Source organism: Bradyrhizobium sp. USDA 3262 (assembly GCF_054060035.1).
In genome coordinates this window covers 6,631,464-6,685,975 of sequence record NZ_JBSSCT010000001.1, presented here as the reverse complement: position 1 = coordinate 6,685,975, position 54,512 = coordinate 6,631,464, and the positions used below count along the sequence as shown (strand labels likewise).

General features: G+C 64.3%; 53 protein-coding genes and 2 tRNA genes (2 of these 55 cut by a window edge). 34 read left to right on the top strand and 21 right to left on the bottom strand.

What is annotated here, in order from left to right; translation table 11 throughout:
• From ACVWYP_RS31570 to ACVWYP_RS31550, 5 genes are all read left to right on the top strand, one after another.
• Positions 1 to 551: the 3' portion of an HlyD family secretion protein gene (locus tag ACVWYP_RS31570; RefSeq protein ID WP_304496023.1), read on the top strand. 235 nt of this gene lie to the left of the window's left edge; the window shows 551 of its 786 coding nt (coding positions 236–786); the start codon falls outside the window, past its left edge; the stop codon is at positions 549 to 551.
• A complete protein-coding gene (locus ACVWYP_RS31565) occupies positions 548 to 1,507 on the top strand; it encodes an ABC transporter ATP-binding protein (protein WP_304496022.1) in 960 nt (319 codons plus the stop codon). The genes ACVWYP_RS31570 and ACVWYP_RS31565 overlap by 4 nt, the downstream gene beginning before the upstream one ends.
• Before the next feature lie 18 nt (positions 1,508 to 1,525).
• Positions 1,526 to 2,689 carry an ABC transporter permease gene (locus ACVWYP_RS31560; protein ID WP_028339938.1) on the top strand — a complete coding sequence of 388 codons (1,164 nt, stop codon included), beginning with the start codon at positions 1,526 to 1,528 and terminating at the stop codon, positions 2,687 to 2,689.
• 118 nt (positions 2,690 to 2,807) lie between these two features.
• Positions 2,808 to 4,124 carry an adenylate/guanylate cyclase domain-containing protein gene (locus tag ACVWYP_RS31555; protein ID WP_304496021.1) on the top strand — a complete coding sequence of 439 codons (1,317 nt, stop codon included), beginning with the start codon at positions 2,808 to 2,810 and terminating at the stop codon, positions 4,122 to 4,124.
• A gap of 169 nt (positions 4,125 to 4,293) precedes the next feature.
• A complete protein-coding gene (locus ACVWYP_RS31550; RefSeq protein WP_304496020.1) occupies positions 4,294 to 5,211 on the top strand; it encodes a PhzF family phenazine biosynthesis protein in 918 nt (305 codons plus the stop codon).
• Here the strand turns inward: ACVWYP_RS31550 and ACVWYP_RS31545 are convergent.
• Both ACVWYP_RS31545 and ACVWYP_RS31540 read right to left on the bottom strand, forming a co-directional pair.
• Positions 5,208 to 5,669 carry a DUF488 domain-containing protein gene (locus ACVWYP_RS31545; RefSeq protein WP_028339941.1) on the bottom strand — a complete coding sequence of 154 codons (462 nt, stop codon included), beginning with the start codon at positions 5,667 to 5,669 and terminating at the stop codon, positions 5,208 to 5,210. The two genes, ACVWYP_RS31550 and ACVWYP_RS31545, sit on opposite strands and share 4 nt — an antisense overlap.
• 10 nt (positions 5,670 to 5,679) lie before the next feature.
• Positions 5,680 to 6,513, bottom strand: a complete 834-nt coding sequence (locus ACVWYP_RS31540) for a DUF72 domain-containing protein (protein WP_304496019.1) — start codon at positions 6,511 to 6,513, stop codon at positions 5,680 to 5,682.
• Between the two features lie 240 nt (positions 6,514 to 6,753).
• Here ACVWYP_RS31540 and ACVWYP_RS31535 point away from each other — a divergent pair, with 240 nt between their 5' ends.
• From ACVWYP_RS31535 to ACVWYP_RS31505, 7 genes are all read left to right on the top strand, one after another.
• Complete coding sequence (locus ACVWYP_RS31535) at positions 6,754 to 7,125, top strand: hypothetical protein (protein WP_038388298.1); 372 nt, start codon at positions 6,754 to 6,756, stop codon at positions 7,123 to 7,125.
• Positions 7,126 to 7,192: 67 nt separating this feature from the next.
• Positions 7,193 to 7,399, top strand: a complete 207-nt coding sequence (locus tag ACVWYP_RS31530) for a hypothetical protein (RefSeq protein WP_057018442.1) — start codon at positions 7,193 to 7,195, stop codon at positions 7,397 to 7,399.
• A gap of 276 nt (positions 7,400 to 7,675) precedes the next feature.
• On the top strand, positions 7,676 to 8,809 hold the full coding sequence (locus ACVWYP_RS31525; RefSeq protein ID WP_304496018.1) for a glycosyltransferase: 1,134 nt from the start codon (positions 7,676 to 7,678) through the stop codon (positions 8,807 to 8,809).
• Positions 8,810 to 8,816: 7 nt separating this feature from the next.
• Positions 8,817 to 10,319: a glycosyltransferase family 39 protein gene (locus ACVWYP_RS31520; protein ID WP_304496017.1), complete on the top strand. Its 1,503-nt coding sequence runs from the start codon at positions 8,817 to 8,819 to the stop codon at positions 10,317 to 10,319.
• 79 nt (positions 10,320 to 10,398) lie between these two features.
• Positions 10,399 to 11,094 (top strand): DUF899 family protein, encoded by a 696-nt coding sequence (locus tag ACVWYP_RS31515; RefSeq protein WP_304496016.1) that lies wholly within the window; start codon positions 10,399 to 10,401, stop codon positions 11,092 to 11,094.
• 426 nt (positions 11,095 to 11,520) lie between these two features.
• Entirely contained in the window at positions 11,521 to 12,663 is a 1,143-nt protein-coding gene (locus ACVWYP_RS31510; RefSeq protein ID WP_369525529.1) for a DUF2778 domain-containing protein, read from the top strand.
• A gap of 129 nt (positions 12,664 to 12,792) precedes the next feature.
• Positions 12,793 to 14,289 carry an AMP nucleosidase gene (locus ACVWYP_RS31505; RefSeq protein ID WP_304496015.1) on the top strand — a complete coding sequence of 499 codons (1,497 nt, stop codon included), beginning with the start codon at positions 12,793 to 12,795 and terminating at the stop codon, positions 14,287 to 14,289.
• A gap of 20 nt (positions 14,290 to 14,309) precedes the next feature.
• Here the strand turns inward: ACVWYP_RS31505 and ACVWYP_RS31500 are convergent, their stop codons facing one another.
• The gene (locus ACVWYP_RS31500) at positions 14,310 to 14,903 is read right to left on the bottom strand and encodes a cysteine hydrolase family protein (RefSeq protein WP_304496014.1); all 594 of its coding nucleotides are present in this window, start codon (positions 14,901 to 14,903) and stop codon (positions 14,310 to 14,312) included.
• Positions 14,904 to 15,027: 124 nt separating this feature from the next.
• Here ACVWYP_RS31500 and ACVWYP_RS31495 point away from each other — a divergent pair, with 124 nt between their 5' ends.
• The 6 genes from ACVWYP_RS31495 to ACVWYP_RS31470 all read left to right on the top strand — a co-directional run bounded on the left by ACVWYP_RS31495 (position 15,028) and on the right by ACVWYP_RS31470 (position 22,361).
• On the top strand, positions 15,028 to 15,867 hold the full coding sequence (locus tag ACVWYP_RS31495) for a LysR family transcriptional regulator (protein ID WP_304496013.1): 840 nt from the start codon (positions 15,028 to 15,030) through the stop codon (positions 15,865 to 15,867).
• A gap of 205 nt (positions 15,868 to 16,072) precedes the next feature.
• Positions 16,073 to 16,144: transfer RNA gene (locus tag ACVWYP_RS31490), tRNA-Phe, on the top strand.
• A 2-nt stretch (positions 16,145 to 16,146) separates the two neighbouring features.
• Positions 16,147 to 16,213 (top strand) — tRNA-Val (locus ACVWYP_RS31485).
• Positions 16,214 to 16,550: 337 nt separating this feature from the next.
• Positions 16,551 to 17,702, top strand: coding sequence for a slipin family protein (locus tag ACVWYP_RS31480; RefSeq protein WP_304496012.1), 1,152 nt, complete (start codon positions 16,551 to 16,553; stop codon positions 17,700 to 17,702).
• Positions 17,703 to 17,926: 224 nt separating this feature from the next.
• Positions 17,927 to 21,469 carry an adenylate/guanylate cyclase domain-containing protein gene (locus tag ACVWYP_RS31475; protein ID WP_456684255.1) on the top strand — a complete coding sequence of 1,181 codons (3,543 nt, stop codon included), beginning with the start codon at positions 17,927 to 17,929 and terminating at the stop codon, positions 21,467 to 21,469.
• Between the two features lie 97 nt (positions 21,470 to 21,566).
• Positions 21,567 to 22,361 (top strand): Crp/Fnr family transcriptional regulator, encoded by a 795-nt coding sequence (locus ACVWYP_RS31470; RefSeq protein ID WP_304496010.1) that lies wholly within the window; start codon positions 21,567 to 21,569, stop codon positions 22,359 to 22,361.
• A 17-nt stretch (positions 22,362 to 22,378) separates the two neighbouring features.
• Here the strand turns inward: ACVWYP_RS31470 and ACVWYP_RS31465 are convergent, their stop codons facing one another.
• The 4 genes from ACVWYP_RS31465 to ACVWYP_RS31450 form a co-directional block, all read right to left on the bottom strand.
• Positions 22,379 to 22,576 (bottom strand): hypothetical protein, encoded by a 198-nt coding sequence (locus ACVWYP_RS31465; protein WP_304496009.1) that lies wholly within the window; start codon positions 22,574 to 22,576, stop codon positions 22,379 to 22,381.
• A gap of 40 nt (positions 22,577 to 22,616) precedes the next feature.
• A complete protein-coding gene (locus ACVWYP_RS31460; protein ID WP_016840464.1) occupies positions 22,617 to 22,832 on the bottom strand; it encodes a hypothetical protein in 216 nt (71 codons plus the stop codon).
• 707 nt (positions 22,833 to 23,539) lie between these two features.
• Positions 23,540 to 25,180 (bottom strand): chaperonin GroEL, encoded by a 1,641-nt coding sequence (gene groL, locus ACVWYP_RS31455; RefSeq protein WP_018272374.1) that lies wholly within the window; start codon positions 25,178 to 25,180, stop codon positions 23,540 to 23,542.
• Between the two features lie 45 nt (positions 25,181 to 25,225).
• Positions 25,226 to 25,540: a co-chaperone GroES gene (locus ACVWYP_RS31450; protein WP_018272373.1), complete on the bottom strand. Its 315-nt coding sequence runs from the start codon at positions 25,538 to 25,540 to the stop codon at positions 25,226 to 25,228.
• A gap of 395 nt (positions 25,541 to 25,935) precedes the next feature.
• Here ACVWYP_RS31450 and ACVWYP_RS31445 point away from each other — a divergent pair, with 395 nt between their 5' ends.
• Positions 25,936 to 26,226 carry an usg protein gene (locus ACVWYP_RS31445; RefSeq protein WP_026192965.1) on the top strand — a complete coding sequence of 97 codons (291 nt, stop codon included), beginning with the start codon at positions 25,936 to 25,938 and terminating at the stop codon, positions 26,224 to 26,226.
• Between the two features lie 100 nt (positions 26,227 to 26,326).
• On the top strand, positions 26,327 to 26,893 hold the full coding sequence (locus tag ACVWYP_RS31440; protein WP_453945952.1) for a cupin domain-containing protein: 567 nt from the start codon (positions 26,327 to 26,329) through the stop codon (positions 26,891 to 26,893).
• Between the two features lie 229 nt (positions 26,894 to 27,122).
• Here ACVWYP_RS31440 and ACVWYP_RS31435 read toward each other — a convergent pair whose 3' ends face one another.
• Positions 27,123 to 27,656 (bottom strand): c-type cytochrome, encoded by a 534-nt coding sequence (locus ACVWYP_RS31435; RefSeq protein ID WP_453945954.1) that lies wholly within the window; start codon positions 27,654 to 27,656, stop codon positions 27,123 to 27,125.
• Positions 27,643 to 28,932 (bottom strand): sulfite dehydrogenase, encoded by a 1,290-nt coding sequence (gene soxC / locus ACVWYP_RS31430; protein WP_304496008.1) that lies wholly within the window; start codon positions 28,930 to 28,932, stop codon positions 27,643 to 27,645. Before soxC ends, ACVWYP_RS31435 begins: the two co-directional genes overlap by 14 nt.
• Before the next feature lie 411 nt (positions 28,933 to 29,343).
• On the opposite strand from soxC, the gene ACVWYP_RS31425 reads away from it, so the two are divergent.
• The gene (locus ACVWYP_RS31425) at positions 29,344 to 29,574 is read left to right on the top strand and encodes an MGMT family protein (protein ID WP_080583257.1); all 231 of its coding nucleotides are present in this window, start codon (positions 29,344 to 29,346) and stop codon (positions 29,572 to 29,574) included.
• Between the two features lie 106 nt (positions 29,575 to 29,680).
• Here the strand turns inward: ACVWYP_RS31425 and ACVWYP_RS31420 are convergent, their stop codons facing one another.
• Entirely contained in the window at positions 29,681 to 30,937 is a 1,257-nt protein-coding gene (locus ACVWYP_RS31420; RefSeq protein ID WP_304496007.1) for a NupC/NupG family nucleoside CNT transporter, read from the bottom strand.
• Positions 30,938 to 31,053: 116 nt separating this feature from the next.
• On the opposite strand from ACVWYP_RS31420, the gene ACVWYP_RS31415 reads away from it, so the two are divergent.
• The gene (locus tag ACVWYP_RS31415; protein ID WP_304496006.1) at positions 31,054 to 32,277 is read left to right on the top strand and encodes an MFS transporter; all 1,224 of its coding nucleotides are present in this window, start codon (positions 31,054 to 31,056) and stop codon (positions 32,275 to 32,277) included.
• A gap of 301 nt (positions 32,278 to 32,578) precedes the next feature.
• Here the strand turns inward: ACVWYP_RS31415 and ACVWYP_RS31410 are convergent, their stop codons facing one another.
• On the bottom strand, positions 32,579 to 33,337 hold the full coding sequence (locus tag ACVWYP_RS31410) for a hypothetical protein (protein ID WP_456684254.1): 759 nt from the start codon (positions 33,335 to 33,337) through the stop codon (positions 32,579 to 32,581).
• The gene (locus ACVWYP_RS31405) at positions 33,337 to 33,954 is read right to left on the bottom strand and encodes a hypothetical protein (RefSeq protein ID WP_304496004.1); all 618 of its coding nucleotides are present in this window, start codon (positions 33,952 to 33,954) and stop codon (positions 33,337 to 33,339) included. Before ACVWYP_RS31405 ends, ACVWYP_RS31410 begins: the two co-directional genes overlap by 1 nt.
• Positions 33,955 to 34,617: 663 nt before the next feature.
• Here ACVWYP_RS31405 and ACVWYP_RS31400 point away from each other — a divergent pair.
• Entirely contained in the window at positions 34,618 to 35,412 is a 795-nt protein-coding gene (locus tag ACVWYP_RS31400) for a S1 family peptidase (RefSeq protein WP_304496003.1), read from the top strand.
• A gap of 353 nt (positions 35,413 to 35,765) precedes the next feature.
• Here the strand turns inward: ACVWYP_RS31400 and ACVWYP_RS31395 are convergent, their stop codons facing one another.
• Together ACVWYP_RS31395 and ACVWYP_RS31390 are read right to left on the bottom strand one after the other, a co-directional pair.
• On the bottom strand, positions 35,766 to 36,527 hold the full coding sequence (locus ACVWYP_RS31395) for an SDR family oxidoreductase (RefSeq protein ID WP_304496002.1): 762 nt from the start codon (positions 36,525 to 36,527) through the stop codon (positions 35,766 to 35,768).
• The gene (locus ACVWYP_RS31390) at positions 36,520 to 37,296 is read right to left on the bottom strand and encodes a peptidase (RefSeq protein ID WP_304496001.1); all 777 of its coding nucleotides are present in this window, start codon (positions 37,294 to 37,296) and stop codon (positions 36,520 to 36,522) included. Before ACVWYP_RS31390 ends, ACVWYP_RS31395 begins: the two co-directional genes overlap by 8 nt.
• A 293-nt stretch (positions 37,297 to 37,589) precedes the next feature.
• On the opposite strand from ACVWYP_RS31390, the gene ACVWYP_RS31385 reads away from it, so the two are divergent.
• Positions 37,590 to 39,185, top strand: a complete 1,596-nt coding sequence (locus tag ACVWYP_RS31385) for an ABC transporter substrate-binding protein (RefSeq protein WP_304496000.1) — start codon at positions 37,590 to 37,592, stop codon at positions 39,183 to 39,185.
• A gap of 185 nt (positions 39,186 to 39,370) precedes the next feature.
• Here the strand turns inward: ACVWYP_RS31385 and ACVWYP_RS31380 are convergent, their stop codons facing one another.
• The gene (locus tag ACVWYP_RS31380; RefSeq protein WP_026192964.1) at positions 39,371 to 39,664 is read right to left on the bottom strand and encodes a GYD domain-containing protein; all 294 of its coding nucleotides are present in this window, start codon (positions 39,662 to 39,664) and stop codon (positions 39,371 to 39,373) included.
• A gap of 354 nt (positions 39,665 to 40,018) precedes the next feature.
• A complete protein-coding gene (locus ACVWYP_RS31375; RefSeq protein WP_028342900.1) occupies positions 40,019 to 40,237 on the bottom strand; it encodes a hypothetical protein in 219 nt (72 codons plus the stop codon).
• A 170-nt stretch (positions 40,238 to 40,407) separates the two neighbouring features.
• Here ACVWYP_RS31375 and pdhA point away from each other — a divergent pair, with 170 nt between their 5' ends.
• The 3 genes from pdhA to ACVWYP_RS31360 are packed head-to-tail and all read left to right on the top strand — an operon-like array spanning position 40,408 to position 43,596.
• Complete coding sequence (pdhA, locus tag ACVWYP_RS31370; protein WP_456684314.1) at positions 40,408 to 41,505, top strand: pyruvate dehydrogenase (acetyl-transferring) E1 component subunit alpha; 1,098 nt, start codon at positions 40,408 to 40,410, stop codon at positions 41,503 to 41,505.
• A complete protein-coding gene (locus ACVWYP_RS31365) occupies positions 41,498 to 42,478 on the top strand; it encodes an alpha-ketoacid dehydrogenase subunit beta (RefSeq protein ID WP_304495998.1) in 981 nt (326 codons plus the stop codon). Before pdhA ends, ACVWYP_RS31365 begins: the two co-directional genes overlap by 8 nt.
• A 20-nt stretch (positions 42,479 to 42,498) precedes the next feature.
• Entirely contained in the window at positions 42,499 to 43,596 is a 1,098-nt protein-coding gene (locus tag ACVWYP_RS31360) for a dihydrolipoamide acetyltransferase family protein (RefSeq protein ID WP_304495997.1), read from the top strand.
• 30 nt (positions 43,597 to 43,626) lie between these two features.
• Here ACVWYP_RS31360 and ACVWYP_RS31355 read toward each other — a convergent pair whose 3' ends face one another.
• The 4 genes from ACVWYP_RS31355 to ACVWYP_RS31340 all read right to left on the bottom strand — a co-directional run bounded on the left by ACVWYP_RS31355 (position 43,627) and on the right by ACVWYP_RS31340 (position 47,778).
• Entirely contained in the window at positions 43,627 to 44,052 is a 426-nt protein-coding gene (locus ACVWYP_RS31355; protein ID WP_304495996.1) for a carboxymuconolactone decarboxylase family protein, read from the bottom strand.
• Positions 44,053 to 44,239: 187 nt separating this feature from the next.
• Positions 44,240 to 45,082: a transglutaminase family protein gene (locus tag ACVWYP_RS31350; RefSeq protein WP_304495995.1), complete on the bottom strand. Its 843-nt coding sequence runs from the start codon at positions 45,080 to 45,082 to the stop codon at positions 44,240 to 44,242.
• A 159-nt stretch (positions 45,083 to 45,241) separates the two neighbouring features.
• Positions 45,242 to 46,186 carry an alpha-E domain-containing protein gene (locus ACVWYP_RS31345; protein WP_018272359.1) on the bottom strand — a complete coding sequence of 315 codons (945 nt, stop codon included), beginning with the start codon at positions 46,184 to 46,186 and terminating at the stop codon, positions 45,242 to 45,244.
• Positions 46,187 to 46,359: 173 nt separating this feature from the next.
• Complete coding sequence (locus ACVWYP_RS31340) at positions 46,360 to 47,778, bottom strand: circularly permuted type 2 ATP-grasp protein (RefSeq protein WP_028336088.1); 1,419 nt, start codon at positions 47,776 to 47,778, stop codon at positions 46,360 to 46,362.
• Between the two features lie 225 nt (positions 47,779 to 48,003).
• Here ACVWYP_RS31340 and ACVWYP_RS31335 point away from each other — a divergent pair, with 225 nt between their 5' ends.
• The 3 genes from ACVWYP_RS31335 to ACVWYP_RS31325 all read left to right on the top strand — a co-directional run bounded on the left by ACVWYP_RS31335 (position 48,004) and on the right by ACVWYP_RS31325 (position 50,046).
• Positions 48,004 to 48,756, top strand: a complete 753-nt coding sequence (locus ACVWYP_RS31335; protein WP_304495994.1) for a competence/damage-inducible protein A — start codon at positions 48,004 to 48,006, stop codon at positions 48,754 to 48,756.
• Positions 48,757 to 48,762: 6 nt separating this feature from the next.
• Entirely contained in the window at positions 48,763 to 49,290 is a 528-nt protein-coding gene (gene gpt / locus ACVWYP_RS31330; protein WP_304495993.1) for a xanthine phosphoribosyltransferase, read from the top strand.
• 132 nt (positions 49,291 to 49,422) lie between these two features.
• The gene (locus tag ACVWYP_RS31325; RefSeq protein WP_304495992.1) at positions 49,423 to 50,046 is read left to right on the top strand and encodes a hypothetical protein; all 624 of its coding nucleotides are present in this window, start codon (positions 49,423 to 49,425) and stop codon (positions 50,044 to 50,046) included.
• Between the two features lie 16 nt (positions 50,047 to 50,062).
• Here the strand turns inward: ACVWYP_RS31325 and ACVWYP_RS31320 are convergent, their stop codons facing one another.
• Positions 50,063 to 51,085, bottom strand: a complete 1,023-nt coding sequence (locus ACVWYP_RS31320; RefSeq protein WP_304495991.1) for a methionine synthase — start codon at positions 51,083 to 51,085, stop codon at positions 50,063 to 50,065.
• Between the two features lie 99 nt (positions 51,086 to 51,184).
• Here ACVWYP_RS31320 and ACVWYP_RS31315 point away from each other — a divergent pair, with 99 nt between their 5' ends.
• From ACVWYP_RS31315 to ACVWYP_RS31300, 4 genes are all read left to right on the top strand, one after another.
• Positions 51,185 to 51,889, top strand: a complete 705-nt coding sequence (locus ACVWYP_RS31315; RefSeq protein WP_304495990.1) for a glutathione binding-like protein — start codon at positions 51,185 to 51,187, stop codon at positions 51,887 to 51,889.
• Between the two features lie 99 nt (positions 51,890 to 51,988).
• Positions 51,989 to 52,600 (top strand): 2-hydroxychromene-2-carboxylate isomerase, encoded by a 612-nt coding sequence (locus tag ACVWYP_RS31310; RefSeq protein WP_028342912.1) that lies wholly within the window; start codon positions 51,989 to 51,991, stop codon positions 52,598 to 52,600.
• Positions 52,600 to 53,577: an NADPH:quinone oxidoreductase family protein gene (locus ACVWYP_RS31305; RefSeq protein WP_304495989.1), complete on the top strand. Its 978-nt coding sequence runs from the start codon at positions 52,600 to 52,602 to the stop codon at positions 53,575 to 53,577. The genes ACVWYP_RS31310 and ACVWYP_RS31305 overlap by 1 nt, the downstream gene beginning before the upstream one ends.
• Positions 53,578 to 53,750: 173 nt before the next feature.
• On the top strand, positions 53,751 to 54,512 hold the 5' portion of the coding sequence (locus tag ACVWYP_RS31300) for a ketopantoate reductase family protein (protein ID WP_304495988.1). Its footprint extends 168 nt past the window's final position; only the first 762 of its 930 coding nucleotides appear in the window; its start codon is at positions 53,751 to 53,753; the stop codon falls past the right edge of the window.

The following is a 54,512-nucleotide window of genomic DNA, read 5'->3' as shown; positions in this document are numbered from 1 at the left end:
ACCAGAACAACGCGACCCTCGCCAACGCGCGGCAGAGCTATGACCGCGCGGCCTCGCTGCGCGGCACCGGCGCCGGCACCCAGGCCAATCTGGATTCCGCGGTCTCGACGCTGCGCGTCGCGGAGGCGCGGGTCAACACCTCGCAGACCCGGCTCGACCGTCGCAAGGGCTTTGCGCCGATCGCGGGCTCGATCCAGCAGATCTATTTCCGCGAGGGCGAGATGGTGCAGGCGCAGCGCCCGGTGCTGTCGATCATGCCGCCCGGCAACATGAAGCTGCGCTTCTTCGTGCCGGAGGCCGAGCTGCCGAAGCTCGCGCTCGGCGACGAGGTGAGGGTGACCTGCGACAATTGCGCCGCCGACCTCACCGCAAAGATCTACTTCATCGCCACCACGGCGGAGTACACGCCGCCGGTCATCTACAGCCTCGATGAGCGCAACAAGCTGGTCTATCTGATCCAGGCGCGGCCGAGCCGGCCCGATGTGCTGCGCGTCGGTCAGCCGATCAGCATCTACCTCAATCCCAAGACGCCGGTGGCGGACCGCAGATGAACGGCGGCTCCACCAGCGCGCGGTCCGACGCATCCTCCATCGCCATCGATGTGAAGGGCCTGACCAAGTCGTTTGGCGGCCGCGAGGTGGTCCATGACCTGTCGATGCAGGTCAAGCGCGGCTCGATCTACGGCTTCCTCGGCCCCAACGGCAGCGGCAAGACCACCACCATCCGCATCCTGTGCGGCCTGCTGACGCCCGACAGCGGCGAGGGCACCTGCCTCGGCTACGACATCCGGCGCGATGCCGACAAGATCAAGCGCAAGGTCGGCTACATGACGCAGCGCTTCAGCCTCTACCAGGATCTGTCGGTGCGCGAGAATCTGGAATTCGTGGCGCGGCTCTACGGCATGCCGGACGCGCGCGGCGCCGCGGCCGACATGATCGCGCGGATCGGGCTGAAGGGCCGCGAGGAGCAGCTCGCCGCCAACCTTTCCGGCGGCTGGAAGCAGCGGCTGGCGCTCGGCGCCTGCACGTTGCCCAATCCGCAATTGCTGTTGCTGGACGAGCCGACCGCCGGCGTCGATCCGAAGGCACGGCGCGATTTCTGGAACGAGATCCACGCGCTCGCCGCCGAAGGCCTCACCGTGCTGGTCTCGACCCATTACATGGACGAGGCCGAGCGCTGTCACGAGATCGCCTACATCGCCTACGGCCATCTGCTGGCGCATGGCACGGTGGACGAGGTGATCGCCGCCTCCGCGCTGTCGACCTGGACGGTGACGGGCGAGGATTTCAACGGCCTGATGGCCGAGCTCACGGACAAGCCCGGCGTCGACATGGTGGCGCCGTTCGGCACCAGCCTGCACGTCTCCGGCCGCGACAAGGCGGCGCTCGAGGCCGCGATTGCGCCCTATCGGGACAATTCGAAATGGCAATGGCAGGCCAGCGAGCCGTCGCTCGAAGACGTCTTCATCGACCTGATGGGGCGCTCCAAGGACAACTTTCAGGGATAATTTCCAGGGATAATTGCGATGAGCGCAACGGAAACGATCCAGAACGGCGAGGCAAGGGAGCCGGCATTCGGCTTCTGGCGGCGCAGCTACGCGATGCTGGTCAAGGAGTTCATTCAGCTTCGCCGCGACCGCGTCTCGTTCGCCATGATCATCATGCTGCCGGTGATGCAGCTGACATTGTTCGGCTACGCCATCAACACCACTCCGCGCAATCTGCCGACCGCGGTGCTGACCCAGGAGGACAGCGATCTCGGCCGTTCGATCCTGAAGGCGATGGAGAACACCGCCTATTTCCATTTCGTCCGCGAGGTCCACACCGTCGAGGAATTCGACGAGCTGCTGCAATCCGGCAAGGTGCTGTTCGGCGTCGAGATCCCGCGCGGCTTCGAGCGCGCGGTGCGGCGCGGCGACAGACCGGCGCTGCTGGTCGCGGCCGATGCCACCGACCCGGTCGCGTCGGGCTCGGCGCTCGGCGCACTCGGGCCGCTGGTGCAATCGGCGCTGGCGCATGATCTGCACGTCGGCGATCCCCCGGACATGCCGTTCGAGATCCGCGCCCACGCCCGCTATAACCCGGCGGCGGATTCGCGTCTCAATATCGTGCCCGGCCTGGTCGGGACCATCCTGACCATGACCATGCTGATCTTCACCGCGCTCTCGGTGACGCGCGAGATCGAGCGCGGCACCATGGAGAGCCTGCTGTCGATGCCGATCAAGCCGGTCGAGGTGATGTTCGGCAAGATCATCCCCTATGTGCTGGTCGGCTTCATCCAGGCCACGCTGATCATCGCCATTGGCATTTTGCTGTTCGGCGTGCCGGTGCTCGGCAGCCTCACGCTGTTGGCGCTGCTCACCACGCTGTTCATCACCACCAATCTGTCGATCGGCTACACCTTCTCGACCATCGTGCAGAACCAGCTGCAGGCGATGCAACTCTCGATGATGTTCTTCCTGCCGAGCATCCTGCTGTCCGGCTTCATGTTTCCGTTCGCGGGCATGCCGGTCTGGGCGCAATATATCGGCGAGGGGCTGCCGCTGACCCATTTCGTGCGCATCGTCCGGGCCATCATGCTGAAGGGGGCAGCGATGCAGAACCTGCAATACGACACCGCCGCATTGGTCGCCCTGATGCTGTTTGCCATGACGATCGCGGTGACGCGCTTCCGCCGCACGCTCGATTGAGGCTAGTATGGATCCCGTCAACGATCGTCATTCCGGGGCGGTGCGCAGCACCGAACCCGGAATCTCGAGATTCCGGGTCTGGTCCTTCGGACCATCCCGGAATGACGGGGTGGAGGGCATGGCTGAATTCTTGGCGGCGAACGGCGAGGCGGCGCAAGGTACGGCGGTCGCGACGGACTTCCATCACGCCCTGATGCGCGAGGTGATGACCACCGAGCTGCTCCGCATCAAGGTGCTGATCGGCACCGCCGCTACCCTCGCGGCGATCAGCCTGCTGGTGTATTTCTTTGCGCCCGAGGCGGTCAGCCGCGTCTGGCACGGCAACCTCAGCCCCGTCTACGTCTTCTACGTCACCATTCCGCTGATCCTGTTCGAGTTCTGGGTGCACGGGGCGATCAGCTGGCACATGCGCAAGGGGCGCGACCTGCCGGTGGTCCGGCGCTACATCGGCGTGCTGGTCGAGACGTCGCTGCCGACCGTCGTGCTGGCGCTGCACATCAACAGCATGGGGCCGCAGGAGGCGCTCGGCTTCGTGGCGCCGCTGATCTACTTCGTCTTCATCATCCTGTCGACGCTGCGGCTCGACTTCTGGCTCTCGACCTTCACCGGCTTCGTCGCGGCGGCCGAGCTGTTCTACATGGCGGTGTTCTTCCATCCCTCGGGCGGCGGCGCGGCCGAGACCAGCATCTACTATCATGCCGCGCGCAGCGCGATCATCCTGATCTGCGGCGTGCTGGCCGGTGCGGTCGGCATGCAGCTGCGCCGGCAGTTCGCGGCTAGCATCGCGGCCGCGACCGCGCGCGATCGCATCACCAATCTGTTCGGCCAGCACGTCTCGCCGCAGGTGGTCGAACGTCTGATGACGGAGGGCGCCGGCACCGGGAGCGACATCCGGCGCGTCGCCGTGATGTTCGTGGATTTCCGCAGCTTCACGGCCGGCGCGCGCACCCGCTCGCCGCAGGAGGTGGTGGACAGGCTCGACGGCGCCTTTGCCGTGCTGGTCGATATCCTCGATCGCCATGGCGGCATCGTGAACAAGTTCTTGGGCGACGGCTTTCTCGCGCTGTTCGGTGCGCCGTTTGAAACCGGCGACGCCGCGCATCAGGCGGTCGCCGCCGCACGTGAAATGCTCGCGGCGAACGAGCGCACCAACGCGGCGTCGAGCTGGCCGCTGCGCATCGGCATCGGCATCCACATCGGCGAGGTCGTCGCCGGCAATATCGGCTCGCCCCGGCGCAAGGAATACACCGTGATCGGCGACACCGTGAATTTTGCCGCGCGGCTCGAGGCGCTCAACAAGGAGCTCGGCTCGCAGTTTTTGATTTCCTCCGCGGTGCGCGAGGCGCTCGGCGACGATTGCAACGACGCCGTCTCGCGCGGCGAGATTCCGTTGCGCGGCTACGAGCACCCGGTGCATGTCTGGCAGCTGGGGTAGGCGGCAACACGCGCAGGATCCGAGGCGGTAGTCGATGTCTCCGCAAGCCGTGCGAAGCTGTCTGCTTCTGACTTGCCCGAGATTGTACCGAGTGCTCTGAAGGGCATCGGTTGGGCTGTGCTACGATGACGTCATCGGTCGCGGGTGACCGGAGCACAAGGACAGCAAGATGCAGCGGCGCTATATCACCGTCGACGTTTTCACCGACCGCGCCTTCGGCGGCAACCCGCTCGCCGTGGTGCTCGACGCCGAGGGGCTGTCGACCGAAGAGATGCAGGCGATCGCGACCGAGTTCAACTATTCCGAGACGACCTTCGTGCTGCCGCCGCAGGACAACGCCAACGACGCCCAGGTTCGCATCTTCACGGTGCGCTCGGAAATTCCGTTCGCCGGCCATCCCAATGTCGGCACCGCGTTCGTGCTGGCGAGCCGGGCCGCGAAGGCGCCGGCGCGCTTGAGGTTCGAGGAGAAGGCGGGCCTCGTGCCGGTCGAGATCCTGTCCGATGGCGGCAATGTGGTCGGGGCCGAGCTGACGGCGCCGCAGGCGTTGCAGCGGACCAACGAGGTGAGTGCGGCCGCGGCCGCCGCGTGCCTGTCGCTGACGGCGGCTGACGTGAAGACCGATCGGCACGCCCCGCAGGTCGTCTCGGTCGGGCTGCCGTTCCTGGTGGTGGAGATCGCCTCGCGCGAGGCGCTGAGGCGCGCCCGGCCCGATGCGGCGGCGTTCGCCAGGACGCTGGCCGAGATCGGCCGCGACGTCGTCTATTTCTACACCCGTGACATGCCAGCGAGCGAGCAGCCGCTCGACCTGCAGGCGCGCATGTTCCATCCGGGCGCCAGCGGCCTGTCCGAGGATCCCGCGACCGGCAGCGCGACCGCGGCTTGTGCGGCGCTGCTCGCCGATATCGATCCCGCGCGCGACGGCGAATTGCGGCTGCGGATCGGGCAGGGTGTCGACATGGGCCGGCCGAGCCTGTTGCTGACGCGGGTGCGCAAGCAAGGCGGCGCGATCACGTCGGTGCATGTCGGCGGCGGCTGCGTGAAGATGATGGAGGGGACGCTGAATGTGCCGGGCGAGGCAGGCTAGACCTGCGGCGCGACCAGGTTCTCGATCCTGACGCCGTCGCGCTCCTCGATGATCTCGGCGATCCAGCGACGATGGCAGTGTTCGTGGTCGCGCTCGTAGCAGAGGATGCAGACCGGGCCGGACTGCTTGACCAGCGCCGACAGCTCGTCGAGTTCTTCCTTGGCCTGCGCCGTCTTCAGGTGCGCCGAATAGATCTTGTGCAGCAGCGCATATTGCCCGCTGCGCGCCGCCTCCCGTCCGCTCTTCGGGGTGCCGAGACCGCGCAGATGGACGTAGGCGATGCCGCGCTCGTCGAGGCCCGCGGCGAGCTGGGTCTTGGAAAAGCCGGGCCGCCGCGAGGAGGCGATCGCGCGGACGTCGACCAGCAGCTTGACGCCGGCGTGCTGGAGCTCGTCGAGCACCGCCTTGGACGGCGTCTGCTCGTAGCCGATGGTGAACAGCCTTTTCGCCTTCGCCATCGGTTCTCCCTCACTTCACCCGTTCGATCAATTCCATCGCGCCCGCCGGCGCGCGGATCTTGCCTTCGTGAATCACATAGGCGAACACGTCGCGCGGCGCCTTCTTGGGCGCGGTCTTCTCGACCTTCGGCAGGTCGTCGGGCTCGCTGCCGCCGGCCCAGTCCTGAAACCGCTTGGCCCAGGCGTCGAGCTGCTTCGGCGGATAGCAGGTCTTCAGTTCGTCATTGCCCTTCTGCAGCCGGGCATAGACGAAGTCGCTCGCGACGTCGGCAATCGCCGGATATTTGCCGTGCTCGGCGAACACCACCGGCACCTCGTGCTCGCGAATGAGGGCGACGAATTCGGGCACGCAAAAGCTGTCGTGGCGCACCTCGACGACGTGGCGCAGCGCGCGGCCGTCGAGCTTGCGCGGCAGCAGCTCGAGGAACTTGCCGAAATCGGCGCCGTCGAACTTCTTCGTCGGCGCAAACTGCCAGAGCACCGGCCCGAGCCGGTCCTTCAGCTCCAACACGCCCGAATCATAGAACCGCTTCACCGAATCGCCAGCCTCGGCGAGCACGCGGCGGTTGGTGGCGAAGCGCGGTCCCTTCAGCGAGAAGATGAAGCCGTCGGGCACTTCGCTGGCCCATTTGCGAAAGCTCTCCGGCTTCTGCGAGCCGTAATAGGTGCCGTTGATCTCGATCGAGGTCAGCTTCGAGGCGGCGTAGGACAGCTCCTTCGCTTGCGCGAGCTTCTCCGGATAGAACACCCCGCGCCACGGCTCGAAGGTCCAGCCGCCGATGCCGATATAGATGTTGCCTGCGTCTGTCTTGGTCTTGGTCGCCTTGGTGGGAGCTTTGGCCACGACTGCACTCATCGTGAGGGAGGGAACAGGAAGCAAGACTAGAGCCTTTTCCGTTCCGATGGAATCGGAACGGGGCTCTAGATTCATGCTTTGACGCGTTTTCTTACGCGAACCGGTACCCACTTCGCTTGAAAACGCTCTGGTCAAAATAATCGTGATTGGCCAGTTTGCCAGATTGGCGCGGCAGTGCTTATCGTCTCTGTCGCTCTTCGCTACGATGCGCCAAAATGGAGAACAACAATGCGCATGCTGGTTGCGGCCGCCCTCTTGATCATGTCCTCCGCCGCCATATCGTCCGCCGCGATGGCCGACGAGGTCGATGATGCGCACAAGCTCGCGATCACCGGCCGCGACGCCTACTGGAATTGTCTCGCCCGCGAATATCCCCGCGACAGCAACAAGGCGATGTCCGACCAGGAATTCACCTCGCTGATCGCCAACGTCTGTCCCTCGGAGCGGCAGAACTTCCGGGTGTCGCTGATCGACTTCCTGTCGCTGCAATTTCCGAAACAGGATGCCGATGCGAATCTGACGACTGCCAACCGCGCGATCGAGCTCGCGCAGAAGGACATCGTGACCGCCTTCACCCGGCGCAAGGCCGCGGCCAAATAGGTTCCCAAATCCTGTTGCGGCCGGGCGATTTTTGATATCAATCCGCGCAGGCGAGGGGATCATCGGCATGAGATCACAATCGACGGCAGGTTTCTTGGGCGCACTGGTCGCGGCCGTCGCGCTGGCGGCGGCGTTCATCTACGGGCCGTCGCCGAGCCAGCTCCGCAACCCGACCCGGTCCGCGGCGCAGCCGCAGGCGGCTCCTGCCGCCGAGGCCGCGCCGGCGGCCCCGGCGCCGCGCGGCCCGGTGATCCGGGAAGTCCCCAACAACTAGCGCGCCAAGACCCTTTGCAGACGGCCCCCTTGCAGACGGCCCCTTGCGGACCGCTTGGCGCCTTCCTATCTAGCCTTCAACGGCGACGTTGAGCTTCAGGGCTCCGGCGCTGGGACGACCACGACATTGATTGGCTGCGCCGGATGTACGCGCGCCCCTTGTTCGTGGTCGTTGGCATTTTTCAGGGGTATTTGCCCCGTTTTCCCGCTTTCCGAGCGCGCGTTTGGGTCGGCCTGCCTTGGCAGCGGGTGAGGCTGCGGCTATACGCTGGCGCTCATGAATGACGCCATCAAGCCGGGCCCCGAAACCTCATCGCAGGCGGCAAGTTTGCCGCAGCTTTCGGTGGTCGTCCCGACCTTCAACGAACGTGACAACGTCACGGTGCTGTATCGCCGGCTCGACGCGACCCTGAAGGACGTGTCCTGGGAAGTCATCTTCGTCGACGACAATTCGCCCGACGGAACCTGGGACGTGGTGCGCGCGCTGGCGCGGAAGGATTCCCGCGTGCGCTGCGTCCGCCGGATCGGCCGGCGCGGCCTGTCCGGCGCCTGCATCGAGGGCATCCTGGCCTCGAGCGCGCCCTATGCCGCGGTGATGGACGCCGACCTGCAGCATGACGAGAGCCAGCTGCCGAAGATGGTGGCGCTGCTGCAGAGCGGCGAGGCCGAGCTCGTGGTCGGCAGCCGCTATATCGAGGGCTACAAGGCCGACGGCTTCAACAAGCAGCGCGCCGGCGCCAGCGCCTTCGCCACCGAGATCGCGCGCCGCACGCTGAAGGTCGAGATCGCCGACCCCATGAGCGGCTTCTTCATGATCCGCCGCGACCGTTTCGAGCAGCTCGCGCCGCAGCTGTCCACGCAAGGCTTCAAGATTCTGCTCGACGTCGTGGCGACGGCGGAGGGCAAGCTGCGCGCGGTCGAGATTCCCTACACCTTCGGTGCGCGCCAGCATGGCGAGAGCAAGCTCGACTCGATGGTCGCGCTCGACTTCCTCGGCCTGGTGCTGGCGAAGCTGACCAATGATCTGATCTCGCTGCGCTTCATTCTGTTCGCAGCCGTCGGCGGGCTCGGCCTGGTGGTGCACCTCACCGTGCTGTTCGTCGCGCTCGAACTGTTCAAGGCGCCATTCCCGGAGGCCCAGGCCACTGGTGCGATCGTCGCCATGACCAGCAACTTCATCCTCAACAATTTTCTGACCTACCGCGACCAGCGGCTGAAGGGCTTTGGTATCCTGCGCGGCCTGCTGCTATTCTATCTGGTCTGCAGCGTCGGCCTGCTCGCCAATGTCGGCGTCGCGTTCTCGGTCTACGACCAGGAGCCGATCTGGTGGCTGGCGGGCGCGGCCGGCGCACTGATGGGCGTGGTGTGGAACTACGCGATGTCCGGGCTGTTCGTCTGGCGCAAGCGATGACGGTGGCATGAACGCGAACGAGGCGCGGCTTGCCCGGAACACCGCGCTTGCGGTGTGCGCGCTGGTCGTGTTGCGGCTGGCCGCCGCCGCATGGACGCCGCTGACCTTCGACGAAGCCTATTACTGGATGTGGTCGAAGTCGCTCGCCGGCGGCTATTACGACCATCCGCCGATGGTGGCGATCGTGATCCGGCTCGGCACCATGATCGCGGGCGATACGCCGTTCGGCGTGCGGCTGGTGTCGATCCTGCTCGCACTGCCGATGAGCTGGGCGATCTACCGGGCGGCCGAGATCCTGTTCGGCGGCCGGCGCATCGCCGCGAGCGCCACGATCCTGCTCAATGTGACGCTGATGGCCGCCGTCGGCACGCTGATCGTGACGCCGGATGCGCCGCTGCTGGTCGCTGCCAGCCTCCTGCTTTACGCCCTCGCAAGGGTGCTGGAGAGCGGCCGCGGCGAATGGTGGCTTGCGGTCGGCGCCGCCGCCGGCGCGGCGCTGCTGTCGAAATACTCGGCGCTGTTCTTTGGTCCGGCGATCCTGATCTGGCTTGCGGTGGTGCCGAAGCTGCGGCGCTGGTTGCTCTCGCCCTGGCTCTATCTCGGCGGTCTGGTCGCGCTCGGCCTGTTCAGTCCGGTGATCCGCTGGAATGCCGATCATCACTGGGTGTCGTTCATCAAGCAGATGGGCCGCGCGCGGATCGAGGATTTCCGGCCGACCTACATCGCCGAGCTGATCCCGACCCAGTTTGCGTTCGCAACGCCGTTGGTCTTCATCCTCGGCGTGATGGGCCTCTACGCGCTCTACCGGCGTCGCGCCGGCGCGATGGAGGCGCGCGTGCTGGTCAACACGATGTTCTGGACCATCGTCGTCTACTTCACCTGGCACGCATTGCATGCGCGGGTCGAGGCCAACTGGTTCGCGCCGGTCTATCCCGCCTTTGCCGTGGCGGCCGCGGTCGCGGCAGTCCAGGCGCAGTGGGCGCCGCGCGAGCAGCGCACGATCGATTTCTGCCGCCGCTGGGCCGCGCCCACAGGCGTCGTGCTGTTCGCGCTGCTGATCGTGCAGGCCAACACCGGTTTGCTCTCGGGCTACCGCCGCGACGCCACCGTGCGCAGCGTCGGTGTCGGCTGGCAGGAGCTTGCGAGCGAGATCGAGGGGGCACGCGTGCGGGCCGGCGCGAGCTGCGTGCTGGCGGCGGACTACGGCACCACGGGCTGGCTCGCCTTCTATCTCCCCAAGGGCACCTGCGTCGCCCAGCAGGGCCAGCGCATTCGCTGGGTCAACATGCCGGAGCCGAGCCCTGAGCAACTGTCCGGCAAGCTGCTCTATGTGCACGAGGTCGAGCAGGCAACGCCGGCCTCGCTGCGCGACAATTTCGCCCATGTCGAAACGGTGGCCGAGGCCAAACGCATGCGGGGGCCGTTGACCATCGAGACTTACGCGCTCGACCTGCTGGAAGGCGCAAGGGGCGAGATCCTCGACCGTTCCCCGCCGCCGGAACTGCAGTAAAACTCTCGCCGTTAAGTGTCGGATCGTCCGGGTCCGGGTCGTCTTCCAGGCAGCCCGTCAACCACGCGAGGTTCCAACCATGACCAGTTCCGTCCTCAAGCCTGCTGCCGAACTCGCCAAGACCAACGTCAGGCGCTTTCCCAATGAGAGCGCCGAGTATCGTCGCGCCCGCCAGGAATTGCTCGTCGAAGAGATCGAGCTGCGCCGGCATATCGAGCGCGTCGCCGCGCTGCGCCGTGCCTTGCCGCCCGGCGGCGAGGTGACCAAGCCGTATGAGTTCACCGGCGAGTCCGGCGCGGCCTCGCTCGCCGATCTGTTCGGCGACAAGCCGACGCTCATCATCTACAGCTACATGTACGGCCCGCAGCGCGAGAAGCCGTGTCCCATGTGCACGTCGTTCATGGGCACGTGGGAGGAGAAGCTGCCCGATATCGAGCGGCGCGTGTCGTTCGTGTTCGTGGCGCGCTCGCCGATCGCACGGCTGATCGAGGCGAAGAAAGCGCGCGGCTGGACGCGTCACAGGATCTACTCGGATGCATCCGGCGATTACACGCGCGACTATGTCAACAAGGATGACAGTGACCTGCCGGGCTACAATGTCTTCACGCGCCACAACGGCACCATCCGTCATTTCTGGGCCGGCGAAATGGGCGCGGGCACGATGGACCCCGGCCAGGACCCGCGCGGCGCGCCGGACATGGATCCGCTCTGGACGGTGCTCGACACCACGCCAGAGGGACGCGGCAAGGACTGGTATCCGAAGCTCGCCTATTGAGGAGATGGTTTTTGCTCGATCCCCGCGTGATTACGGGGCGATCGGCAAGGAAATTCTCCCTAGGTTTCACCCCGGCATGCCGCGCTGGAGCGGCATGCCGGAATGTCCCATCATGGGACAGAAAAGCCGCTTTGGCGGTCCAATGTCATCTTAAAAAAGCCCTACGCCACAGGCACTTCCCGCGTTGCAGGGGATCGCATCCGGTTAAGTCGCATTTAACTAAAAGTCGCCTTAATGGCCGTCTGAGCCCCCGCGCGACGTTGAGCCGAACATCGTTCGACCACGCGTCGAGTGAGGGACAAAGGTGGACCTGTTTTGAGCGCCGGGCGTATGGGTACGAGTGCGAGTGCGTATGTTCTTGGGGCGCCAAGCCGCAAGAAATCCTCCCGAAAAATTCTCCCACAGCATTTCCTCGGCAGCGCCGCGGTGGCGGGGCTGGTGCTTGGGTGCGCCTGGACCGTCTACGCCAACATCTTTGCGGCGAGCGTCTATCCGTCGGTGGGCAATGCGTCGTTCGATGCGCCGGTGGTGAAGCGGCCCGTCGCGGTCGCCGCACGGCCGGCGCCTGCGTTCAACGAGGTGTTCGCGTCCCTGACGCCGGCACCGGTGGCTCCCGCGAAGACCGAGATCGCGAAGTCGGAAGCGCCGGCATCGTCGCTTATGTTTAACGATCGGTTTGCGGCCGCCTCGCCCGAAGGCGTCGCGTCCAGCGTCGTGGCTGACGCCGCACCGCAGATCGACCCGATCAAGCAGGCCGCTGCGCCCAAGCTCGCCGAAGCGGCGAGGGCGGTCGCCTCCGCGGAGCTCGCCGAGACATCGAAGCCGTTGCCGGCGCCGAAGTCGGTCGAAGCCGCCAAGAAGCAGGCCGCCGCCAATCTGAAGGTAGCGCTCAACGATCCCGCTGCGGACGTTCAGCCCAAGGGTGCTGATAAGGCGTCCGAGGCGAAGCCTGCCGAAGCCAAGCAGGCGACGAAGTCCGGCGGCGTCCGTGACATGGCCGCGCGCGCCAAGGCCGCGGTGATGTCGATCGCATCGAACGAGCGGCAGACCATGGTCGAGAAGCTGTGGGGCAAGCGGGAGTCGGGCGGCGGGCTGCTGTCGTTCGCCTCGGCCGACGCCAATGTCACCGGCAGCATCCCCTCGACGTTGGACCAGAACCCGATGCTCGGCGGCTCGCCGCCCTATGACCGTCAGACCGCGGTCTACGACATCTCAGCCAAGACCGTGTACCTGCCCGACGGCACGCGCCTCGAGGCGCATTCGGGCCTCGGCTCCAGGCTCGACGACCCCAGGTCCTCGCATCTGAAGATGGTCGGCGTGACGCCGCCGCACATTTACGAGCTCAAGCCGCGCGAGGCGCTGTTCCACGGCGTGCCGGCGCTGCGGCTCAATCCGATCGGCGGCGAGGGCAAGATCTTCAACCGCGACGGCCTGCTCGCGCACACCTTCATGCTCGGCCCGAACGGCGACTCCAACGGCTGCGTCTCGTTCAAGGACTATTACGCGTTCCTCGACGCCTACCGTAACAAGGGCATCCGCCGTCTCGCGGTGCTGGCGCGGATTCAGTAGGCAGAATGGCCGGCGGGCAGCGGCCCACCGCTGCGGCGTGATCGACGTCTGGAACTCGATGCCATAGTCGCTATACTGCGCTGATCCAGAGCGAGTCCAAGCTCGACAACCGATCTGGCGCGAAGCGACATGTCTCCTGCATCTTCCGTCCAAACCCCGCCGCCGATCGCGACCGAAGCGTTCGTCGATGCCGCTGCCGCGGTTGCCCGCCTCGAAGAGATCTACGCGCGCAACACTGACTTCCTGCGCAATCGCTTCGAGGCCTATGTCAACGGCGTGCCGTTCACGACGCGGGTGCGGGCGCATTACCCGTTCGTCAGCATCACGACCTCGTCACATGCGCGGCTCGACTCGCGGCTTGCCTATGGTTTCGTCGCGGGGCCCGGCATCCACGAGACCAGCATCACGCGGCCCGATATCTTCCGGACCTATCTCACCGAGCAGATCGGGCTCCTGATCAAGAACCATGGCGTGGCGGTCGAAATCGGCGAGTCGAACGAGCCGATCCCGATCCATTTCGCCTACCGCCGCGACATCAATATCGAGGCGGCGCTGACCATCGCCGACAGTTCGGCGTTCACCCGGTCGCTGCGCGACATCTTCGATACCCCCGATCTCGCTGCGATGGACGATGCGATCGCCGACGGCACCTTTGAGCTGACGCCGGGCGCGCCGGAGCCGCTGGCGTTGTTCCGCGCGGCGCGGGTCGATTACTCGCTGCGCCGGCTCTACCACTACACCGGCACCGATCCGGAGCACTTCCAGAATTTCGTGATCTTCACGAACTACCAGTTCTATGTCGACGCCTTCGTGCAGCTGTCCCAGCAGCGGCTTGCGTCGGGCGAGGCCGGTCTCGAGGCCTTCGTCGCGCCCGGCAATGTGATCACGCACAATGCGCGGCTCGGCGGCGGCACCACCGGGACGCCGTCCGAACGCGTCCCGCAGATGCCGGCCTTTCATCTGGTCCGGTCCGGCTATCGCGGCATCACCCTGATCAATATCGGCATCGGTCCGTCCAATGCGCGCAACATCACCGATCACGTCGCGGTGCTGCGGCCGCATGCCTGGTTGATGATCGGGCACTGCGCTGGCTTACGCAACACGCAGCGGCTCGGCGATTATGTGCTCGCCCACGGCTATGTGCGCGAGGACCACGTGCTCGATCACGAGCTGCCGCTCTGGGTGCCGATCCCGGCGCTTGCGGAAATGCAGGTCGCGCTCGAGGAAGCCGTCGGCGAGGTGACCGGGCTCACCGGGTTCGAGCTCAAGCGGCTGATGCGCACCGGCACGGTCGCCAGCGTCGACAACCGCAACTGGGAGATCAGCGGGCCGCAGGTGATCCGGCGCATGTCGCAGTCGCGCGCGGTCGCCCTCGACATGGAATCGGCGGCGATCGCCGCCAACGGCTATCGCTTCCGCGTACCCTACGGCACGCTGCTCTGCGTCTCCGACAAGCCGCTGCATGGCGAGATCAAGCTCGCAGGCATGGCCAGCGAATTCTACCGCCAGCGTGTCGGCCAGCACCTTGAGATCGGTCTCAGGGCGCTGGAGCGGCTCAAGCAGCAGGAATCCGAACGCCTGCATTCGCGCAAGCTGCGCAGCTTCGCCGAGGTCGCGTTTCAGTAGCGCACAGAGGGGAGCGGCCCTCAGGCGAGCGTGTTGCCGCGGGCGATGATCGCGAAGCGGTCGGACAGTTCGGCGAGCGCGACGTCGTGAATGAGCCTTGCGGCAATCGTGCCGCCGACGCCGTCGGGCAGGTCGCGGGTGGCGCAGCTGTCGGCGTCGATCGTGGTGCGGAAGCCCAGATCGAGCGCGGCGCGGGCGGTCGAGCTCACGCACATATGCGTCATGAAGCCGGCGAGCACCAGTTCCTTGCGGCCGGTCGCGGCAAGCTGCGAGTTGAGGTCAGTGCCGGCGAATGCGTTCGGCAATTGCTTCTCGATCACGATTTCGCCCGGCCGCGGCGCCAGCGGCGCGACGATCGCGCCACGCTCCGCGGTGCGATCGAACAGGCTGCCCGGCTGGCCCTTGTGCGCGATGTGGATGATGGCGGCGCCGCTTTCCCGCGCGCGCGACAGCAAGGCGGTGGCGCGCGCAATCGCCGGGTTGGCGTCGGGCAGCGCCAGCGGACCTGCAAGATATTCGTTCTGGATATCGATCAGCACCAGGCAGCTGTCGGCGAGGCGGGGCGGGGTGAGGTCGATACCGGCAAGCTGCATCAATGTCTTGGCTGACGTCATGGTGTTTCTCCAGCGGATGTGTCGGCCGAAAACATAGCCCGGGTTCTGCCTGCCGTTATGCAGGGATATTGCAGCCGGTGGCTGCGTTATTGCAGGTGGCCGCCGCACGATATAGCCTGCCGCCATGAACTGGGACGATCTTCGCATCATCGCGGCCGTTAGGGACGAGGGCACTTACGCCGGCGCCAGCGCACGGCTGCGCATCGACGAGACGACGGTCGGGCGCAGGCTGGCGCGGATCGAGCGCGCGCTCGGCTTGCGCCTGTTCGAGGCCGTCGATGGAGTCCGCAAGCCGACCCGGCAGTGCGACATGGTGCTTGCGCATATCCAGGCGATGGCCGCGCATGCCGAGGAGATCGGCCGGATCGGCGAAAGCCTGCCTGGTCCGGTCGGGCGGCTGCGCATCGCCTCCACCAGTGCGATCGCAGAGGAGGTGCTGGCGCCGCGCGCAAGTGAATTCCTGCGCGCCCATCCGGGCCTGACGCTGCAGTTTCTGACGTCGAGCGACAATGTCAAATTCTCGCGCTGGGAGGCCGATCTCGCGATCCGCTTGCGCAAGCCCGACAAGGGTGACTTTGCGATCTCGAAGCTCGCCGAGGTCAGGTCGTATTTCTTCGAGCCGGCCGCGACAACGGCGGGAGAAGCGATGCTGTGCGCCTATCCCGACGAGCTCGGAGGGATTCCGGAAATGCAGTTCCTGCGTACGAAGCGACTTCGCGCACGCTGCGTGACCGACAATGTCCGTATCATCCACACGCTCATCCGGTCCCATCACGCGGTCGGCGTGTTGCCGGAGCACAGCTGTGCCGACCTGCTGACCGATCGCCGTCTGCGCGCCACGCTGCTGCCGAAGCGGCGCGACGTCTGGCTCCTGGTGCAGAACCATCTCAAGCGCGACGCGGCGACGCGCGTCACCATCGACTGGCTGCGCGGCTGCTTCCAGGATGCCGCGCAGAGGGGATGACGCGCCCTCGCAATGACGGGACGTGCTGCGACGCCTGGGTCACAAGCGCCGCCCCGTCATGAAAAAATCATACGCAGCCCCCTTGCAACCCGGACGTGCTTCGTCTATTAGCCCGCTCCTTCGCTTCGGCCATGGGTTCGGGCTCGTTGAGATCCCGACTGGCGCGAGCCGCTTTGCGGTGTCGTGTTCCGCCGAAATGAAGATCGCGAGATGAAGCTCATGGGCGAGCGTCGGGGATGAAATCCCGAAGGTATCGGTTCGAATCCGGTCTCTCACAAAGGATAGCTCAGTTGGTTAGAGCAGGTGAATGACACTCATCGGGTCGCGGGTTCGATTCCCGCTCCAAGCGCTCCGTTTCAGCCTGAAAAGCTGATACCTCTGAAGGGGACCGGACGCGCGCTTCAGTCGCAGTCCGGCCGTCCTGCCGCAAGGCATTTCGTCCGAACATCGACACTGTGAGACCGGCTTTGCGCCGCGGTGGATACCGCTTGCGCTGATGCCGGGTGGCTCCGCTCGGCCGCGCGATATTCGTCGCGCGGAACGCGCGCGTGCGCCCGTCATCGCGCAAGCTCAAGCCACGGCCCGCTCGGCTGACAGGAAGCCGCGTTCGCGTCCTCACGTCCTTTGCAAAATGAAACCCGCTCTTCGGCCCATGGGCCTCGGAGCAACAATGGAGGCGTGTCATGACCTGGCACTTCCTGACGACCAACTTGACGGTGAAGGATGGCGAGCGCGCGTTGCTGACGCGCAACGGCCGGCTCGAGCAGGTGCTCGCGCCCGGACGTCACCGCCTGTTCGATCCCCTGCATCAGCTCAAGGCCGAGCTGTTCAGCGTCGTGCGGACCGAATTCCCCGCGGATCGCTTCGCGGTGATCAAGGCCGCGCGTCCTGATCTCGCCGACGAGCTGTTCGAGGCGCTGGAAACCCGCGCGAACGAGATCGCGATCGTCAGCCTCGACGGCCGTCCCGTGCAACTGATGACGCCCTGGCAGACGCGCGTGTACTGGAAGGTCGCGACGTCGGTCGAGGTCGAGCGCATCGACGTCACCAGCGATCCCAGGGTCACGGCACGCCACCTCGCGATGATCCAGCCCAACCGGGCCGGTGTCATCACCGAGGCGGTGGTCGAGAACCACGAGGCCGGTCTGCTCACGGTTGAGGGCAAGCTGGTCGCGCGGCTCGCGCCCGGCCGGCACGCGTTCTGGATCGCGGGCCGCAAGATCGAGGTCAAGCGCCTCGACCTGCGTCCCCAGGCGGTCGAGATCACGGCGCAGGAGATGTTGACCAAGGATCGCATCGCGCTGCGCGTGACGCTGACCGCGTTCCGCCGGATCGTCGATCCCGAGCGGGTCGTGGCCACGGTGCCCGACGTGGATGCGTGGCTGTACCGCCTGGTGCAGTTCGCGATCCGCGAGGCGGTGGCCGGCCGCACGCTGGACGAGGTGCTGTCCGCGAAGGCGGCGCTCGATACGGAGCTTCGCGACTTCGTCCGCGATCGTGTCGCGGACAGCGGTGTCGAGGTCACCGAGCTCGGCGTGAAGGACGTGATCCTGCCCGGCGAGATCCGCGAGCTCGTCAACAAGGTGGTGGAGGCGGAGCGGGTGGCGAAGGCCAACCTGATCCGCCGCCAGGAGGAGACCGCGGCGACGCGTTCGCTCCTGAACACCGCCAGGCTGATGGAGGAGAACCCTCTGCTGCTGCGGCTCAAGGAGCTGGAGTCGCTCGAACGTCTGGTCGAGAAGGTCGGCCGCATCGACCTGCATGCGGGCGAGGGCCAGGGCCTCGATGCGCTGCTGACCAAGCTGGTCCGCCTCAAGGCGCCCGAGAGCGCGTAAGACAGAAGGGCCGCCCATGGGCGGCCCTTCGATTTTTTTGCCCGGACCGACCGCCGGCACCCGTACGAACGTTAACGTGCAGACGGCTGTAACGGGGCACCGCCACGGCACAATTCGAATGTCCTGCGCCACGCCGCAAAACAGAGGTGCCACCCCGGGCAGATTGCGATAACGTTTGTGCACCGTGGTCCATTCGGCCAGCCGTCAACCCGTCGGTGAAGCCAATGCAGCAGATTGCGGAATGGCTCGAGAAGCTGGGACTTGGGCAATACGCGCTGCGTTTTGCCGAGAACGGCATCGACCTTGGCGTTCTTCCCGAACTGACGGATGAAGACTTCGACAGGCTCGGGGTCCTGCTCGGCCATCGTCGCAAGATGCTGCGTGCGATCGCCGATCTCAATCAAGCCGAACTGATCGCCGCGCCGGTTTCTCCGCACGATGCCGAGCGCCGCCATCTCACCGTGATGTTCTGCGACCTGGTCGGCTCGACGGCCTTGTCGGCGCGTCTCGATCCCGAGGACATGTGGGAGGTGATCCGCGCCTATCGCGCAGCCTGTGCGCAGGTGATCACGACATACGACGGCGCCGTTGCCAGATTTATCGGCGACGGCATCCTCGCATATTTCGGCTATCCCCGTGCCCACGAGGATGATGCGGAGCGCGCGGTGCGCGCCGGCCTCGATGTCATCGCTGCAATCGGCAAGCTCGAGACCCGCGCGAAAGAGGGCGTTGCGGTTCGGATCGCGATTGCGAGCGGGCTCGTCGTGGTCGGCGACCTCGTCTCCGGCGGCGCGTCGGAGGAGCAGGCGCTGGTCGGCGATGCGCCGAACATCGCGGCGCGGCTGCAGAGCCTGGCGGAGCCGGGCGTGGTGGTCGTGGCGGCCTCGACCCGGCGGCTGCTCGGCAACCTGTTCACGCTTCGCAGCCTCGGCCGCCGCGAGGTCAAGGGCATCTCGGAGCCGATCGCGGTGTGGGCCGTCGAAGGCGAGCCGGCATCGGAAAGCCGTTTCGAGGCGGTGCGCACCGCGCGCTCGATCGGCTTCGTCGGCCGCAAGGCGGAGATCGAATTTGCGCTGTCGCGCCAGCAACTGGCGTGGCAGGGCCAGGGCCAGGCAGTGCTGATATCGGGCGAAGCGGGTATCGGCAAATCGCGCATCGTGGCGATGCTCTCCGACAGCCTGGCGCCCGGGACACACCGCCGTGTGCGGTATCAATGCTCGCCCTATCACACCAACAGCGCGCTGCACCCCTTTGTCGCCCAGCTCGAGCGTGCCGCCGGCATCAGGTCGGAGGATGCGCCGGAGCAGAAGCTGGACAAGCTTGAGGCCATGCTGGCGCTCGGCACGCAGCACGTGCCCACCGTGACACCGCTGATCGCAGCGCTGCTGTCGATCCCAACCGGCGACCGCTATCCGCCGCTCGGCCTCAGCCCGGCGCAGCAGCGGCGGCAGACATTCGCAGCGCTGCTCGACCAGCTCGAGGGCCTCGCCCGGCAGCAGCCGGTGCTTGTCGTCTGCGAAGACGTGCATTGGGCCGATGCCACGTCGCTCGAACTGCTCGACCTCGCGGTCGACCGGATCAGGGGACTGCCGATCCTCATGCTCATGACGTTCAGGCCGGAGTTCGAGCCGCCATGGGCGGGGCTCGCCAATGTCAGCCTGCTGCGGCTCGATCGGCTCGACCGGCAGGACACGCGCGCGCTGATCGAGCAGGTGACCGTCGGCCGGTTGCTGCCAGGCGAAATGATGACGCAGATCGTCGAGCGGACGGACGGTGTCCCGCTGTTCGTCGAGGAGCTGACCAAGATGGTCATGGAGTCGGGGCTGCTGATCGAGAATGCCGGGCGCTATCGCCTCGACAATCCGCTGCCGCCGCTGGCGATCCCGGCGACGCTGCAGGACTCGCTGATGGCCCGGCTCGACCGGCTGGCGCCGGTCAAGGAGGTGGCGCAGATCGGTGCAGCGATCGGCCGTGAGTTCTCATATGCACTGCTGCGCAACGTGGCCGGACGCGATGATCTGACGCTTGCCGCGGCGCTTGCCCAGCTCGAAGAGGCCGAGTTGCTGCTGCGCCGGGGCGTGCCGCCGGATGCAAGCTACAGCTTCAAGCATGCGTTGGTTCAGGAAGCGGCTTACGAGAGCTTGCTCAAGAGCCGCCGGCAATTGCTTCACAAGCATATCGGCGATGTGTTGCGCGACAAATTTGCCGAGATGGCCGAGATCGAGCCGGAAGTCGTTGCCTACCATTTCACCGAGGCAGGGCTCGGCGAGACCGCGCTGGCGTGGTGGCGCAAGGCCGGTCAGCAGGCACTGAAGCGCTCGGCCTATTGCGAGGCGATCGCGCATCTCGGCAAGGCGGTCGCCATCGCCGATGAACTGCCCGACGAGCCTGATCGGATGATCGGCCGGCTCCATCTGCAAATCGCCTACGGCCGCGCGCTGCGGGGCAGTCTTGGGCACAGCGCCCCCGAGACGGTCGCCGCCTGGACGCGCGCCCGGCAGTTCGCCTCCGACATCGATGATCCAATCGAGCTGGCGCCGATCCAGTCGGGCCTCTTCAACGCCTGCTTGACCCACGGCGAGCTCGCGCCGATGCGAGAGTTGGCGGAGGCGATCATGGGCGCAGCGGAGCGGCATCCGGACTCGCCGGTGGCGACAATCGTCGCGCGCTGGGCCAGCGGGGTGACCTCCTGGTTCGCGGGCGAGTACGTGAATGCGGGCATCCATCTCGAGCAGGCCTTCGCGGCCTATGCGACCGAGCCGGATCCGGCAACCTTCAAGGCGTCGACGCTCGACTTGCCGTTCGTCATCATGAGATTTCTCGCCCTGGTGCTTTGGCCGCGTGGCGAGATCGATCGAGCCCTGCAGCTCGCGGGCGCGGCGGTGAACGTCGCCGGCAAACAGCGCGCGCTCGCGCGCGCCAATGCGCTGGTTCACAAGGCCGTCTTCGACGGGCTGTGCGGCAGCAGGTTGCGCCAGACCGAGACGATCCTTGCCCTGGGTCTGGCGCAGGATCACACGATGCCGCTCTATGTCGCCGCCGGCACCTATCTCAATGGTCTGGAGAAGTGGCGTGCCGGCGACCGGGCCGCAGGTCTCGCGGAGATGCAGCGTGGCTGGACGTTGCTTCACGAGAACGACTGCTACCTCTGTGAACCGTTCTGGGGACTGCAAATCGCTGTGGCGAATGCGGAGGCCGGGCATGTCGATGCCGGGCTCGACATCATCGATGAGTTGATCGACGCGACGGAGCAGTCCGGGCAGCACTGGCTGGATGCCGAGCTGTACCGCGTGCAGGGAGAGCTGCGGTCGCGTCGTCACAGCCCTGACATTTCCGCGGCGCGGAGAATGCCTTCCATCGCGCCCTCGAGATCGCGCGAAGGCAGCAGACCAGGACGTTCGAGCTGCGCGGCGCGCTGGGACTTGCACGTCTTTACAGCCGCAGCGGCCGGGCAGAGGAGATATCTCAATTGTTGGCGCCGTTGCTCGCCGGCTTCGATGCGGCGCTCGATCTTCCCGAAATCAAGGACGCGCAGGAACTGCTCATGCAGGCGTGGCCGGACCGCCACTCGCGCGCGTCTTGACGGGTGCCGCCGCAGCGGCGCGGTCACACCGCGTCCGCCCCACGCCTGCGCAGGTGGTGAAAGAGAAGGTTCGGATGTCGCGCGCGGCGCGAGCGATGCGAAACTGGAACTGTTGAGTTCCCGAAGTTCTACGGTGCGACGATGCGCATTTTGCTATTGCGTCCGGCGGCGCATTTGCATCTAACTTTAAGGACGCTGCCGCGGAGAATTCCGCCTTGCGGTCAATCGTTTGGAATTTGTTTTTGATCCTGTGCTCGAGTGAGTAAGCTGTGCGACCATTGATGACGTTCCCGCAGGTGAGCATTTCCGGCGGAACTCGTAATCGCCTTCTCGCGACATTGTCGCCGGCGGATCTGGACCTCCTGAAACCGGAACTTGAGACTGTCGCGCTCGAACAGGATGCGGTCCTGGCGCGCGCCGGTGACGAGATCGACTACGTCTTCTTTCCTCACAGCGGCGCGATCCTGTTGATGATCGACATGGCGGATGGGCAGACGGTCGCGACCGGTGTGGTCGGATGCGAAGGGGCCGTGGGCAGTCTGTCGGTTCTCGGAGCCTCGCCTTCGGGCATTACCGCCGTCGTTCGTGCGGCTGGTACCGCCTCGCGGATCCCGGCGGCGCGCTTTCATGCCGCGTTCGGCCGCAGTCCCGGGATTCGGCAGGCGATCCAGAAGCACGTCAGATCGATGCTGATCCAGTTTCAGCTCGGCTCCGCCTGCAATGCGCTCCACCCGGTCGAGGCGCGGATGGCGCGCTGGCTGCTTCAGCTTCGCGACCGCGTCGACAGCGACGTCCTCCCGCTGACCCAGCACGCGCTGTCGCAAATCCTCGGCGTACGACGAACGACGGTGACCTTGCTGATGGGCAATCTGCGCAAGCGCGGCGCGATCAGGTCGGATCAACGAGGCCGGATCGAGATCGACCAGGCGCGGCTCTTGGCCGCGGCGTGCGAATGCCATCGCGTCATGCGTCTCGAGGCCGAGGAGATCTTCTCGGGCGACAAGGTTCGAACGCGCGGAATGGCGCCGGCCAACGATCCGCGCATCCCGGAAATCGAGGCGGACGACGCCGTGTAAGGCCGTTCCTGGTCGGATCAGCTTCCCGGCCGCCGATCAAGCTCCCGTGCAGGCGAGGATACCCCTTCGTGCTTCGCGATCTCGCGCAGCACCTTTGCGGTCTCGCGCAACTCATTGCGCTTCGGGCCGGGCTTCAGCCGTCGTGCCTCATCGAGAAAGTCCTTGGCCTGCAGCAGCCAGGCTGACGTTTCCGTCGAGATCTGCACATGCGCCATGGTGTCCCTCCATCGCGGTCGTCAATAGTGGTGGCCATTGTCAGGCCGGCGAACCGCCGCCGCGGCGTCGCCGCACGCGGATGCTCGGCTCGTCGACCCAGGCGTCCCGCGCAAACCAGGCGTGATCCGCGCGGCAAAACGGACAGGGCGTGCGCGCGAAGAACACGGTACTGCGTCGAAAGCTCTCGCGATCGGTCTTGATTCCGGTGGAAATCGCGTGTCCGGTTTGCGGACATCTGACCATCACCATGCCCATGAGCGCCTCCCTCCCATATTGCCTTTTGCTTTTTGCCTCTTGCCTTGCAAAAATAGTCCGGCCGGTTGGATTGGCCCCAGATCGGTGCGCGGGGTAGTAGGGGGGCATCGCGCACCTGCGGCGTTTGACGGAGCATCGGCAGTGGGGGCTGCACGCTCTCGTCACTGGGCTTCTTCCAACCGGCCAGGTCCCTCCTTGAACGAATCCTCGATTTGACTCCAACGCCGCTTCTTCAGGCGGCTTGGCAGAGAACCTCTTCGTTTTCGTCCACCGCACAGCCTCCCTCGCAAGTGAGAGCATTCTCCGCAACGCTTGCCCGCGTCACGGGAGCTGACGCTCCGTGCTCGATTCAGATTTTTGAGAGTGAAGTTCGATCTCGTCCCGAGCTTACTGTGCGGGACGAAGGCGACAGTGTCGGTTCGGTTTGCGACTCTCGCACGAAATTTTTTTTGAGATTGTCAACTCAGACCAACGTATATTTACGGAGAGTGTTGTGCATAACGTGCATGCTGAGAGCCGCCTGAGGCTCCTGCATCAGCGTGAGGTTGTGCAAATATTCGCACTGGCCGCGCTGCGGTAAGCGAGCTCGCCCCAAACAAAAACCCCGGCATCGCTGCCGGGGTTTTGCATTTCGTTTTCGCTGAGCGAGATCCCGGCTCTGCGGTGCACCGCTTTGCGCTGCACCGCGTCCGGGACGACTTCGTCGCTTAGAAGTCCATGCCGCCCATGCCGCCGCCCGGAGGCATCGCGGGGCCGCCGGCGTTCTTCTTCGGCAGCTCGGCAACCATCGCTTCCGTGGTGATCAGGAGCGCGGCAACCGAGGCAGCGTTCTGGATCGCGGTGCGCACGACCTTGGTCGGGTCGATGATGCCCTTCTTGACGAGGTCGGCATAGTCGCCGGTCTGGGAGTCGAAGCCGTAGTTGTAGGCCTTGTTCTCCAGGATCTTGCCGACGATGACCGAACCGTCTTCACCGGCGTTGATCGCGATCTGGCGAGCGGGAGCCGACAACGCCTTGCGTACGATCTCGACGCCGGTCTTCTGGTCGTCGTTCTTGGTGCGCAGGCCCTTGAGCTGCTCGGACGCACGGAGCAGGGCGACGCCGCCGCCCGGGACGATGCCTTCCTCGACAGCCGCGCGGGTCGCATGCATCGCGTCATCAACGCGATCCTTGCGCTCCTTCACCTCGACCTCGGTCGCGCCGCCGACGCGGATCACCGCGACGCCGCCTGCGAGCTTGGCGAGACGCTCCTGCAGCTTCTCACGGTCGTAGTCCGAGGTGGTCTCCTCGATCTGCGCCTTGATCTGGGCAACGCGGGCGTCGATGTCGGCCTTCTTGCCGGCGCCGTTGACGATCGTGGTGTTCTCCTTGTCGATCATCACCTTCTTGGCGCGACCGAGCATCTGCAGCGTGACGTTCTCGAGCTTGATGCCGAGGTCTTCCGAGATGGCCTGGCCGCCGGTCAGGATCGCGATGTCCTGCAGCATGGCCTTGCGGCGATCGCCGAAGCCCGGAGCCTTGACGGCCGCGACCTTCAGGCCGCCACGCAGGCGGTTGACGACGAGGGTGGCGAGGGCTTCGCCTTCGACGTCTTCGGCGACGATGACCAGCGGCTTGCCGGTCTGCACCACGGCCTCCAGCAGCGGCAGCAGCTCGTTCAGCGACGAGAGCTTCTTCTCGTTGATGAGGATGTAGGCGTCGTCCATCTCAACGCGCATCTTGTCGGCGTTGGTCACGAAGTAGGGCGAGATGTAGCCGCGGTCGAACTGCATGCCCTCGACGACGTCGAGTTCGGTCTCGAGCGATTTGGCTTCCTCGACCGTGATCACGCCCTCATTGCCGACCTTCTTCATGGCGTCGGAGAGGAACTTGCCGATCTCGGCATCGCCGTTGGCCGAAATGGTGCCGACCTGGGCGATTTCCTCGTTCGAGGTGACCTTCTTCGAGTTCTTCTGGAGGTCTGCAACGACGGCTTCGACCGCGAGGTCGATACCGCGCTTGAGGTCCATCGGGTTCATGCCGGCGGCGACCGACTTGGCGCCTTCCTTCACGATCGCAGCCGCGAGCACGGTCGCAGTGGTGGTGCCGTCGCCGGCCGCGTCAGCGGACTTGGAGGCGACTTCGCGCACCATCTGGGCGCCCATGTTCTCGAACTTGTCCTCGAGCTCGATCTCCTTGGCGACGGTGACGCCGTCCTTGGTGATGCGGGGAGCGCCGAACGACTTTTCGAGCACCACGTTGCGGCCCTTCGGACCGAGGGTGACCTTCACCGCGTTGGCGAGGATGTCGACGCCGCGCAGCATCTTGTCGCGCGCCTCGACGGAGAATTTGACTTCTTTAGCTGCCATCTGAATTTTTCCTTGAGAGATTTAACCTGGGAGGGAGGGAGGCGCTTAGGCCGCCTTCTTCTTGGAAGCGGGGACGTCGAGGACGCCCATGATGTCGCTTTCCTTCATGATCAGCAGGTCTTCGCCGTCGATCTTGACCTCGGTGCCGGACCACTTGCCAAACAGCACGCGGTCGCCGACCTTGAGGTCGATCGGGATCAGCTTGCCAGCTTCATCGCGGCCGCCCGGGCCAACGGCGATGACTTCGCCCTGCGAGGGCTTTTCCTTGGCACTGTCCGGAATGATGATGCCGCCAGCAGTCTTCTCTTCGGCGTCGATACGCTTGACCACGACGCGGTCGTGAAGCGGACGGAATTTCATGCAGTCCTCCTAAAGATTTGTAGATGCTGTAGATTTTTGGAGAGTTAGCAGTCCAGTCCAGCGAGTGCCAGACTGGCTGGGCAGGAGATAGGCCAAGCCTTGGCGGCGGGCAAGTGCCTCTAGCAGAAAAATTGGCACTCGTGAGTGCCGCCTGCCAAAAGGATGCCGAGATCATTTCGGCATCCTTAATGCCGCCCACGAGGGGTCGCCGGGGCTATTAGCAGATGCGGTAAGCTGCTGCCAACGCAAGAAATTTCAACAACCTATTAAACATTTGGGCTTGAGATGGGTTAGTCGCGTGCGTCACATTTCTCTCATGTGAGCGCATCCATTGCCGGTGGTCCGGCGGGGGAGGTCGGCCACCACGTGAATGCGCTCCGTCACAGGAGGTTGGCATGGTCTCGCGAGTTGGTGGGGTTGTTTCCGACGATTTCCGGAAGCAGTTGCTGGGGTACGGGCTGACGACGGCGCAAATCCTCTATCGGATGCCGGATCACCCCTCGTTGCTGCAGACCTATGTCTGGCAGAACTACGACCTGTTTCCGAAATTTCCGGCGCTGCAGGATTTCCTCGCGTTCTGGCAGGCGAAGCTCGAAGGCCCGCTGTTTTCGGTGACGGTGGCGCATTCCAAGCTGGTCAAGCCGGCCGAGCTGCGTGCCGTCGACGGCGTGTTCCGGCTGCATTGAGCGGGCAAGGGGGCAAAAGCGCGGTGTGCGCCTTTGCTCGCCTCGCGGCGCGCGACTTGTGTTAGCCTTCGTCCGTCAGAAAAAGACGGGAGGCGAAACAATGGCCAAGAAGACGGCATCAAGATCGGCAGCCAAGACCGCGGTGAAGAAGAAATGGTCGGGGCTCGGCGCCGGCGCCAAAAAGACATCCGCGAAATCGTCCGCGCGCAAGACCATCAAGTCGAAAGGCCGCGTCTCGGCGGCCAAGAAGAGTGCGCCGAAAGCTGCAACCAAGGCCCGGCCGAAGCAGCGCGTCGCCATCAGCCATCACCGCGAAGAGGACTTCAAGGCCGACGGGCTGCGCACCTATGCCAAGTACCGCGACCTCGGCATCGCCGCCGCCTCGCATGGCCTCGCGCAGGCACACGTCATCCGGCTGCAGGGACCGTGCAATCCCGATGAAGTGTCGAAGCTGCATTTCCACGATGTCGACTTCCAGATGGTCTATGTGCTCAAGGGCTGGGTGAAGACCTACATGGAAGGCGAGGGCGAGACGCTGATGCAGCAAGGCAGCGCCTGGACCCAGCCGCCGCGCATCCGGCACATGATCCTGGACTATTCCGACGACGTCGAACTGCTGGAGGTGATCCTGCCGGCCGAGTTCAAGACGGTGGAGCTGAAGGCGTAGGCTCTAGCGCAGTCGTCATGGCCGGGCTTGACCCGGCCATCCATCCTGCTTCGAAAGACTCCTTCTTGGCTGATGGATGCCCGGGTCAAGCCCGGGCATGACGATTTTCCAGGCCGTGTACCCATAAAACCGTCGGCGTGACTCTACGTCCGCTTTGTCCCGATAGCGACCAAGTTCGTGCGGCAAAGCAAGATGTCGCGATGGGCCAGACCCAGACATTCAGGCAGCTTTATTTTCCGCGCGAAAACGTCACAAATCCATTCCGGTTCGGCATTTTCACCTTTTGCAGTGTCTGCGCATCCATGGTGTCGTTGTCTGCAATGATGCCGTTGAGGTTCAGGATATAAGCGACGACCGCATAAACTTCGTCATTGGTCAACGACTTCGATTCGTTATATGGCATCGCTCGCCGCACATAGTCGAAGACTGTCGTGGCATAGGGCCAGAAGCTTCCCACGGTTTTGACCGGAGGCTTGTCACCGCGAAGCGTTCCTTGTCCGCCCACGAGCTGATCGTTGGGCTTCCCGGCTCCTTTCTCGCCATGGCAGGCGGTGCATTTTGCCGCGTACACGGCTTCACCTTGCTTTGGGGTCCCGCTGCCAGGCGGCAAGCCGACGCCGTCTGGACCAATGCTGATGTCCCAAGAGGCAATTTCCTCCGGTGTTGCCGCCCGTCCGAAGTTTGGGCTTTCAGCCGCGAATGCGACGGCCGAAGCCATGGCAAGACCTGAGGCGGCGATGAGGAGAGGGTTACGCATAGACATGCTTTACCTCGCCTTTGTTGGAAACGGCCCAGGCCGTGATGGCGTTGGAGTGATAGATGGTTCGGTTGCCGCGCGCGGCGATCATCTTCTCTCGCGTCGGCTGGACGTAACCGGTCTCGTCGGTCGCGCGGCTTTGCAGGACCGCGGGTCCGCCGTTCCACCGCCACGGAATGCGGAAGCGTGTCAACGCCTTCGACAGCACGGGCGACTGCAACGCCGCCTTTGCCCAGCTTTTGCCGCCGTCGGCCGAGACCTCAACCTTGGTGACCTTGCCATAGCCCGACCAGGCAAGACCCGAGATTTCATAGAGGCCGGGCTCTTTCATAGTCAGCCCCGGTGAAGGCCGTGTGATCACAGACTTCCCTTCCTGAGGGAGCACAAACTGAAGGGATTTCCCGTCGGGCAAGGTGATCGTGTACTTCGATGTCTCATCCTTGGTCATCGTCGGCGCTTCGGTCAGCTTGATGCGCCGGAGCCATTTCACATTCATGTTGCCTTCGTATCCCGGCAGCAGGAGTCGCATCGGATAGCCGTTGGATGGCCTCACGCGCTCACCGTTCTGGTAGAGAGCAATCAATGCGTCATCCATCGCTTTCGCCAACGGTATGCTGCGGCTCATGCCGGCAGCATCTGCACCTTCGGCTAAAATCCATTTGGCCTTCGGATCGACGCCTGCTTCCTGCAACAGGATCGCGAGCCTTACGCCCGTCCACTCGGCGCAGGAGACAAGGCCGTGAATCGCCTGGACTCCAACCGCGGCGGCCTCCTTCTGGTACAGCAATTGGCCGTTACCACCACATTCGAGAAATGAGACGCGCGACTCGCGCGGATAGCGTTCTAGGCTTTCCAGCGTGAAGGTCAGCGGGCGCTTGACTAGGCCGTGGATTAACAGCCGGTGGGTATCCGGGTTAATGTCGGGAATGCCGCTATGAGAACGTTCAAAATGCACGCTATTGGGCGTGATCATGCCGTCGAGCAAATGGAGCGGTGTGCGGGCGGCACCTGTGCCGGTCGTGCCTGGCGCGGTGTTCCAAGTTCTGGCGACCTTTTCTTCGTATTTCGCTGGCTGGCCGTAGCCGACGAATCCGGATCCCGGCACCTTCATCCAGGGCTCAACCGGTAACGCGTCGGCGGCAGCTGGATTAGGCAGAGCGGAACTGGCAACGGCGGCCGCAGCCGCCGTACCCGCTGTCAAAAACATACGGCGATGAAGGAGGCCGTTCCCCGCCACGATGTCCAGATCGGACCCGTGAACGGTCGATCGATCAGCAGCCATCAAGTCCTCCTTTTTGACTTTGCCCCAGTTATCAACCCCGCTGTGCGAGCATTGTTCTTCAGCTACAGGTCGAAGCTCGCTTCCTTGGACATTGGGGTCGCCGCAAATTCCGCATCGCAGCGAAATGACGCGGCGGGCACACCGCGCTATGTCCGAGTTGGGTCATTCACCTCGAATCGCATCGGGCGGAGCCGCCGGTCGATGTCCGCAATGCTCCGTTTGCGTCCACGCCGGCACTGCGCGGCAAACGGCGCTAGGGGCCAATAGCTGCCCACAATGTTAAGACGGCGGCGCGCACTTCGAAACGAACACCGGCACGTCCAGTCGAATCTTCGGTGCCAACGCGACGCGCTCGTTCCAACCGCAGGTAAAAAGGCGAAAACCCTCTGAGAAATCTGCTACACTCGGCCTATGAAAACCTTTTCAGATAAGGTCCGCGACATCGTGCGCAAGATCCCAAAGGGGAAGGCCATGACGTACAAAGCTGTCGCTGCTAAAGCCGGCAATCCGAGGGCTGCACGCGCGGTTGGTGCCATAATGCGCACGAATTACGACCCATCGATCCCCTGTCATCGCGTTATTGCAAGCGACGGCTCAATGCGCGGCTACGTGCGTCCGCGCCGTCGGCCGGCCCAACAATGATCCGCTTGACAGGGAGCTTCACCGCGTCAGCACCGCCCCGGATTGCGCGGAGCCTGTCATCGGGCGCGCGTTCGCGCGACCCGTTGGCTCCTCCGGGCTACTGCGGCTACGGCTGCGTCATCATCCCCACGATCGCGCCCATCAGGCAGGTCGTCAGCGTGCCCGAGACGATCGACTTCAGCCCGAGCGCGTTGATCTCGTCGCGCCGCTCGGGCGCCATGATGCCGAGGCCGCCGATCATGATGCCGAGGCTCGCGAAATTGGCGAAGCCGCACATCGCGTAGAGCATGATCAGCCGCGAGCGCGGATCGAGCGCGTCGGGGCCGAGCTTCGACAGGTCGACATAGGCGATCAACTCGTTCAGCACGGTCTTGGTGCCCATCAGGCTTCCCGCCGTGATCGCCTGCGGCCAGGGCAGGCCCATCAGCCAGCACACCGGGGCCATCACGTAGCCGAGCAGGCGCTGCAGCGAGATCTTCGCGCCGCCGATCTCCGGCAGCAGGCCGATGATCGCGTTCGCCAGATACACCAGCGCGACCAGCACCAGCAGCATCGCGATGATGTTCATCAATAGCTCGAGCCCGGCTGCCGTGCCCTTCACGATGGCGTCCATCGTCGACGACACCTGGATATCGGGATTGTCGAGCGATCCGCCGGTGCGCTTGTCCGACGTTTCCGGCACCATGATCAGGCTCACCAAAATTGCGGCCGGCGCGCCGAGCACCGAGGCGATGACGAAATGCGCGGCCGCATCCGGGATCAGCGGCGCCAGCAGCGTCGCGTACAGCACCAGCACCGTGCCGGCGATCCCGGCCATGCCGCCAGTCATCACCAGAAACAATTCGCTGCGGGTGAGCTGCGCCAGATAGGGGCGGATGAAGAGCGGCGCTTCGACCATGCCCAGGAAGATATTGGCCGCGGTCGAGAGCCCGACCGCGCCGCCGACGCCGAGCGTGCGCTCGAGCAGCCAGGCCATGCCGCGCACAACGGGCGGCAGCACGCGCCAATAGAACAACAGCGTCGTCAGCACGCTCATGACCAGCACGATCGGCAGCGCCTGGAAGGCGAGGATAAAATCCGAGCCGGGCGCCTTGGGATCGAATGGTGCCGGGCCGCCGCCGACATAGCCGAACACGAAGGCGGTGCCGGCGCGCGTCGCGGCCGCGATCGTGCCGACGGCGTCATTGATCGCGCCGAAGGCCTGCGTTACCAGCGGCACCTTGATCAGCAGCAGCGCAGTCACGACGGTGACCGCGAGCCCGATCGCCGCCTGGCGCAGCGACACCTTCAGGCGATTCTCGCTCAACGCCCAGGCGATCAAGAGCAACGCCACCACGCCGAACGCCGATTGCAACTGCAGCATCACGCCCCCAAGAACCCTCGCGGGATTATGGGCAGGGGCCTCGCGCAGCGCAATGCTGTTGCGCGTTCATCTCGTATCCATTGACAAGTTGCAGGCGCTCGGCCACGCAATCATCCATGTCCTCCGCCACGCCGGCCGGCGCTCGCGATCTGCTCGGCCACAGACCGTTCCTGTTCTTCTTGTCGTCGCGCAGCCTGTCGCGCTTCTCCAGCCAGATCGGCGCGGTGGCGATCGGCTGGCAGATCTATGATCTGACCGGCAGCGCATTCGACCTCGGCATGGTCGGACTGGTGCAGTTTCTGCCGACGGCGCTGCTGGTATTCGTCGCCGGCCACGCCGCCGACCGCTTCGAGCGCAAGCGCGTGGTGCAGGCCTGCCAGATCGCGGAGGCGCTGACCGCATTGTTTCTCGCGGGAAGCACCTTTGCCGGCACCATCTCGGAGATCCAGATCTTCGTCGCGACCTTCGTGCTCGGGATCGCCGGCGCGTTCGAGAGCCCGGCGACCGCCGCGCTGTTGCCGTTGATCGCACCGCAAGGCTCGCTGCAGCGGGCGACCGCGATATCGAGCGGCGCGGCGCAGGTCGCGACCATCACCGGACCCGCGCTCGGCGGCTTCGCCTATGCGATGATGCCGAGCGCGCCCTATGCCGTGATGATGGTGTTCTGGCTGCTCGGCGCCCTGCTGACCGGCGGCATCGGCCGGCTGCAGCAGGCGCCGGCGAAGAACGGGGCGGTGTCGGACGATCTGTTTGCCGGCGTCACCTTCGTTCGCAGCAATCCGGCGATCCTCGGCACCATCTCGCTCGATCTGTTCGCGGTACTGTTCGGCGGCGTCACCGCGCTGCTGCCGATCTATGCGCGCGACATCCTGCAAGCCGGCCCGCTCGGCCTCGGCATCCTGCGCGCCGCGCCCGCGGTCGGCGCGCTCTTGATGACGATGGTGCTGGCGCGGCACACCATCAACCGCCGCGTCGGCATGCGGATGTTCCAGGCGGTGATCGTGTTCGGCGTGGCGACGGTGGTGTTCGCGCTGTCGCACTGGATGTGGCTGTCGGCGCTGGCGCTCGCGGTGCTCGGCGCCGCCGACACGATCAGCGTCGTGATCCGCTTTTCGCTGGTGCAGCTTGCCACCCCCGACGAGATGCGCGGCCGCGTCGGCGCGGTGAACTTCCTGTTCATCAACGCCTCCAACCAGCTCGGCCAGTTCGAGAGCGGTGTCGCCGCCGCGCTGCTCGGCACCGTGCCGTCGGCCGTGCTCGGCGGCGTCGCCACCGTTGCGGTCGCGCTGCTCTGGATGAAGCTGTTCCCGACGCTGCGCGACGTCGAGAAGCTGGAGTAGGGAGTTCTCTCCACCGTGTGCTTCCCTACTTGTCACCTGGCTAAACCAGGAGCGATAGAAGTATGCCGGCGGCACCAGGCCAGTCTCGGTGGCGGACATCGAGGCGTTGGAAAAATCCAGGCAGGATGCCCGCGATGATTACGAGGCGCGTATCAAAGCTGCCCAGAATAGTGAGCGTCGTGGGTGGGAATGGCGTCATGACCCAGAGCGATGTCGACGATCTCATCGACCAACTGCGCTTGCGGTAACTACTTGCCGAGTATGGCGAAGCTGATGCTCACATCCGAAACTCGAAGAAGAGCTACGTCAGCGCTAGCACCACGTTGTTGACGAGCTCAGAAATCATGTCGTCGGCTTGATGTTGGCCGATGACCACGTTCGAGGGATGGGCGGCGATATTCCGCCGGTCCAACTCTTTCTTTAGGATGCGGAAGACAACGGAATTGAATGTGTCGGCTACGTTCGCGATTTCGACCGTCTCGCGCTCGCTCAATTCTTCGGTGAAGTCCTCGTACTTGACGATGACGATGTTGGTCTTCTTAGGATACTTCCGCGTGATGGCAGCATTGAAGTCGGCCAGGCGCTGTGTGTCTGCCAGGATGTAATCGAGCAAATGCGCATAGGCGAGATTCCACGTCATAACGATGCACGCGCGGTACGCCTCGAACCGGTAGCACTTCAGAGCTTCTTGCAGAAATGTTCGTGCCTCGACCGTAGGCACCTTTGCCGGCAGGTCGGTGAGTATCTTGCTTACGGCCACGACGCTGTGGTGAACGCCGTACTTCGCGTCAAGCTGACCCCGCACTGGTCGCGTCAACTTAAAGCTTTGCTTCTCGCGAACCAAGTCTGGCGTGTTGTAACTGGCCATTCGCAATAGAGACTGGCCTATGTTCTCTGTGGTGGCGAGATGAAGCGTCCTGTAACACGCACGAATGTGGTCGGAGTGAAAGTGTTCCTTCCCCTCGTGCGTGTGAAGGTACCAACCGATTAGCTTGATCTTGTCCCTTGGTGGCAGCTTGTCGAAGTCTGCCACCTGGTCAACGAGTTCGTGTAACTGCATTAGCTACTGCTACCGCTTTTTAGTTCTGCAACACGCTGCAGGCCGACATGATGGAGAGTATACATCCCCTTTTCGGGTTGGCTGAAGAGCTGTTGAGCCTTCAGGTCGCGAAGAGGCTGTGCAAAATCCTTTACGGTCAGCGGCCATTTCAGCCATCGATACGCCGAGTAGATGTGGGCAGCCGTCACCTTGGAGACGTTTCCGTGCTCATGAAACCACGCGGCCACGACTAGGTAGCGGCTCTGGTGGCTCTCGGTCTTGTAGTCTGCGACGAAGGTAGCGAGAGGCACTTCGTAGTCGTTGAAATCGATAGGCAGCACCTCCGGCGTCGGCGCGGCCTTGCGCGGTCCGTTGGCGCGCTGTTTCCTCGGCGCGATGATCTCGACCTCGCCATCCTCGGCGCCATCGAAATCCATTTCCTCTTGCTCGGGCTCTTCGCTCCCATTCAAATGCGGAGGGGCCGCGGGCAAGCGTCGCACGGCTGGCGGCGGGACGGGGCCGCGCAGGGCATTGGTGATGGCTTGAGTGACCGACTGGATTTGGTCATCGGCAATCTCGGCATCGAACATGATGAACTTGATCCGGGAAGTCCCGGTAGGCTTCGTCGGCTTTGCCATTACTCGGTTTCCAAAATAAAGGGGCGAATCACACGTTACGGTAGGCCCCGCTGTATCTACCCGGTTGCGGTTCCATACAAGGGAAAGTTGCGGGTTTGTTCTGGTTATCCCACTTATCCATTGTTCTTGTTTTCGTCTAATTCGGCCATCCAAGCCATTGAAGCTACTGATATGCCCACACCCATCTCCGTTCGGAGATCGGGCGCATTCGCGTGCCGATCGGCCGCCAGTACAAGGAATCCTGACCCTCCAGCGGGTAGGCGTCCCGACCAGTTCGGCTGAAGCCCTGCTGCGACGGATGCAAGACCGGACCGAACGAGATGTGCCTAGCGCGGGACCGGATGAAGGCTGCGCTGCCGAAGCCGAAGGGCAAGGTGCTGGGAGGGATTGGCAACGCCTGAGAAGCAAATCCTCAAGGCGGTCTGCGCCTATCATGATCTACAGGAGCGCCTCGGTCGCTGCTGGTATTGGCGCCAGAACAACAGCGGGGTTTGGCATCCAACCCGCAAGATCTTCCTCAGAGGGAGGTCTGGTAAAGGTTGGCGGCGATCATATTATTGCTCGCTGTATCGCGGAGATTGAGCGGCTTTTTTCAACGGTGATTTGATGCGTCGATATCCGTGGGTACTACCAGCCCTATTTCTTTTGTTCGGAGTCGTGCCGATGACTGCTCAAGAGTTTGTGCCGTCCAATGTTCTCAAACGGGTAAAGAGAATATCGGTTGGTCAGTCCTCCGGCACAGCGTTTACGATCGATGTTGACGGTAGGCAGTATATTGTGACGGCAAAGCACGTCATAGCCTCCCTAACCGGCGCTAAGGGAAAAATCACCCTCTACGAGGGCAAAGACATCCATGAAGAAATCGAGGTAGACATCCTTAGGTGCGATGGCCCTATAGATATCGCTGTCTTGGTCCCACCTAAGCAAGTGACTGTGAATTTTCCACTTCCCGCTGACGGAGTGAAAGGGGCCTACGTTAGTCAACCGATGTTTTTTGTTGGCTTCCCGTATGGGGATTTCTCGCTTTCGTCGAACGACGGGCAGTCTGCTATTGGTTTTGTACGGAAAGCGATTTTTTCTGCCCAGGAACGGCAAGAGAGGGTCACGATACTTTATCTAGATGGCACCAATAACCCCGGGTTTTCCGGCGGACCCGTAGTGTTCAAGGATGCTAACCTTAGTCCGCAAGCTGATATGAAGGTTGCGGGCGTGATCTCTGGCTTTCGAAATGACCTTACCGAGGTTATGAAGTGGGAAAAAATTGAACCTAAAGCAATTACTCAAGATGATTTGAACAGGCAGTTGATAAGGCAGCTTCCTGATGGAAGCCTCGGCAAGTTGGTCGGCGGTACTGGTACCTACGTCAGCGGCAATACCGGCATTGTCGTGGCTTACCCCATCGACTACGCAGTCGAGTTAATTAAGAAGAGCGGTATCAAAGGCCCAGAGTCAAAGTGACTATCGGGCTTTTCGTCGGATCTCTGCGATCCAGCACCGAAGTGCCTGGTATGCGACAGGCCTCTGCCGTTTGCTGGAAGAGGTCGGCGCGAAGCGTCGGTGAGGGGAACTCTTCGTGAATTATTCTGTCCCCGACTTTGCTGAAGCAGCCTCTCCCCGCGCAAGAGCGGGGCGAAGGATACTTGCGTGATTTCGGAATAATGGAAAAATACTGCTGAGTTGCCCGACGTGTCAAGTCGCCGTGTCGAACGGCGGCAGCCGCGGGCTACTTTGCATGGGGTTGTTTTCGATATTTTGGCAGTGCGCCCCTGGGACGGCATGGCCGGGACAAGCCCGGCCAAGCCGACGAGAGATCAGCCCCGCCCGACGAACGGCATCTTGGTCGCCATGACAGTCATGAACAGCACGTTGGCGTCGAGCGGCAGGCCGGCCATGTAGGCGACGGCGTCGCCGACCGCTTTGGCATCCATGCGCGGCTCGTGCTTGGTGGTGCCGTCCGGCTGCAGCACGCCGGGGCCGTTGACCATGCGGTCGGTCATCGGGGTCGCGGCATTGCCGATATCGACCTGGCCGACCGCGATGTCATACATGCGGCCGTCGAGGTTGGAGGCTTTTGTCAGGCCGGTGATGGCGTGCTTGGTCGAGGTGTAGGCGGCCGAGAACGGCCGCGGCGCATGCGCCGAGATCGAGCCGTTGTTGATGATGCGGCCGCCGCGCGGCTTCTGGTCCTTCATGATGCGGAAGGCGTGCTGGGTGCACAGGAACGGCGCGGTGAGGTTGGTGTTGACCACCGCCTGCCACTGCTCGAGCGGCAGGTCTTCGAAATTCACCGGCGGCGCGCCCATGCCGGCGTTGTTGAACAGCACGTCGAGCCGGCCATAGGTCGCCTTCACCCTGTCGAACAGCGCGGCGATCGCGGCCGGATTGGCCATGTCGGCGGACACGCACAGGCTCTTGCCGGCGGGACCGAGCTTGGCGGTCTCTTCCAGCATTTCGATGCGGCGCCCGGCGAGCACCACGGTGTAGCCCTTGTCCATCAAAGCGAGCGATGCCGCGCGTCCGACGCCGGTGCCGGCGCCGGTCACGAGTGCGATCTTGCTGGTTGCCTCAGTCATCCGAGTTTCCTCTTACTTGGTTTTTGGTTTCGTTCTTGTAGGGTGGGCGTGGAATGTTCTGGTGCGCCGCGCGGAGGGCCGCCGACCAGCGCGAACGCAGGTCGTGGAAATAGGGCTCGCCGGCCTCGATGCGGTGGTTGAGGTCGGCCTCGCAGGCGTCGGTGCGCACCACCAGCACGTCGATCGGCAGGCCGACGCCGAGATTGGAGCGCATCGTCGAATCCATCGAGATCAGCCCGGTCTTCAGCGCCTCATAGAGCTCGACGTCGTAATGCATGGCGCGGTCGAGCACCGGCTTGCCGTATTTGTGCTCGCCGATCTGCAGGTATGGCGTGTCGGTGGTGCATTCGATGAAGTTGCCGGCGGTGTAGACCATGAACAGGCGCATCCGTGAGCCCTTGATCTGGCCGCCGAACAGGAACGAGACGTCGAAGGAGATGTCCTCGGCGCGCAGCGCATCGCCCTCGGTGGCGTGCACCGAGCGGATGGCGCGGCCGATCCGCTGCGCCGCCTGGAACATGGTCGGGGCGTTCATCAGCGTCTCGAGCTCGCCGGTGTCCGGATTTTCCATGCCCTCGGTCAGGGTCGACAGCACCGACTGGCTGATCGCCAGATTGCCGGCGCTGGCAATCGCCATGATGCGCTCGCCGGGCTTTTCGAAGATGTGCAGCTTGCGGAAGGTCGAGACATTGTCGAGGCCGGCATTGGTGCGGGTATCGGCGATCATGACGAGCCCGTCGCGCACCAGAATTCCGCAGCAATAGGTCATTTCAAGTCCTCAGACGGTCCGAGTTTCTCGGCCGGAAACTAGTAGCCAATTTCGAGGATGCATCCAACCCCAATTCCCCGTGACGGGAGATGCAGTGGCCCGTCAAAGAGGGGCGGGACGACCGAGCGATGGCCGGGCGCCTGTTCCAGCCGTCCAGGTTGCGGGGCGCATCCCGGTCTCGCTCTGCGTTGCGCGCAGCCGGCAATGATCTTGGCCCTGCGTCGTTGCGAGGGGCGGGGTGTTGTGCTCGACTGCCTGCAACCGACGACAACAAGAAATTTCGGGAGGCGGGAATGTCGTTCAAACTGGCCGCGTGCATCGTGGCATTGGGTTTCGCGGCGCTCGCCGCGAGCCCTGCATCGGCGCAGAAGAAGGGCAGCACGCTGCGGCTCTATCACAACGACAATCCGCCCTCGACCTCGCTGCTCGAGGAATCCACCATCGCCTCGGTGATGCCGTTCGCGGCGGTCTTCAACAACCTCGTGGTGTTCGATCCGGCGAAGGTGCATGAAAGCATCGACACCGTGGTCCCCGATCTCGCCGAGAGCTGGTCGTGGGACCAGACCAACACAAAGCTTACCTTCAGGCTGCGGCACGGCGTGAAGTGGCATGACGGCCAGCCGTTCACGGCCAAGGACGTGCAGTGCACCTGGCGGATGCTGATCGGCAAGAGCGAGACCCAGGACTTCAAGCGCAACCCGCGCAAGGTCTGGTACTCGAAGCTCAAGGACGTCAGCATCAATGGCGAGGATGAGGCGACCTTCGAGCTGACCGAGCCGCAGCCCGGCCTGCTGGCGCTGCTCGCCAGCGCCTTCTCGGTGGTCTATCCCTGCCACGTGCCGCAGCAGGTGATGCGCACCAAACCGGTCGGCACCGGGCCGTTCAAGTTCGTCGAGTTCCGGCGCGGCGACTCCATCCGTCTGATCCGCAACCCCGATTACTTCAAGAAGGACCGGCCGTATCTCGACGAGATCACGGTGCGCTCGATCGACAGCCGCGCCACGCGCATGCTGGCATTCGCGACCGGCGACTATGACATCACCTTTCCGTCCGACGTCAGCATTCCCTTGATGAAAGACGTCAAGGCGCGGGCGCCGAGCGCGATCTGCGAGATGACGTCGACCAATCTGCAGATCAATCTTCTGGTCAACCGCGTCAATCCGCCGTTCGACAATCCGGATATCCGCAAGGCGATGTCGCTGGCGCTGGATCGCAAGGCCTTCAACAGCATCCTGTTCGAAGGCACCGGACGGCTCGGCGGCGCGATGCAGGCGAAGCCCGAAGGCGAGTGGGGCATGCCGCCGGAGATCCTGTCGACGCTGATGGGATACGGCCCCGATACCGAGAAGAACCTCGCCGAGGCGCAGGCGATCATGCAGAAGCTCGGCTACAGCGATGCCAAGCCGCTGTCGATCAAGATCCAGACCCGCAATCTGCCGACCTATCGCGATCCGGCGGTGATCCTCGCCGACCAGCTCAAGAAGATCTACATCACAGCCGAGCTCGACATTCTGGATACGCCGCGCTGGTACTCGCGGTTGCAGCGCAAGGACTACACCATCGGCCTCAATGTCACCGGTGTCAGCGTCGACGATCCCGACGGCAATCTGGTGGAGAACTATTCCTGCAACTCCGAGCGCAACTACACCCAGTATTGCAACGCCGAGGTCGACAAGCTGCTGGCGGCGCAGTCGCGCGAGGTCGACAAGGACAAGCGCCGCAAGATCGTGTTCGACATCGAGCGCCTCTTGGTCGACGACGCCGCGCGGCCGGTCATCCTGCACTCATCGGCCGGCAATTGCTGGCAGCCCTACGTGAAGAATTTCCATCCGCACGACAACAGCCAGTACAACAATCTGCGCTTCGAGGATGTCTGGCTGGATAAATAACGCGTGGTGGCCCGCTGGCGACGACGTGCGCCGTCGCCCTCGTGCGCTTCGTACTTTACTCGTTCACACGACGAGGAGCAGTCTCGGTTCCTGCGCACACATGCTCGCGCCGATCGCCGGGTGTCAAGGTCGACGGCGCCCGTCAGTCAGACCGGGCAGAGATCCATAGGGACATCCCGAAGCCGCTACGGAAGCTCGGATATCAGCTTGGTCCACTCGGCCTCGGGCCAGGCCCGTGATGTGCAGGTCCGTATGTTTCCCAGAGAACTGAGGGCAAGCGCGAGTTTTGTGATGTTGTCGCCGAGAGGCGCCTCGGCGAGAAGAAGGATGTCGTGCTCGCCGGAGGTGAGATAGACCTCCTTGATTTCGACACCGAGCGTCTTGGCGAGTTCTTTCGCCGCTCGGCTGCGTTTGGGAGCTTCCTTGACATTACGAATTCCCTGGTCGGTCCAGTCGATCCTCAAGATGAATGTCGCCATGTCGTCCTCCAAGGGTTAAGCACTGCCCTTGTCTGCCGCGCGCGCGGCAGGCCAACGTGCTTCATGTTGAAGTTGAGGGAGCGCCACATAAGGCAGGCGCTGCTTTCAGACTGCGATGCCTGCCGACGGCCTGACCGCTGCCCGTTCGTTCAAACGGCGACGTCGGCCCGTCCCGTCTCAAAGGGCAACTCGACATAGATTACGCCACGTCGCTTGTTCGAGAAAGAGGGCTCCCCGCGTTGTGATCGGGAGCGCGGCGGCCTCGCGCAAGCGAGGGCGCCGCGTCAAGATCACACCCTCTGCGCAAGGATGCGGCCGCAGACCTTCGCGCGCCGGACAGCTATCCGGTGCAAGTCAGGTGTGGGTGTAGTCACCGGGTTTCAACCCGAGCGCCTTGACAGCTGCTTCGGGAAGCGGCCCCCACGCTTCGATCGTTTCATTCGGGGCCATCATGTCCGCAATGATTGCCGTGGCCTTTGCCGCGTCTCCTTCAGCCACGAAGAAGACCGAGCGAACAGGCGGGCCGCCGTCCAACGGCGCAGTTGTTACGAGGACAACCTGACCATTTGCCATGCCCTCTTATACCGCAGTTGCGGCGCTGTGCCACGGATCCTGTCGATCGATCCTCACGACCCGGCCGCTGACGCGTGCGCCCAGAGCGAAGCTGCCGCGGTATTGCATCGTCGTGGCTCGAACACCAAATAGCTAAATGTGGGAGGCAGAACCGCTCCAGGAATGAGCGCGTGGCCAGCAAAAGAGCAAACGAAGAGCTCCCCGTCATTGCGCGCTTTGAGGTGCGCCGCCGCAATTACCTCGCGCCCGACGGCTCGATAGAGCGGCCGCTTCCTGCCTTCGCCACTGATGCCAAGCTGCTGGTCGAACTTTACCGGTCGATGGTGCTCTTGCGTCTGTTCGACCGAAAGGCTGTTGCATTGCAGCGCACTGGTCGACTGGGAACCTATGCCGTTTCGCTCGGTCAGGAGGCGGTGTCGGTAGGCATCGCGAGTGCGATGCGGGAAGATGACGTTCTGCTGCCCTCCTATCGCGACAATGGTGCGTTGCTTTGGCGTGGCGTCAAGCTGGAGGAGATCCTGCTGTTCTGGGGCGGCGACGAGCGAGGCAATGACTTCTCCGGTCCGCGCCACGATTTCCCGTTCTGCGTTCCCGTCGGATCACAGGCGCCGCACGCCGCCGGCGTTGCCTATGCCCTGAAGCTGCGCAAGGAGCCGCGCGTGGCCGTCTGCTTGTTCGGCGACGGCGCCACCTCGAAAGGCGATGTCTACGAGGCCATGAATTTTGCCGGCGTTCACAAATTGCCGCTCGTGTTCGTCGCCACCAACAATCAATGGGCCATATCGGTGCCGCTGCGGCTGCAGACGGGGTCCGAGACGCTGGCGCAGAAGGCCATCGGGGCCGGGTTCAGCGGCGAGCAGGTGGACGGGAGTGACGTGGTGGCGATGCGTGCCGCCGCCGAGGAGGCCATTGCCGCTGCCCGCGACGGCAAGGGCCCTCACTTCATCGAAGCGGTCACCTATCGGCTCGGCGATCACACGACGTCAGATGATGCATTGCGCTATCGTTCGGCCGAAGAAGTCCAGGCGCATTGGAAGGAAGAGCCGATCGCGCGCCTCAGGTCCTATCTTGTGGGTCAGAAGATGTGGACCAAGGCGGACGAGGAGCAGCTTGCCGCCGAGTGCCATGAGCGCATCGAAGCGGCGGTGGAGCGCTATCTGAAGACGCCGCCGCGCCGAGCCGAAACCATGTTCGACAACCTCTATGCCGAACTGCCCGAGGCGTATGCCGAGCAGCGCCGCGAACTCGCGGGAGAGGACGATGCCTGAAGTCACGTTGGTCGAAGCCATCAATCTGGCTCTCGGCCGCGCCATGGCGGATGATCCTGATGTGGTCGTGCTCGGCGAGGATGTCGGCGTCAATGGCGGCGTCTTCCGCGCGACCGTCGGCTTGCAGGAGCGCTTCGGTCCGGAGCGCGTTCTTGATACGCCGCTTGCCGAACTCCTGATCAGCGGGCTCTGCGTCGGCATGGCCGCGCAGGGATTGAAGCCGGTCGGCGAAATCCAGTTCATGGGATTTATTTATCCCTGTCTCGATCAGCTGGTGAACCACGCATCACGGCTGCGCAACCGTACCCAGGGACGACTGACCTGTCCGATGGTCCTGCGCACGCCGCATGGTGCCGGCATTCGTGCGCCCGAGCATCATTCCGAAAGCACCGAGGCGATGCTGGCCCACATTCCGGGCTTGCGTGTCGTAATGCCTTCGTCGCCGGAGCGCGCCTATGGACTTCTCCTCGCCGCGATCCGCGATCCAGATCCGGTGGTGTTCCTGGAGCCGACGCGCTTGTACCGCGCCGTGAAAGGCGAGGTGGACGACAACGGCGAAGCCTTGCCGATGGATCGCGCCTTTGTCGAGAGGGAAGGTCGCGACGTCACGCTGATCAGCTGGGGTGCGATGCTGAAGGAAACGATGGCCGCAGTGGACGCGCTCGCCGACGAGGGCATCGCTGCCGAGGTTATCGACCTCGCCACGCTCAAGCCCTACGATGAAAACACCGTGCTGAGGTCGGTCGCAAAGACCGGGCGCTGCGTCATCGTGCACGAGGCCGCGCACACCGGCGGATTTGGCGCGGAGATCGCAGCCATGATCGCCGAGCGCGGACTATCCTCGCTGCTCGCACCCGTGACCCGCGTCACCGGTTACGACACGATCATTCCGATGGCCCGCCTCGAGCAACGCTACATGCCGTCGGTCGGACGCATCGTGACCGCAGCGCGAAAGGCGTGCCAGTACAACTGAACACCAACGGACCTTGTGCCATGCGCCAGTTCACGTTGCCGGACCTTGGTGAAGGTCTTGAAGAAGCTGAGATCGTCACCTGGTACGTCAACGAGGGCGATCACGTCGTGACCGATCAGCCGCTCGTTTCGGTCGAGACCGACAAGGCGGTGGTCGAGATACCGGCGCCGTCGAGCGGACGCATCGCGCGCCTGTTCGGTGCCAAGGGCGATATCGTGAAGGTCGGCGCGCCGCTCGTCGAGTTTGCCGAGGACGCCGGGCAGGACACCGGCACGATTGTGGGCGAACTCGACACCGGCGAGCAACGGCCGGCGCCAGCAACTGCCTCGCCGCCCAGCGGGCAGGGAGCCCAAGTGTTTCCGGCAGTGCGCGCCCTTGCGCGCAAGCTTGACGTCGCGCTCGATCTCGTCGAGGCGACCGGGCCCGGCGGCACCATCACGCGGGCCGATGTCGAGAGGGCGGCGAAGCGGATGTCTCACAGCGGACCCGCCGAGCCGCTGCGCGGCTTGCGCCGCGCGATGGCTCAACGCATGACGGCAGCGCATGCGGAAATCGTCCCTGCGACGGTCACCGATGAAGCCGACATCGACGGCTGGCGGCAGGGCGAGGACGTGACAATCCGCCTGGCGCGGGCGATCGCCGCCGCCTGCAAGGCAGAGCCCGCGCTCAATGCCTGGTATCATTCCGGTACGGGAGAACGGCGCCTGATCGAGCGCATCGATCTTGGCATCGCCGTCGACACCGGCGGCGGCCTGATCGTTCCCGTGCTGCGCAATGTCGCGGAGCGGAGCGTATCGGACCTGCGGGCCGGACTCGACCGTCTGCGAGCCGACGCAATCGCGCGCGCGATACCCCCGGAGGAACTGCGCGGTGCGACGATCACGTTGTCGAACTTCGGCATGATCGGAGGCCGGTTTGCTAATCTCATCATCGTGCCGCCGCAGACGGCGATCGTCGGTGCCGGGCGGATTTCGGAGCGCGTGGTCGCGTTTCGGGGGCAGGTTGCGGTCCGGCGCACGCTGCCGCTATCGCTGACCTTCGATCATCGGGTGGTGACGGGCGGCGAAGCTGCCCGTTTCCTGGTTGTCCTCAAATCCGACGTTGAGCGCATTTCGTGACATCACTCATTCGCGAGACAGGCAGGAGCGTCACGGCTCCCGGCTTCGTTCCGCAGGTGCGTCGACGAGGAAGGCCTCGTCGACCGGCACGCCGAGCGCCGTGACCAGCCGGTTGGTCTCGGCGGCCATGCCGACGATCGCGAGCATTTCCTGATATTCGGCGTCGGTCATGCCCTTGGCGCGGGCGCTCGCGGTGTGCGAGTGAATGCAATAGCTGCAGCCGTGGGCCACCGAGACGGCGACGTAGAGCATCTCCTTGACCTTCGGGTCGAGCGCGCCAGGTGCCATCACCTCCTTGATGCTCTCCCAGGTCCGCCGCAGGGTCTTCGGATCATGCGCCAGCGCGCGCCAGAAATTGTTGACGAAGTCCGAGTTCCGTGTCTTGCGGATGTCATCGAAGACGGCGCGTGCCTCCGCCGGGAGCTCGTCGTCGGAAAGCAGTTTTACGGTGGCCATGGCTTGTCCCGCTGGTGTGGTTTGAAGCAGCGATCATAGCACCCCTGCCGTCATTGCGAGCAGCGAAGCGACGAAGCAATCCATGGCCCCGCAGGCGGTCAGATGGATTGCTTGGCGGAGCCTGTCATCGGGCGCGCGTTCGCGCGACCCGTTGGCTCGCAATGACGGACGCGGAGAGGGATCAGCCCTACGACTGCGTCTGGCTCTGCCACTGTCCGGGCCGTCCGGCCTGGTCGACCTTGACCGCGACCGTCAGCGTCTCGTTGCCGCCGCCATAGCGGGTGCCGCGGACCGGGGCGGCGCCGAGATAGTCGAGGCCGATCGCGACGCGGGCATGGGCGTCGGTGGTGCAGATGCCGTTGGCGGCGTCGAAGCCGACCCAGCCGAGATCGGGCACGAAGGCCTCGGCCCAGGCGTGGCCGGCCTGCTGGTTGACCATGCCGTCGGAGCGCAGGAAGTGGCCGGAGACGAACCGCGCCGGAACGCCGCCGGCGCGCGCGCAGGCGATCAGGATGTGAGCGTAGTCCTGGCAGACGCCGCGCTTCAGCGCGAACGCCTCGGCGGCCGAGGTGGCGCTGTTGGTCGGGTCCTCGTCGAAGGTCATGTGCTCGTAGATCTGCGCCATCAGCGCGTGCAGGAAGCCGAGCACGTCGCCGCCGGCCTCGGCGCGCAGCTCGCGCACGATGGCCGTCATCGCCGGGTTGAGGTCGGTCAGCGGTGTGGCGCGCAGGAATAGGCTCGCCGGAAACCGCTCGTCGGTGCCCTTCAGGACGCCGCCGGTGTCGTGGGTCTCGACCAGGCCTTCGCAATGGATCGTGAGGTCACTGATCGAACCATGCGTCAGCACATGGGTGACGTTGCCGAAGGCGTCCTCATGGGTGTCGAGCCGGGAATCGGTCGAGACGTCGATCTGCCAATCCGCGACATACTGGCCGTCATGGCTGCCGGGCGTCATCCGCAGAATCTGGATCACGCCCGAGGCCGCCGGCTCGTAGCGATACGTGGTGGTATGGGCTATCCGCAGGCGCATGGCTCAACCGGAGTTCAGTCGGTTTTTCGGGGCATGACGTCTTTCGTCCTAATCGGCCGCGAAAGCAAGACGTCGATGGCTGGGACACCCATGCGAAGACGCGCTTCGCGCTTTTGGCCCCGCCATGACGACAATTTGAGCGTTTTTCGGTCGTATCGGTTAGATCAGGTACTGCTTGGTGATGATCTCACCCAGCCGCGAATTGTCCGCGATGAATTCCTGGATGAATTCGTGCACACCGTGCTGGAAGATATCGTCCATGTTGCTGTGCTCGAGCCGGTTCCTGATGCCGCGGGCATGGCGTTGCGAGGCGCCCTGGCGGCCATAGGCGACGCCGATCTGGTCGAGGTTGCGCACGAGGTTGCTGTAGCAGCTGGCAAGCGAGCGCGGCAGCGTATCGTTGAGGATCAGGAGGTCGGCGATCAGCCAGGGTTTCAGGGTTTCCCGGTAGACCCAGTGATAGGCGGTCGTTGCCGACACCGAGCGCAGGATCGAGGTCCACTGGTAGTAATCCAGCGGGCCGCCGACATGCTCCTCCTCGGGCAACAGCATGTGATACTTCACGTCGAGAATCCGCGCGGTGTTGTCGGCGCGCTCAAGATGGACCCCGAGCCGCGAGAACCAGTAGGCGTCGTTGCGCAGCATGGTGCGGTAGGCCGAGCCGTCGAAGCGCAGCGAGGTCTCCTGCACGAAGCGCAGGAATTTGGCCAGCTCCTCGCGGTTGGCGGGACCCTTGTTCCAGACTGCCTGCAGCTCGATCCAGGCCGAATTGATGGTGTCCCACATCTCGGACGTCAGCGCGGTGCGCACCGAGCGTGAATTGAGCCGCGCCGCCTCGATGCAGTTCTTGATCGAGGACGGATTTTCCGACGAGAAGGAGAGATATTCGATGACGTTCCGCTCGTTGGCTTCCTCATAGTGATCGTAGAAGCTCGCGCCGACGCCGGCGGTGAGCAGTGCGGAATCCCACTCATTGGTCTTGCCGACATAGGCCGCGGGCAGCGCGGTGACGCGCAACGTCGCATCGATCGTGCGCGCCAGATATTCGGCGCGTTCGACGTAACGGGCCAGCCAGAACAGGTTTTCGGCGGTGCGCGACAGCATGCGATAGTCCCTACAAGACGAAACGTGTTTCACCTCCCCCTGAAAGGGGGAGGTCGACGCGCAGCGGCGGGTGGGGGGGTCTTCTCTCCATTCGGCGTATGCGGCCGACCCCCCACCCCGACCCTCCCCCTTGCAGGGGGAGGGAGAACTCGCGCAGCGCGTTTGGCTTCAAATCACTCACTCAGTATCCAGGTGTCCTTGGTGCCGCCGCCCTGGCTCGAATTGACGACGAGCGAGCCTTCCTTCAGCGCGACGCGGGTTAGCCCGCCGGGCACGATGGTGGTGTGGCTAGAGCCGGTCAGGACGAACGGGCGGAGGTCGACATGGCGCGGCGCCAGCCCCTTGTCGGTGCAGGTCGGGCAGGTCGACAGCGCCAGCGTCGGCTGGGCGATGAAGCCCTCGGGCTCGCGCTTGAGCTTGTCGCGGAATGCCTCGATCGTCGCCTTGGTGGCGGCGGGGCCGATCAGCATGCCGTAGCCGCCCGAGCCGTGCACCTCCTTGACGACGAGGTCGGCGAGGTTGTCGAGCACGTAGGACAGATCCTGCGCCTCGCGGCAGCGCCAAGTCTGCACGTTCTTCAGGATCGGCTCCTCGCTGAGGTAGAACTTCACGATGTCAGGCATGTAGGAATAGATCGCCTTGTCGTCGGCGATGCCGGTGCCGACCGCATTGGCGAGCGTGATGTTGCCGGCGGCGTAGGCCGACATCAGTCCGGGGACGCCGAGCGCGGAATCCGGCCGGAAGGTGAGGGGATCGAGAAAATCGTCGTCGACGCGGCGATAGATCACGTCGACCCGCTTCAGCCCTTCGGTGGTGCGCATGAACACCTCGTCGTTCTTGACGATGAGGTCGCGCCCCTCGACCAGCTCGATGCCGAGCTTGTCGGCGAGGAAGGAGTGCTCGTAATAGGCCGAGTTGTAGACGCCGGGCGTCATCAGCGCGACCGTCGGCTCGGCGGAGGCGCTGTGCGGCGCGACCGACCGCAGCGCCGACAGCAGCTCGTCCGGATAACGCTCCACGGGCGCGACGCGGTGCCGCGCGAACAGGTCCGGAAACAGCCGCATCATGATCTCGCGGTTTTCCAGCATATAGGACACGCCGGATGGCGTGCGCGCATTGTCCTCCAGCACGATGAAATTGTCGGGATCGGTGCGGATGATGTCGATGCCGGCGATGTGGACGTAGATGTCGTGCGGCACGTCCTGGCCGTTCATCTCCGGACGGAACACCGGGTTCTGGAAGATCAGGTCTTCGGGGATGACGTTGGCGCGCAGGATGTCGCGCCCGTGATAGATGTCCTTCAAGAACATGTTGAGCGCGAGCACGCGCTGCTTGAGGCCCTTCTCCAGCAGCGTCCACTCGGTCGCCGACATGATGCGGGGGATGACGTCGAAGGGGATCAGCCGCTCCTGGGCCTCGGCATCGCCATAGACCGCGAAGGTGATGCCGATCCGGCGGAACAGCAGCTCCGCTTCCTGGCGTCGATATTCGAGCGCATCCGGCGGCGTCTCTTTGAGCCAGCGGGAGAGCTCCTGGTAGGCCGGGCGGAGATCCTCGCCGAGGCCATTCATCTCATCGAACGCGACTGCCATATAGCCCGACTGCCCTCCCAAGCCATGTGACACAGTGCATGACTTGATGGGATGGTAGCAAGGGGCGGGCCAGCGCGATATGCATTGGCTTGCGGCATTTGCTATGGGTGAGGTGGAAGGCCTGCCCGAAAAACCGGCTGAGGTCTGCTTAATTCGGCGGCAAAACCCCGTGACATCAAGGCATTGGATCGGCAATGTCAGGGGATCAAGTTAGGGAATGAGACCATGAGCGAGATCGTCACGGCGGGGATATTGGTGATCGGCGACGAGATCCTGTCCGGCCGGACCAAGGACAAGAACATCGGCTTCATCGCCGAATACCTGACCAACATCGGCATCGACCTGAAGGAAGTCCGCGTCGTCGCCGATGACGAGGCCGACATCGTCGCCGCCCTTGATGCGCTGCGGCATAGGTACACTTACGTGTTCACCACCGGCGGCATCGGGCCGACCCATGACGACATCACCGCCGACAGCGTGGCGAAGGCGTTCGGGGTCGATATCCATCATCACCCCGAGGTGGTGGCGCGGTTCAGGGAGCGCTGGAGCGAGCAGGACCTCAACGAGGCGCGGCTCAGAATGGCCCGGGTGCCTGACGGCGCCGAGCTGATCCAGAGCGCGACCATCCTGGCGCCGGGCTTCAAGCTCGGCAATGTCATCGTGATGGCCGGCATCCCCAGCATCATGCAGGCGATGATGGATATCGTGGCGCCGACCCTGAAGTCCGGCGTGCGGATGCTGTCGGACTCGGTTCGCGCCGACGCAAGGGAAGGCGACATCGGCGGTCCGCTGCGGGCGATCGCGGAGGCCAATCCCGACACCATCATCGGCAGCTATCCGTTCCAGGACGAGAACCAGAAGCCGAACACCAATCTGGTGGTCCGCTCGCGCGATCCGGAAAAGCTCGCCGCGGCGATGATCGCGGTGAAGGAGATGCTGAAGCAAGTGCAGGCCGCGCAGAAGAAGCCGGCGGGTTGAGACGATATGGTTGAAAGAAATTCCGAACCGAGTGCACAGGATCGGGCCGGCAGGCCGTTTCCGGTCTCGTGGGATCAATTCCACCGGGACTGCCGGGCGCTGACCTGGCGGCTCAATGAGGTCGGCCCGTTCCACGCGGTGATCGCGATCACCCGCGGCGGGCTGGTGCCGGCGGCGATCGTGGCGCGCGAGCTCGGCTTGCGGGTGATCGATACCGTCTGCGTCGCCAGCTATGACCATGACAAGCAGGGCGATCTGAAAGTGCTCAAGGGCATTTCAGAGCAGACCGCCAAGCTCGGCGGCGGCACCGGCAAGGGGCTGTTGATCGTCGACGACCTCGTCGATACCGGCAAGACCGGCAGGCTGGTGCGCGAGCTTCTGCCGGACGCGCATTTCGCGACCGTCTATGCCAAGCCGAAGGGACGCCCGCTGGTCGACACCTACATCACCGAGGTGTCGCAGGACACCTGGATCTACTTTCCCTGGGACACCGCGCTGTCGTTCCAGCCGCCGCTCCGCGACGGGGCGGCGTGACGTCGTCGTCATTCCGGGGCGCGTCGAAGACGCGAACCTCAGGTGCGCTGTTGCGCACCGGGGAATCTCGAGATTCCGGGTTCGATGCTTCGCATCGCCCCGGAATGACAGCGACGAACGGTCGGATTTGCCATGCCCCTGCAAAACCGCGTCACGCCCACCGGCGACGTCGTCGCCTCAGAACATCGCGGCACCTTCACCGGCAATCGCGGCATCATCCACGATCCCGCGACGCGCACGCTTCTGAACAAGCGCTGGTCGAGCCCGGCGTGGCTCACCTGCGTCTGCGAGTTCAGGGGACGGCGGCGCGAGGTGATGAGCCGTCAGAGCTGGACCGAGCTGTTCTTCCTCGATGAGGCCACCGCGTTTGCGGCCGGACACCGGCCCTGCTTCTACTGCCGCCGCGACGATGCCAAGCGGTTTCGCGGCTGCTGGGAGCAGGGCAACGGCGTGAGCGATCTCAGCGCCAAGGCGATGGATGCGGTGCTGCACGCCGAGCGGCTCGACCGCGGCAAGAAGCGGCTGCATCCGCTGCCGATGCGATTGCGCGACTTGCCCGACGGGACGATGCTGCAGGCGAGCGAGGACAGCTACCTCGTCGCCGACGGCGCCACGTTGCGCTGGTCGTTCGCCGGTTATAGCCGGGCCGACGTACCGGAGCCGGCCATGCTGCTGACGCCGCCATCGACGGTGCGCGCCTTCCAGGCCGGTTACCGGCCCGTGTTGCATCCGAGCGCGATGGCCGTTCTGGGTTGATCTCCCGGCGTGGTCGTTACGCCAGCCGCTGCCGAGCCAGCTTGGCACCGGCGCCCAGCGCGATCAGCTTGGCTTCGGCGATGTCCCGCCGCATCGGCGCCATGCCGCAATTGGTGGTCGCGATGATGTTGCCCTTCGGCACGTGCTTTGCGACCGCCTCGATCACCTTGACGACGTCCTCAGCGGTCTCGATCTCGTCGCTGGCGACGTCGATCACGCCGGCCTGCACGATCTTGCCGGGAAGCGCCGCCAGCAATTCGATCGGCACCTTCGAGTTGCGGCATTCGATCGCGACCTGCTGGATCGTGCTCTTGTCGATGACGGGGAAGGTCTCCTCGTATTGCCGCCACTCGCCGCCAAGCGTCTGCTTCCAGTCGGTGTTGGCCTTGATGCCGTAACCGTAGCAGATGTGCACGGCGGTGGCGCAGGTCAGGCCTTCGGCGGCGCGCTCCAGCGCCTTGATGCCCCAGTCGCGCACTTGGTCCATGTAGACGTTGAACGCAGGCTCGTCGAACTGGATCATGTCGACGCCGTCGGCCTCGAGCGCCTTCGCCTCCTGATTCAAAAGCTCGGCGAAAGCGAAGGCCATCTTCACGCGGTCGCCGTAATACTTGTCGGCGATGGTATCGATGATCGTCATCGGGCCGGGCATGGTGAATTTCAGCCGGTTCCTGGTGTGCGCGCGGGCCGCACGGGCCTCGCCCTCGTGGACGCGTCCCTTGAGCTGCAGCGGTGCGACCACCTGCGGCACCATCGCCTTATAGCGGTCCTTGCGGATGCCCATCTCGACCTTGTGGGCGAAATCGATGCCCTCGATCCGCTCCAGGAAGCCGTGCACGAAATGCTGGCGCGCCTGCTCGCCCTCGGTGACGATGTCGACGCCGGCATCCTCCTGCAGCTTGACCGCGAGCACGGTGGCATCGCGCTTGGCGCGGGCGAGCTCGGCGCCCTCCGACTTCCAGGGTGCCCACAGCATGTTCGGCTCCGCCAGCCATTCCGGCTTCGGCAGCGAGCCTGCGATCGTGGTTGGAAACAGCATGGGTGCCTCCTGTTGGGTTCTGATTGAGCGCCTGTGTGCCATGTCCTAAGGTGGAGGTACAGAACAACAAAAGTCTTTGTGACGGGGAATAGAACGCCGATGATCGATCTGCACTACGCGCCGACGCCGAACGGCTGGAAGGTCTCGATCATGCTGGAGGAACTGGGGCTGCCCTACAAGGTGATCCCGGTGAACATCCGCGCCGGCGAGCAGTTTCGGCCCGAATTCCTGGCGATCAGCCCGAACAACCGCATCCCCGCGATCGTCGACCATGCGCCCGCCGACGGCGGCGGGCCGTTCTCGGTGTTCGAGACCGGCGCGATCCTGATCTATCTCGCTGACAAGGCCGGCCGTTTCCTGTCCAGGGAGCTGCGTGCGCGGTCGAACGTCATCCAATGGGTGATGTGGCAGATGGGCGGCCTCGGGCCGATGCTCGGCCAGCACGGCCATTTCGCGCTCTATGCGGCCGAGAAGATTCCCTACGCGATCGAGCGCTACCGGGACGAGACCGCGCGGCTCTATGGCGTGCTCGACCAGCAGCTCGGCAGGACCGGCGCCTATATCGCAGGCGACGATTATTCGATCGCCGACATCGCCTGCTTCCCCTGGACCATGACCCACAAGGCACAGGGCTTCACCCTCGACGATTTCCCGAACATCAAGCGCTGGTACGCGACGGTGCGTGCCCGGCCGCAGGTGCAGGCAGGGCTTGCGATCGGAAAATTCGTCAAGGAGCCGTTTGACGAGGAGTCACGCAAGAACATGTTCGGCCAGCGTGCGAAGGAGCTGGTCGAGAAGAAATGATGCCCGTTATTCCGTGGCGCGACACAGTCGCGAGCTCTGCGCCTTGCGGCGCATCCAGGAATGACGAGAATGGCTATGGAAAAGACAAAGGGAAACGCCATGATCGAATTCTTCTTCGACTGCTCCAGCCCGTGGACCTATCTCGCCTGGCACAACATCCAGCCGATCGCGAAGGAGTTCGACGCGCCGATCACCTGGCGGCCGATCCTGGTCGGCGGCATCTTCAACACCGTCAATCCGTCGGTCTACGCGCAGCGCGAGAAGCCGGTGCCGCTGAAGGCGCGCTACATGAAGAAGGATCTCACCGACTGGGCGCGCTCGGCCGGCCTTGCGATCAAGATGCCGCCGACCGTGTTCCCGGTGAACAGCGTCAAGGCGATGCGCGGCTGCATCCTTCTCGGCAACGAGAAGATGGTGCCGTTCGCACGCGCAGTGTTCGAGGCCTATTGGGGTGACGACAAGGACATCTCGCAGGATGCGGTGCTGACCGAGATCTGCACCAAACTCGGGATCGATCCGGCGCAATTCCTTGCCGGCATCGGCGACCAGGCGATCAAGGACCAGCTCAAGGCCAACACCGAGGAGGTGATGGCGCGCGGCGGCTTCGGCTCGCCCACGATCTATCTCGACAAGACCGACATGTATTTCGGCAACGATCGCCTGCCGCTGATCCGCGAGGCGCTGGCGCGCCTCAAGGCGCGGGCCGCCTGATGCCGAAAGCCGTCGTTTGCCGCGAGCTCGGGCCGCCCGAGCGCCTGCATCTCGAGAACTTTGCCTCGGTGCCGTTGCAGCCGGGCCAGGTGCGCGTTGCGATCCGCGCCGCCGGGATCAATTTCCCCGACATCCTGATGGCCGCCGGCGAGTACCAGCTCAAGCCGCCGCTGCCGTTCACGCCGGGCTCGGAAGCCGCCGGCGATGTTGTCGAGGTCAATGACGCAGCCGGTGTCGCCGTCGGCGACAAGGTGATCGTCAAGATGCGCTTCGGCGCCTATTGCGACGAGACGGTTGCAACGCCGTCGCAGCTCGTACCGGTGCCGTCGACTTTCGACTATGCGGAAGGCGCGACCTTCCTGGCCGCGCACGGCACCGCCTATCATGCGCTGATCGACCGCGGGCAGATCAAGCCGGGCGAGGTGCTGCTGGTGCATGGCGCCGGCGGCGGCGTCGGACTTGCCGCGGTCGAGATCGGCAAGCTGCTCGGCGCCACTGTGATCGCCGCGGCTTCGAGCGAGGAGAAGCTTGCGATCGCCAAGGCGCGCGGCGCGGATCATCTCGTGCTCTATGCGCGCGAGCCGTTCCGCGATGCGGTCAAGCGCCTCACCGACGGCCGCGGCGCCGATGTCGTGTTCGATCCTGTCGGCGGCGAGGTGTTCGAGAACTCGATGCGCTGCATCAACTGGGGCGCGCGGATTCTCGTCGTCGGCTTCACCGGCGGCATCGGTCTTGCCCGCACCAATCTGTTGATGATCAAGGGCGCGAGCGTGCTCGGCGTTCGCGCCGGCGAGGCGGTGCGCAAGGATCCCGCGCTCGGCGAGGTCAGGTTCAAGGCGCTGAGCGAATGGGCCGAAGCCGGCCGGGTGCGGCCGAATATCTCGCACCGGCTGCCGCTGGAAGACTATGCGAAAGCGATGCGGCTGTTGATCGAGCGCAAGGCGATCGGGCGTGTGGCGCTGCTGACGAGGCCGTGACACCACGGATCTGCCGGGCAGGCGGCTTGCCAGCGTCCGCCATGCACCGATAGCGCTGCAAATTCTGCAGTGCAGCCAAATGACAGGATGGGCCCGGCGTTCAAGGAATCGAACCCGGATCCGCCGCGTGATACTCTCTGCCGGCTGAGTGTCGTGGCAGGGTGGAGGATGACATGCGTATCGCTGTGATGGCGGCCGGTGCCCTCGGCGGTTATTTCGGAGCACGTATGGCTGCGGCAGGACACGACGTGTTCTTTATCGCACGCGGCTCCAACCTGGAGGCGATCAGGAAAAACGGTCTCAAGGTCGAGAGTGTGCTTGGCAATCTTCATTTGCCTGAGCCCAACGTGACCGATGATCCTGCCACGGTCGGCCCGGTCGATATCGTTCTGTTCGCGGTCAAGCTTTGGGACAGCGAGACGGCAGCCAGGTCGTCTCTCCCCCTGGTCGGACCCCGCACCCGGGTGATCCCGTTGCAGAACGGGGTCGATAGCGCGGAGAGGATCGCCCCGATTCTCGGCGCCGACAATGTGGTCGCCGGAAGTGCCTATATTGCTACGGTGCTGTCCGCGCCTGGCATCGTCACTCACACGAGCCAGTTCGCGCGCATGGTCTGCGGCCGAACCGACGGCAAGCCCGATGAGGGCCTCAAAGCCTTTGCCGACGCCGCGCATGCGGCCGGGATCGACATCTCGGTGTCCGACGGGATTGACCGGGAGCGCTGGCAGAAATTTGTATTTCTCGTCGGACTATCAGGCGCCACCGCAGCGACTCGCCAGCCGCTGGGGCCGATCCTGGCCGACCCGGATACGCGAGCGTTCTTTTACAGCCTGATGAGCGAGGTGGTAGCAGTCGGCCGTGCCAGGGGCGTTCCGATTCCGGAGAATTTTGCCGAGGACCGAATGAAATTCGCGGAAGCCTCGCCGCCCACCTTC

What these genes read in the sequence shown, in the direction of transcription:
- ACVWYP_RS31565 (WP_304496022.1), top strand. Translation starts at nt 548, where the DNA reads ATGAACGGCGGCTCCACCAGCGCGCGGTCCGACGCATCCTCCATCGCC.
- ACVWYP_RS31560 (WP_028339938.1), top strand. Translation starts at nt 1,526, where the DNA reads ATGAGCGCAACGGAAACGATCCAGAACGGCGAGGCAAGGGAGCCGGCA.
- ACVWYP_RS31555 (WP_304496021.1), top strand. Translation starts at nt 2,808, where the DNA reads ATGGCTGAATTCTTGGCGGCGAACGGCGAGGCGGCGCAAGGTACGGCG.
- ACVWYP_RS31550 (WP_304496020.1), top strand. Translation starts at nt 4,294, where the DNA reads ATGCAGCGGCGCTATATCACCGTCGACGTTTTCACCGACCGCGCCTTC.
- ACVWYP_RS31545 (WP_028339941.1), bottom strand. Translation starts at nt 5,669, where the DNA reads ATGGCGAAGGCGAAAAGGCTGTTCACCATCGGCTACGAGCAGACGCCG.
- ACVWYP_RS31535 (WP_038388298.1), top strand. Translation starts at nt 6,754, where the DNA reads ATGCGCATGCTGGTTGCGGCCGCCCTCTTGATCATGTCCTCCGCCGCC.
- ACVWYP_RS31530 (WP_057018442.1), top strand. Translation starts at nt 7,193, where the DNA reads ATGAGATCACAATCGACGGCAGGTTTCTTGGGCGCACTGGTCGCGGCC.
- ACVWYP_RS31525 (WP_304496018.1), top strand. Translation starts at nt 7,676, where the DNA reads ATGAATGACGCCATCAAGCCGGGCCCCGAAACCTCATCGCAGGCGGCA.
- ACVWYP_RS31520 (WP_304496017.1), top strand. Translation starts at nt 8,817, where the DNA reads ATGAACGCGAACGAGGCGCGGCTTGCCCGGAACACCGCGCTTGCGGTG.
- ACVWYP_RS31515 (WP_304496016.1), top strand. Translation starts at nt 10,399, where the DNA reads ATGACCAGTTCCGTCCTCAAGCCTGCTGCCGAACTCGCCAAGACCAAC.
- ACVWYP_RS31505 (WP_304496015.1), top strand. Translation starts at nt 12,793, where the DNA reads ATGTCTCCTGCATCTTCCGTCCAAACCCCGCCGCCGATCGCGACCGAA.
- ACVWYP_RS31500 (WP_304496014.1), bottom strand. Translation starts at nt 14,903, where the DNA reads ATGACGTCAGCCAAGACATTGATGCAGCTTGCCGGTATCGACCTCACC.
- ACVWYP_RS31495 (WP_304496013.1), top strand. Translation starts at nt 15,028, where the DNA reads ATGAACTGGGACGATCTTCGCATCATCGCGGCCGTTAGGGACGAGGGC.
- ACVWYP_RS31480 (WP_304496012.1), top strand. Translation starts at nt 16,551, where the DNA reads ATGACCTGGCACTTCCTGACGACCAACTTGACGGTGAAGGATGGCGAG.
- ACVWYP_RS31475 (WP_456684255.1), top strand. Translation starts at nt 17,927, where the DNA reads ATGCAGCAGATTGCGGAATGGCTCGAGAAGCTGGGACTTGGGCAATAC.
- ACVWYP_RS31470 (WP_304496010.1), top strand. Translation starts at nt 21,567, where the DNA reads ATGACGTTCCCGCAGGTGAGCATTTCCGGCGGAACTCGTAATCGCCTT.
- ACVWYP_RS31465 (WP_304496009.1), bottom strand. Translation starts at nt 22,576, where the DNA reads ATGGCGCATGTGCAGATCTCGACGGAAACGTCAGCCTGGCTGCTGCAG.
- ACVWYP_RS31460 (WP_016840464.1), bottom strand. Translation starts at nt 22,832, where the DNA reads ATGGGCATGGTGATGGTCAGATGTCCGCAAACCGGACACGCGATTTCC.
- groL (WP_018272374.1), bottom strand. Translation starts at nt 25,180, where the DNA reads ATGGCAGCTAAAGAAGTCAAATTCTCCGTCGAGGCGCGCGACAAGATG.
- ACVWYP_RS31450 (WP_018272373.1), bottom strand. Translation starts at nt 25,540, where the DNA reads ATGAAATTCCGTCCGCTTCACGACCGCGTCGTGGTCAAGCGTATCGAC.
- ACVWYP_RS31445 (WP_026192965.1), top strand. Translation starts at nt 25,936, where the DNA reads ATGGTCTCGCGAGTTGGTGGGGTTGTTTCCGACGATTTCCGGAAGCAG.
- ACVWYP_RS31440 (WP_453945952.1), top strand. Translation starts at nt 26,327, where the DNA reads ATGGCCAAGAAGACGGCATCAAGATCGGCAGCCAAGACCGCGGTGAAG.
- ACVWYP_RS31435 (WP_453945954.1), bottom strand. Translation starts at nt 27,656, where the DNA reads ATGTCTATGCGTAACCCTCTCCTCATCGCCGCCTCAGGTCTTGCCATG.
- soxC (WP_304496008.1), bottom strand. Translation starts at nt 28,932, where the DNA reads ATGGCTGCTGATCGATCGACCGTTCACGGGTCCGATCTGGACATCGTG.
- ACVWYP_RS31425 (WP_080583257.1), top strand. Translation starts at nt 29,344, where the DNA reads ATGAAAACCTTTTCAGATAAGGTCCGCGACATCGTGCGCAAGATCCCA.
- ACVWYP_RS31420 (WP_304496007.1), bottom strand. Translation starts at nt 30,937, where the DNA reads ATGCTGCAGTTGCAATCGGCGTTCGGCGTGGTGGCGTTGCTCTTGATC.
- ACVWYP_RS31415 (WP_304496006.1), top strand. Translation starts at nt 31,054, where the DNA reads ATGTCCTCCGCCACGCCGGCCGGCGCTCGCGATCTGCTCGGCCACAGA.
- ACVWYP_RS31410 (WP_456684254.1), bottom strand. Translation starts at nt 33,337, where the DNA reads ATGCAGTTACACGAACTCGTTGACCAGGTGGCAGACTTCGACAAGCTG.
- ACVWYP_RS31405 (WP_304496004.1), bottom strand. Translation starts at nt 33,954, where the DNA reads ATGGCAAAGCCGACGAAGCCTACCGGGACTTCCCGGATCAAGTTCATC.
- ACVWYP_RS31400 (WP_304496003.1), top strand. Translation starts at nt 34,618, where the DNA reads ATGACTGCTCAAGAGTTTGTGCCGTCCAATGTTCTCAAACGGGTAAAG.
- ACVWYP_RS31395 (WP_304496002.1), bottom strand. Translation starts at nt 36,527, where the DNA reads ATGACTGAGGCAACCAGCAAGATCGCACTCGTGACCGGCGCCGGCACC.
- ACVWYP_RS31390 (WP_304496001.1), bottom strand. Translation starts at nt 37,296, where the DNA reads ATGACCTATTGCTGCGGAATTCTGGTGCGCGACGGGCTCGTCATGATC.
- ACVWYP_RS31385 (WP_304496000.1), top strand. Translation starts at nt 37,590, where the DNA reads ATGTCGTTCAAACTGGCCGCGTGCATCGTGGCATTGGGTTTCGCGGCG.
- ACVWYP_RS31380 (WP_026192964.1), bottom strand. Translation starts at nt 39,664, where the DNA reads ATGGCGACATTCATCTTGAGGATCGACTGGACCGACCAGGGAATTCGT.
- ACVWYP_RS31375 (WP_028342900.1), bottom strand. Translation starts at nt 40,237, where the DNA reads ATGGCAAATGGTCAGGTTGTCCTCGTAACAACTGCGCCGTTGGACGGC.
- ACVWYP_RS31365 (WP_304495998.1), top strand. Translation starts at nt 41,498, where the DNA reads ATGCCTGAAGTCACGTTGGTCGAAGCCATCAATCTGGCTCTCGGCCGC.
- ACVWYP_RS31360 (WP_304495997.1), top strand. Translation starts at nt 42,499, where the DNA reads ATGCGCCAGTTCACGTTGCCGGACCTTGGTGAAGGTCTTGAAGAAGCT.
- ACVWYP_RS31355 (WP_304495996.1), bottom strand. Translation starts at nt 44,052, where the DNA reads ATGGCCACCGTAAAACTGCTTTCCGACGACGAGCTCCCGGCGGAGGCA.
- ACVWYP_RS31350 (WP_304495995.1), bottom strand. Translation starts at nt 45,082, where the DNA reads ATGCGCCTGCGGATAGCCCATACCACCACGTATCGCTACGAGCCGGCG.
- ACVWYP_RS31345 (WP_018272359.1), bottom strand. Translation starts at nt 46,186, where the DNA reads ATGCTGTCGCGCACCGCCGAAAACCTGTTCTGGCTGGCCCGTTACGTC.
- ACVWYP_RS31340 (WP_028336088.1), bottom strand. Translation starts at nt 47,778, where the DNA reads ATGGCAGTCGCGTTCGATGAGATGAATGGCCTCGGCGAGGATCTCCGC.
- ACVWYP_RS31335 (WP_304495994.1), top strand. Translation starts at nt 48,004, where the DNA reads ATGAGCGAGATCGTCACGGCGGGGATATTGGTGATCGGCGACGAGATC.
- gpt (WP_304495993.1), top strand. Translation starts at nt 48,763, where the DNA reads ATGGTTGAAAGAAATTCCGAACCGAGTGCACAGGATCGGGCCGGCAGG.
- ACVWYP_RS31325 (WP_304495992.1), top strand. Translation starts at nt 49,423, where the DNA reads ATGCCCCTGCAAAACCGCGTCACGCCCACCGGCGACGTCGTCGCCTCA.
- ACVWYP_RS31320 (WP_304495991.1), bottom strand. Translation starts at nt 51,085, where the DNA reads ATGCTGTTTCCAACCACGATCGCAGGCTCGCTGCCGAAGCCGGAATGG.
- ACVWYP_RS31315 (WP_304495990.1), top strand. Translation starts at nt 51,185, where the DNA reads ATGATCGATCTGCACTACGCGCCGACGCCGAACGGCTGGAAGGTCTCG.
- ACVWYP_RS31310 (WP_028342912.1), top strand. Translation starts at nt 51,989, where the DNA reads ATGATCGAATTCTTCTTCGACTGCTCCAGCCCGTGGACCTATCTCGCC.
- ACVWYP_RS31305 (WP_304495989.1), top strand. Translation starts at nt 52,600, where the DNA reads ATGCCGAAAGCCGTCGTTTGCCGCGAGCTCGGGCCGCCCGAGCGCCTG.